This window comes from Nocardiopsis potens DSM 45234 (assembly GCF_000341105.1).
GTDB lineage: Bacteria > Actinomycetota > Actinomycetes > Streptosporangiales > Streptosporangiaceae > Nocardiopsis_A > Nocardiopsis_A potens.
This window is the reverse complement of sequence record NZ_ANBB01000052.1, coordinates 1-56399: the sequence shown is the minus strand read 5'-3', so window position 1 is coordinate 56399 and position 56399 is coordinate 1. Positions and strand designations below refer to the sequence as shown.

General features: G+C 74.3%; 51 protein-coding genes (1 of these 51 running past the window's edge). 28 read left to right on the top strand and 23 right to left on the bottom strand.

The annotated features are described in order from the left end of the window. On the bottom strand, positions 1–349 hold the 5' portion of the coding sequence (gene wecB, locus D459_RS0121465; RefSeq protein ID WP_026120627.1) for a non-hydrolyzing UDP-N-acetylglucosamine 2-epimerase. Its footprint begins 728 nt before the window's first position; 349 of the gene's 1077 nt are visible here — the first part of the coding sequence; the start codon lies at positions 347–349; the stop codon falls past the left edge of the window. A 160-nt stretch (positions 350–509) separates the two neighbouring features. Between wecB and D459_RS0121460 the strand changes: the two genes are divergently transcribed. From D459_RS0121460 to D459_RS0121445, 4 genes are all read left to right on the top strand, one after another. Next, complete coding sequence (locus D459_RS0121460) at positions 510–2234, top strand: glycosyltransferase (protein ID WP_051065500.1); 1725 nt, start codon at positions 510–512, stop codon at positions 2232–2234. 326 nt (positions 2235–2560) lie between these two features. Continuing rightward, positions 2561–3886 (top strand): nucleotide sugar dehydrogenase, encoded by a 1326-nt coding sequence (locus tag D459_RS0121455; protein ID WP_017595063.1) that lies wholly within the window; start codon positions 2561–2563, stop codon positions 3884–3886. Positions 3887–4131: 245 nt separating this feature from the next. Continuing rightward, entirely contained in the window at positions 4132–5298 is a 1167-nt protein-coding gene (locus D459_RS0121450; protein WP_017595062.1) for a glycosyltransferase family 4 protein, read from the top strand. Between the two features lie 393 nt (positions 5299–5691). Beyond that, on the top strand, positions 5692–6303 hold the full coding sequence (locus D459_RS0121445; RefSeq protein ID WP_017595061.1) for a malonic semialdehyde reductase: 612 nt from the start codon (positions 5692–5694) through the stop codon (positions 6301–6303). Between the two features lie 201 nt (positions 6304–6504). On the opposite strand, the gene D459_RS0121440 is transcribed toward D459_RS0121445, so the two are convergent. The 8 genes from D459_RS0121440 to D459_RS0121405 all read right to left on the bottom strand — a co-directional run bounded on the left by D459_RS0121440 (position 6505) and on the right by D459_RS0121405 (position 13373). Further along, the gene (locus D459_RS0121440) at positions 6505–7458 is read right to left on the bottom strand and encodes a glycosyltransferase family 2 protein (RefSeq protein WP_017595060.1); all 954 of its coding nucleotides are present in this window, start codon (positions 7456–7458) and stop codon (positions 6505–6507) included. A 141-nt stretch (positions 7459–7599) separates the two neighbouring features. After that, complete coding sequence (locus D459_RS0121435) at positions 7600–8370, bottom strand: CDP-alcohol phosphatidyltransferase family protein (RefSeq protein ID WP_017595059.1); 771 nt, start codon at positions 8368–8370, stop codon at positions 7600–7602. Then, complete coding sequence (locus D459_RS0121430; RefSeq protein WP_017595058.1) at positions 8348–9397, bottom strand: iron-containing alcohol dehydrogenase family protein; 1050 nt, start codon at positions 9395–9397, stop codon at positions 8348–8350. Before D459_RS0121430 ends, D459_RS0121435 begins: the two co-directional genes overlap by 23 nt. A 5-nt stretch (positions 9398–9402) precedes the next feature. Then, complete coding sequence (locus D459_RS0121425; RefSeq protein ID WP_026120624.1) at positions 9403–10134, bottom strand: phosphocholine cytidylyltransferase family protein; 732 nt, start codon at positions 10132–10134, stop codon at positions 9403–9405. A 16-nt stretch (positions 10135–10150) separates the two neighbouring features. Continuing rightward, positions 10151–10798 (bottom strand): DUF5941 domain-containing protein, encoded by a 648-nt coding sequence (locus D459_RS0121420; protein ID WP_017595056.1) that lies wholly within the window; start codon positions 10796–10798, stop codon positions 10151–10153. Between the two features lie 3 nt (positions 10799–10801). After that, positions 10802–11587, bottom strand: a complete 786-nt coding sequence (locus D459_RS32345) for a hypothetical protein (protein WP_152523075.1) — start codon at positions 11585–11587, stop codon at positions 10802–10804. A gap of 77 nt (positions 11588–11664) precedes the next feature. Next, positions 11665–12546, bottom strand: coding sequence for an ABC transporter ATP-binding protein (locus D459_RS0121410; RefSeq protein ID WP_017595054.1), 882 nt, complete (start codon positions 12544–12546; stop codon positions 11665–11667). After that, positions 12546–13373: an ABC transporter permease gene (locus D459_RS0121405; RefSeq protein ID WP_020380280.1), complete on the bottom strand. Its 828-nt coding sequence runs from the start codon at positions 13371–13373 to the stop codon at positions 12546–12548. Before D459_RS0121405 ends, D459_RS0121410 begins: the two co-directional genes overlap by 1 nt. 405 nt (positions 13374–13778) lie before the next feature. On the opposite strand from D459_RS0121405, the gene D459_RS0121400 reads away from it, so the two are divergent. Both D459_RS0121400 and D459_RS0121395 read left to right on the top strand, forming a co-directional pair. Next, positions 13779–14513, top strand: coding sequence for an IspD/TarI family cytidylyltransferase (locus tag D459_RS0121400; RefSeq protein ID WP_017595052.1), 735 nt, complete (start codon positions 13779–13781; stop codon positions 14511–14513). After that, positions 14513–15286 (top strand): glycerophosphodiester phosphodiesterase, encoded by a 774-nt coding sequence (locus D459_RS0121395; protein WP_017595051.1) that lies wholly within the window; start codon positions 14513–14515, stop codon positions 15284–15286. Before D459_RS0121400 ends, D459_RS0121395 begins: the two co-directional genes overlap by 1 nt. A gap of 32 nt (positions 15287–15318) precedes the next feature. Here the strand turns inward: D459_RS0121395 and D459_RS0121390 are convergent, their stop codons facing one another. Beyond that, positions 15319–16320 carry a glycosyltransferase family 2 protein gene (locus D459_RS0121390; RefSeq protein WP_017595050.1) on the bottom strand — a complete coding sequence of 334 codons (1002 nt, stop codon included), beginning with the start codon at positions 16318–16320 and terminating at the stop codon, positions 15319–15321. Positions 16321–16544: 224 nt separating this feature from the next. Between D459_RS0121390 and D459_RS0121385 the strand changes: the two genes are divergently transcribed. From D459_RS0121385 to D459_RS0121355, 7 genes are all read left to right on the top strand, one after another. Next, positions 16545–18077 (top strand): LCP family protein, encoded by a 1533-nt coding sequence (locus tag D459_RS0121385; RefSeq protein ID WP_017595049.1) that lies wholly within the window; start codon positions 16545–16547, stop codon positions 18075–18077. Positions 18078–18336: 259 nt separating this feature from the next. Next, the gene (locus D459_RS0121380; protein ID WP_017595048.1) at positions 18337–18564 is read left to right on the top strand and encodes a hypothetical protein; all 228 of its coding nucleotides are present in this window, start codon (positions 18337–18339) and stop codon (positions 18562–18564) included. A gap of 95 nt (positions 18565–18659) precedes the next feature. Further along, entirely contained in the window at positions 18660–19256 is a 597-nt protein-coding gene (locus D459_RS32340) for a hypothetical protein (RefSeq protein WP_241485092.1), read from the top strand. 349 nt (positions 19257–19605) lie between these two features. Next, positions 19606–20865, top strand: a complete 1260-nt coding sequence (locus D459_RS0121370; protein WP_394296701.1) for a UDP-glucose dehydrogenase family protein — start codon at positions 19606–19608, stop codon at positions 20863–20865. A 156-nt stretch (positions 20866–21021) separates the two neighbouring features. After that, the gene (gene sph, locus D459_RS0121365; protein ID WP_241485091.1) at positions 21022–21972 is read left to right on the top strand and encodes a sphingomyelin phosphodiesterase; all 951 of its coding nucleotides are present in this window, start codon (positions 21022–21024) and stop codon (positions 21970–21972) included. Positions 21973–22005: 33 nt separating this feature from the next. Next, positions 22006–22419 (top strand): CoA-binding protein, encoded by a 414-nt coding sequence (locus D459_RS0121360; protein ID WP_017595045.1) that lies wholly within the window; start codon positions 22006–22008, stop codon positions 22417–22419. 195 nt (positions 22420–22614) lie between these two features. Beyond that, positions 22615–23208 carry a type III secretion system chaperone family protein gene (locus D459_RS0121355; RefSeq protein WP_017595044.1) on the top strand — a complete coding sequence of 198 codons (594 nt, stop codon included), beginning with the start codon at positions 22615–22617 and terminating at the stop codon, positions 23206–23208. Positions 23209–23511: 303 nt separating this feature from the next. Here D459_RS0121355 and purE read toward each other — a convergent pair whose 3' ends face one another. Both purE and D459_RS0121345 read right to left on the bottom strand, forming a co-directional pair. Then, on the bottom strand, positions 23512–24048 hold the full coding sequence (gene purE, locus D459_RS0121350) for a 5-(carboxyamino)imidazole ribonucleotide mutase (RefSeq protein WP_017595043.1): 537 nt from the start codon (positions 24046–24048) through the stop codon (positions 23512–23514). Continuing rightward, positions 24045–25202 (bottom strand): 5-(carboxyamino)imidazole ribonucleotide synthase, encoded by a 1158-nt coding sequence (locus D459_RS0121345; protein ID WP_040710738.1) that lies wholly within the window; start codon positions 25200–25202, stop codon positions 24045–24047. Before D459_RS0121345 ends, purE begins: the two co-directional genes overlap by 4 nt. A gap of 255 nt (positions 25203–25457) precedes the next feature. Here D459_RS0121345 and D459_RS32335 point away from each other — a divergent pair, with 255 nt between their 5' ends. The 3 genes from D459_RS32335 (at position 25458) to D459_RS0121330 (ending at position 28105) form a co-directional block, all read left to right on the top strand. Continuing rightward, positions 25458–25913 carry a GtrA family protein gene (locus tag D459_RS32335; protein ID WP_017595041.1) on the top strand — a complete coding sequence of 152 codons (456 nt, stop codon included), beginning with the start codon at positions 25458–25460 and terminating at the stop codon, positions 25911–25913. Between the two features lie 177 nt (positions 25914–26090). Then, positions 26091–26759: a response regulator transcription factor gene (locus tag D459_RS0121335; RefSeq protein ID WP_017595040.1), complete on the top strand. Its 669-nt coding sequence runs from the start codon at positions 26091–26093 to the stop codon at positions 26757–26759. A 59-nt stretch (positions 26760–26818) separates the two neighbouring features. Beyond that, complete coding sequence (locus tag D459_RS0121330) at positions 26819–28105, top strand: sensor histidine kinase (protein ID WP_017595039.1); 1287 nt, start codon at positions 26819–26821, stop codon at positions 28103–28105. Between the two features lie 33 nt (positions 28106–28138). Here D459_RS0121330 and D459_RS0121325 read toward each other — a convergent pair whose 3' ends face one another. From D459_RS0121325 to D459_RS0121315, 3 genes are all read right to left on the bottom strand, one after another. Then, entirely contained in the window at positions 28139–28780 is a 642-nt protein-coding gene (locus D459_RS0121325) for an MBL fold metallo-hydrolase (protein WP_026120623.1), read from the bottom strand. Positions 28781–28782: 2 nt separating this feature from the next. After that, on the bottom strand, positions 28783–29889 hold the full coding sequence (locus D459_RS0121320; protein WP_017595037.1) for an S-(hydroxymethyl)mycothiol dehydrogenase: 1107 nt from the start codon (positions 29887–29889) through the stop codon (positions 28783–28785). A gap of 77 nt (positions 29890–29966) precedes the next feature. Further along, entirely contained in the window at positions 29967–30983 is a 1017-nt protein-coding gene (locus D459_RS0121315; protein ID WP_026120622.1) for an adenylate/guanylate cyclase domain-containing protein, read from the bottom strand. A 194-nt stretch (positions 30984–31177) separates the two neighbouring features. On the opposite strand from D459_RS0121315, the gene D459_RS0121310 reads away from it, so the two are divergent. After that, positions 31178–32197: a zeta toxin family protein gene (locus D459_RS0121310; RefSeq protein WP_017595035.1), complete on the top strand. Its 1020-nt coding sequence runs from the start codon at positions 31178–31180 to the stop codon at positions 32195–32197. A 101-nt stretch (positions 32198–32298) separates the two neighbouring features. On the opposite strand, the gene D459_RS0121305 is transcribed toward D459_RS0121310, so the two are convergent. Next, complete coding sequence (locus D459_RS0121305) at positions 32299–33171, bottom strand: biotin--[acetyl-CoA-carboxylase] ligase (protein WP_017595034.1); 873 nt, start codon at positions 33169–33171, stop codon at positions 32299–32301. 95 nt (positions 33172–33266) lie between these two features. On the opposite strand from D459_RS0121305, the gene D459_RS0121300 reads away from it, so the two are divergent. Then, positions 33267–33878 carry a Uma2 family endonuclease gene (locus D459_RS0121300; RefSeq protein WP_017595033.1) on the top strand — a complete coding sequence of 204 codons (612 nt, stop codon included), beginning with the start codon at positions 33267–33269 and terminating at the stop codon, positions 33876–33878. A 66-nt stretch (positions 33879–33944) separates the two neighbouring features. On the opposite strand, the gene D459_RS0121295 is transcribed toward D459_RS0121300, so the two are convergent. Beyond that, on the bottom strand, positions 33945–36545 hold the full coding sequence (locus D459_RS0121295; protein WP_051065503.1) for a phosphoenolpyruvate carboxylase: 2601 nt from the start codon (positions 36543–36545) through the stop codon (positions 33945–33947). 288 nt (positions 36546–36833) lie between these two features. On the opposite strand from D459_RS0121295, the gene D459_RS0121290 reads away from it, so the two are divergent. The 6 genes from D459_RS0121290 (at position 36834) to D459_RS0121270 (ending at position 43944) form a co-directional block, all read left to right on the top strand. Then, positions 36834–38441, top strand: coding sequence for an acyl-CoA carboxylase subunit beta (locus D459_RS0121290; RefSeq protein ID WP_017595031.1), 1608 nt, complete (start codon positions 36834–36836; stop codon positions 38439–38441). Beyond that, positions 38438–38680: an acyl-CoA carboxylase epsilon subunit gene (locus tag D459_RS0121285; RefSeq protein ID WP_017595030.1), complete on the top strand. Its 243-nt coding sequence runs from the start codon at positions 38438–38440 to the stop codon at positions 38678–38680. Before D459_RS0121290 ends, D459_RS0121285 begins: the two co-directional genes overlap by 4 nt. A gap of 75 nt (positions 38681–38755) precedes the next feature. After that, a complete protein-coding gene (locus D459_RS0121280; RefSeq protein ID WP_017595029.1) occupies positions 38756–40525 on the top strand; it encodes an acetyl/propionyl/methylcrotonyl-CoA carboxylase subunit alpha in 1770 nt (589 codons plus the stop codon). A 141-nt stretch (positions 40526–40666) separates the two neighbouring features. Continuing rightward, a complete protein-coding gene (locus tag D459_RS37580; RefSeq protein WP_394296700.1) occupies positions 40667–40981 on the top strand; it encodes a putative leader peptide in 315 nt (104 codons plus the stop codon). Between the two features lie 134 nt (positions 40982–41115). Further along, a complete protein-coding gene (locus D459_RS0121275; RefSeq protein ID WP_040710735.1) occupies positions 41116–42549 on the top strand; it encodes a dicarboxylate/amino acid:cation symporter in 1434 nt (477 codons plus the stop codon). A 120-nt stretch (positions 42550–42669) separates the two neighbouring features. Continuing rightward, positions 42670–43944, top strand: coding sequence for a chemotaxis protein CheA (locus D459_RS0121270; protein ID WP_193790285.1), 1275 nt, complete (start codon positions 42670–42672; stop codon positions 43942–43944). A gap of 95 nt (positions 43945–44039) precedes the next feature. Here the strand turns inward: D459_RS0121270 and D459_RS0121265 are convergent, their stop codons facing one another. Then, on the bottom strand, positions 44040–45416 hold the full coding sequence (locus tag D459_RS0121265) for an NAD(P)H-quinone dehydrogenase (RefSeq protein ID WP_017595026.1): 1377 nt from the start codon (positions 45414–45416) through the stop codon (positions 44040–44042). Positions 45417–45664: 248 nt separating this feature from the next. Between D459_RS0121265 and D459_RS0121260 the strand changes: the two genes are divergently transcribed. After that, the gene (locus D459_RS0121260) at positions 45665–46468 is read left to right on the top strand and encodes a purine-nucleoside phosphorylase (RefSeq protein WP_017595025.1); all 804 of its coding nucleotides are present in this window, start codon (positions 45665–45667) and stop codon (positions 46466–46468) included. Between the two features lie 432 nt (positions 46469–46900). Here D459_RS0121260 and D459_RS0121255 read toward each other — a convergent pair whose 3' ends face one another. The 5 genes from D459_RS0121255 to D459_RS0121235 all read right to left on the bottom strand — a co-directional run bounded on the left by D459_RS0121255 (position 46901) and on the right by D459_RS0121235 (position 52643). Next, the gene (locus D459_RS0121255) at positions 46901–47485 is read right to left on the bottom strand and encodes a PH domain-containing protein (protein ID WP_017595024.1); all 585 of its coding nucleotides are present in this window, start codon (positions 47483–47485) and stop codon (positions 46901–46903) included. A 17-nt stretch (positions 47486–47502) separates the two neighbouring features. Beyond that, positions 47503–48612, bottom strand: coding sequence for an adenosine deaminase (locus D459_RS0121250; RefSeq protein ID WP_026120620.1), 1110 nt, complete (start codon positions 48610–48612; stop codon positions 47503–47505). Positions 48613–48648: 36 nt separating this feature from the next. Then, positions 48649–49890 carry an amidohydrolase gene (locus tag D459_RS0121245; RefSeq protein WP_026120619.1) on the bottom strand — a complete coding sequence of 414 codons (1242 nt, stop codon included), beginning with the start codon at positions 49888–49890 and terminating at the stop codon, positions 48649–48651. Beyond that, positions 49877–51100: a glutamate--cysteine ligase gene (locus D459_RS0121240; protein WP_017595021.1), complete on the bottom strand. Its 1224-nt coding sequence runs from the start codon at positions 51098–51100 to the stop codon at positions 49877–49879. The genes D459_RS0121245 and D459_RS0121240 overlap by 14 nt, the downstream gene beginning before the upstream one ends. Positions 51101–51446: 346 nt before the next feature. Then, positions 51447–52643: a YihY/virulence factor BrkB family protein gene (locus D459_RS0121235; protein ID WP_241485090.1), complete on the bottom strand. Its 1197-nt coding sequence runs from the start codon at positions 52641–52643 to the stop codon at positions 51447–51449. Positions 52644–52932: 289 nt separating this feature from the next. Between D459_RS0121235 and D459_RS32330 the strand changes: the two genes are divergently transcribed. The 3 genes from D459_RS32330 (at position 52933) to D459_RS0121220 (ending at position 55992) form a co-directional block, all read left to right on the top strand. Continuing rightward, the gene (locus D459_RS32330; RefSeq protein WP_017595020.1) at positions 52933–54045 is read left to right on the top strand and encodes a GHMP family kinase ATP-binding protein; all 1113 of its coding nucleotides are present in this window, start codon (positions 52933–52935) and stop codon (positions 54043–54045) included. A 77-nt stretch (positions 54046–54122) separates the two neighbouring features. Further along, a complete protein-coding gene (locus D459_RS0121225) occupies positions 54123–54536 on the top strand; it encodes a hypothetical protein (protein ID WP_017595019.1) in 414 nt (137 codons plus the stop codon). Positions 54537–54759: 223 nt separating this feature from the next. Then, entirely contained in the window at positions 54760–55992 is a 1233-nt protein-coding gene (locus D459_RS0121220; RefSeq protein WP_017595018.1) for an LCP family protein, read from the top strand. The last annotated feature ends 407 nt before the right edge of the window (positions 55993–56399 follow it).

Here is a 56399-nt window from a genome sequence, read left to right as displayed (position 1 = left end):
GCCCGGCCTCCACGTGCGCGACCGGCACGCCCAGCTTGGCGGCGACCAGCGCGGCGGCCACGGTGGAGTTCACGTCCCCGTAGACCACCACCGCGCCGGGCCGGCGCTCGGTGAACTCCTTCTCCAGCCCGACCATCAGCGCCGCGGTCTGCTCGGCGTGCGTCCCGGAGCCCACGCCCAGGTCGGCGTCGGGGCGGGGCAGCCCCAGGTCGCGGAAGAACACCGCGGACATCCGGTCGTCGTAGTGCTGGCCGGTGTGCAGCACGCTCTGCTCGGCACCGCGCCGCTCCAGCGCCGCCACCACGGGCGCCGCCTTCACGAAGTTCGGCCGCGCCCCGACGATGTGCAGGAACGCGCCTGGCGCCGCGGCGTCGGCGGCCGGTGCCGGTGACCCTGTTGACACTGTCTTCCTTTCAGCTGTCCCCGGGTGCACAGTTTCCGCGCCTCCCGGGATCTCGACGCCCGAACGTCACCGTCCGGCCATCCCCGCGTGGTTGCATGCGAGCGTGTTGCAGAACGTGAGAGCGGCGACCTACGCCGCCACCCTCGCCTGGCGCCACCTGCGGGACGAGCCCGCGCGCTCCCCCCTGCTGCTGCTGCGGGTGCTGCCCGCTCCGGCCCGCTCCGGGCTGCGCCGCGCGGCGTCCCGGGGCGGCCCGCTGCTGCGGGCCTACGCGCTGGCCGACGCCGGCGAGCGCGCCGAGGCCGTGCGCACCGTGCGCAGCGCCGCCCATCGCGCCTCCCCCCGCTCGCTCGCCCGGTCGGCCGCGTTCGCCCTGGCGATCCGCGAGACCGGCCTGGCCGACGAGCTGATCGAGCGCCTGCCCGAGGGCGGCCGGCGCGCGGCGCTGGCCGACCGCTCGGCCCTGGTCGCCGGGCGCAGGGTGCCCGACCACCGTGGATACACGCTCACCGTAGCCCCGGAGCGGAGAACGCGGCGCGACCGCCCGGTGAACGGTCAGCGATCAGCCGAGCACGCCCGGCGTTCCGGCCTGCGCGTGCTGCACATGGTCACCAACGCGCTCCCGCACACCAACGCCGGCTACACCCAGCGGACGCACCGGATCGCACTGGGCCAGCGGGCGGCGGGGCTGGAGGCGCACGTGGCGACCCGGGCGGGCTACCCGCTCAGCGCGGGGAGGCCGGACGCCCGGCCCGGCGTGGTGCTGGACGGCGTGCCCTACCACCGGCTGCTGCCCTGGTCGGCGCCTGCCGGCGGGGACGGCGAGGTGCGGGCCGGGGTGCGGCTGGCCGGTCCGCTGCTGGACCGGATCCGGCCGGACCTGCTGCACGCGGCCAGCAACCACGTCAACGGCCGCACCGCGATCGAGCTGGGGCGCGCCCGCGGCCTGCCGGTGGTCTACGAGGTCCGCGGCTTCCTGGAGGAGTCCTGGCTGTCCCGGGACCCCTCCCGGTCCACCTCCGACGCCTACTACCTGGCCGAGCGGGAGCGCGAGACGGCCTGCATGGCCGAGGCGGACCTGGTGGTGACCCTGGGCGAGGCGATGCGCGCCGACATCGTGGCGCGCGGGGTGCCCGCGGAGAAGGTGCTGGTGGTGCCGAACGCGGTGGACGAGTCGTTCCTGGAGCCGCTGCCGGACGGCGGCCCGGTGCGCGAGCGGCTCGGCATCCCCTCCGATGCGTTCGTGGTCGGCACCACCACCAGCTGCTACGGCTACGAGGGGCTGGACACGCTGGTGGACGCGGTGGCCCTGCTGCGCGAGCGGGGCGTGCCGGCGCACGCGCTGGTCGTCGGGGACGGCCCGGAGCTGCCCGGGCTGCGCCGGCGCGCGGCCGAGGCCGGGCTGGGCGGCGCGGCGCACTTCCCCGGCCGGGTCCCGGCGGGCGAGGTCCGCGCGCACCACGCGGCGCTGGACGTGTTCGCGGTGCCCAGGCGGGACGAGCGGGTGAGCCGCCTGGTGACGCCGCTCAAGCCGGTGGAGGCGATGGCCGGGGGCCTGCCCGTGGTCGCCTCCGACCTGCCCGCGCTACGCGAGCTGGTGCGGCCGGGGAGCACCGGCGAGCTGGTCGGCGCGGGCGACCCGGAGGCGCTGGCGGAGCGGCTCGCCGCGCTGGCCGCCGACCCGGCCGCGCGCGCCGCGCTCGGCGCCGAGGCGCGGGCCCGGATCGGGCGGGACCGGACCTGGACGGCGGCCGCGCACCGGTACGCGGAGGCTTATCGGGGGCTCCTCGGCGACGGGGGCGAATGGAGTGTTTCGTCTAACCCCGAGTGACCGGAGAGTAAATTCCACCCGGTAATTCGGAAGCTTGCTCCGATATCCGGAGATAGCACTCTAAAGTCGGACTCGACGAGGCCGGATCCGGTCCGGGGGAGGCCCTGGACCGGCTCGGACCTCGGTCGACGCGGAGGATGAACACCAGGCGGATTTGTCCGAACCAGGCCATTTCTCAGGGGTCCGGCCAACTCGGAACTACGCTCAGGCGTCTAGCCAGAGTAGCCCGAAGGCGCACACTCCCCGCTGCGACACGCCTTTATATGCAACCGCACGTCTTTGCAAGCGATACCGCCGAAAAGCGCTCAACGAAGGTGAGGGGCCCCGTGGACGTCGCCACCCCAGCAAGCGATCTGGCCGTCATCGGCCTCGGGTACGTCGGACTTCCGCTGGCGCACGAAGCCACCAGAGCCGGGCTCACCGTCACCGGGCTCGACCTGTCCGACGCCGTGGTCGGCGGCCTGAACGCCGGCCGGTCGCACATCGACGACCTGTCCGACACCGACATCGAGCGGATGCGCGAGGCGGGGTTCACCGCCACCACCGACGCCTCCCGGCTGGCGGGCGCGGGCACCATCGTGATCTGCGTGCCCACCCCGCTGTCCGCGGAGGGCGGCCCCGACCTCGGCGCCGTCACCTCGGCGGCCTCCTCCATCGCGGCCCACCTGACCCCGGGCACCCTGGTGGTGCTGGAGTCCACCACCTACCCCGGCACCACCGAGGAGGTGGTCCGGCCCATCCTGGAGGAGTCCGGGCTCATCGCCGGCGCCGACTTCCACCTGGCCTTCTCCCCGGAGCGGATCGACCCGGGCAACCCCTCGTTCGGGGTGGCCAACACGCCCAAGGTGGTCGGCGGCCTCAGCGAGGAGTGCGGACGGCGCGCCGCCGCGTTCTACGGCCGCTTCGTCGATCAGGTGGTGCGCGCCCGCGGCACCCGCGAGGCGGAGATGGCCAAGCTGCTGGAGAACACCTACCGGCACGTCAACATCGCGCTGGTCAACGAGATGGCGGTGTTCTGCCAGGAGCTCGGCGTGGACCTGTGGGACTCCATCGCCTGCGCCGCCACCAAGCCGTTCGGCTTCCAGGCCTTCTACCCCGGCCCCGGGGTGGGCGGGCACTGCATCCCGATCGACCCGAACTACCTCTCCTACAAGGTGAAGACGCTGGGCTACCCGTTCCGCTTCGTGGAGCTGGCCCAGGAGATCAACGCCCGGATGCCCTCCTACGTGGCGCAGCGCGCCCAGGAGCTGCTCAACGACACCGGGCTGGCGCTCTCCCGCTCCCGGGTGCTGCTGCTCGGCGTCACCTACAAGGCCGGCATCGCAGACCAGCGCGAGTCCCCGGCCCGGCCGGTCGCCCGCAAGCTCGCCGCCAAGGGCGCCGACCTCAGCTACCACGACCCCTACGTGGCGGAGTGGTCGGTCAACGGCGCCCAGGTGCCCCGCGCCCTGGACCTGGAGCAGGCGCTGGCCGAGGCCGACCTGACCATCCTCCTCACCGACCACCCCGACTACCGCCCCAAGCTGCTGGCCGAGCACGCCCGGCTGCTGCTGGACACCCGCGGCGTGATGCGCCGACTGGCCCCGGACTCCCCGGACCGGGCGCACAGCACCACCTCCCCGATCGAGCGCGAAGGCATCGAGGTCCTCTGACCCCGCGCCCCAGGGCGGCCCGGTCCGACGACCGGGCCGCCCCGTCCTGTGCCCGCACCCCGCCGGGCATCGTCCTCGGCACCGAACCCGGGACGCATCCGTCTCTTCATGCGCGCGGCGCCCTCGGGTACGCCCGGCCTTCACTCTCCGTTCGCCGGGCCCGCCTACCCTTCCCAGCAGGTCGGCCGCCCATCCGGGCGGGAACCCCCCGGACCGGGACGCTCACCACCCAGGCGGAGGTGCCCATGCACGCACTCGTGGCCACCGTGGTCCACCACCCTGAGGACGCCCGCATCCTGCACCGGCAGATCCGGGCCCTGCTGGATGCCGGCCACTCCGTGACCTACCTGGCCCCGTTCCGCGAGCGCGGCGTCACGCCCTGGGCGGAGCTGACCGCGGTGGACGTGCCGCGCGCCGCCGGACGGCGCCGGCTGCGCGCGCTGCGCGCCGCCCGCGCCGCGCTGGAGGAGCACGCGCCCCGCGCCGACCTGCTGCTCTTCCACGACCCGGAGCTGATGCTGGCGCTGCCCAAGGAGCGCCCGGCCACCGTCTGGGACGTGCACGAGGACGCCGCGGCCGCGCTGCTCACCAAGCCGTGGCTGCCCCGGCCGCTGCGCCGGCCGCTCGCCCCGGTGGTGCGCGGCTTCGAGCGCCGCGCCGAGCGCCGGATGCACCTGCTGCTCGCCGAGGAGGGGTACCGGGACCGGTTCTCCCGGCAGCACCCGGTGGTGCCCAACACCACCGAGGTGCCGGAGCGCCCGGCCCGCCCGCCCGGCCACGACCGGATCGTCTACCTCGGCCACCTGTCCGAGGCGCGCGGCGCCCGCGAGCTGATCGAGGCGGGGCGGCTGCTCCGCCCGCACGGGGTCCGGGTGGACATCATCGGCGCGGCCGACCCGCAGGTCCGCCCGCTGCTCCGGGACGCCCAGCGCGACGGGTACGTGCGCTGGTACGGGTTCGTGCCCAACGACCGCGCGCTGCGCATCGTCAGTGGCGCGCTGGCCGGGGTGAGCCTGCTGCACGACACCCCGAACTACCGGCACTCGCTGCCCACCAAGGTGGTCGAGTACATGGCGCACGGCCTGCCGGTGATCACCACGCCCTCCCCGGTGGCCGAGGCGCTGGTCACCGGCAGACCGGAGGGGGCCTGCGGGATCGTCGTGCCGTTCGGCGACGCGGCGGCCGCCGCCGAGTCCGCGCTGCTGCTCCGCGGCGACCCCGCGCTGCGCGCCCGGTTCGCCCGGACCGGCCACGAGATCGCCCGCGACCACTACCACTGGCCGGTGCAGGCGGAGCGGTTCGTCCGCCAGCTGGAGGAGTGGGCCGGGGAGGAGACCGGGGAGACCGCCCGCGGCCGCGTCCCGGCCCAGTGCTCCGGCCCCGCGGCCCCGCTGCGCAACGCCCGCGCCTGACCCGGCCGCGAACGGGCCCCGCGCCCCCTCCCCTTCGCCCGCCGGCGCGCCCCCGGGCCGCCCGGCCGGCGGCCGCGTCCGGGGCGCCCGGAGCGGAGCCGCCCCCGCCCGCTTCCCCGGGGCGCGGGGCGGCGTCTCCGCCCACCGGGCCCGCGCGGACCGCCCCGCCTCCCCGCGCCGACCGTCCGGCCCGGCCGGACCGCCCTTTCCCCGTGCAGAGCGCACACCGACGGGCACCGCCCCGGAGGTAGAACGTGAGACTCCGGTCACAGGGCTCACCATATCGGAATAGCTTCTCAGGAAGTAATGTTCTGAACCGACGTTCGGGCGGTGCACCGCCCGAACGTCGAGAGCCAGTCCCCGCTCGGCCCCCCGCGGCCGCGAAGGAGTCCCATGTCCGAGAGCACCGACGCCCTGCAGATCAGCAAGGAGACGCAGGACCTGCTGTTCCGCGCCGCCCGCACGGCCAACACGTTCAGCGCCGAGCCGGTCTCCGAGGAGCAGGTCCGGGCCATCCACGACCTGGTCAAGTACGGCCCCACCGCGATGAACATCCAGCCGCTGCGGATCGCGCTGCTGCGCTCGGAGGAGAGCCGCCGCCGGCTGGCCCCGCTGATGGCCGACGGCAACCGGGACAAGACCGTCACCGCCCCGCTGGTCGCGGTGCTCGGCTTCGACGGCGAGTTCCACCTCAAGGGCGACCGGTTCTTCCCGGACCGGGCCGAGATGGTCGCGCAGGCCTTCGCCGACGAGAGCGGCCGGATCCCGGCCGCCCGGCTGAACGCCGCGCTGCAGGCCGCCTACTTCATCATCGGCGTGCGCGCGGCCGGCCTGGCCGCCGGGCCGATGGTCGGCTTCGACGCCGCCGGGATCGACGCCGAGTTCTTCCCCGATGGCACCTTCCGCACCTTCATGATGGTCAACATCGGCAAGCCCGGCCCCGACCACCCGCAGTTCCCGCGGCTGCCCCGGTACGACTACGAGGACGTCTACACCGAGTTCTGACCGGTACGGCGGCGCGCGGCCGCCGGGGCGCTCCACGGGGGCGCGCCCCGGCGGGGCCGCGCCGGCCGGGGCCCGCCAGAGGGGGGCGGGCCCCGGTCCCCGCACCGACCCCGCCGGGTCCCCTCCGATGATCTTGACGCTGCGGCCCCGTCAGAGCGCTCTGGCGGGGCCGCAGCGTCAGGATCTCGAGATGGGCGGGCGTCAGATGATCGGCGGGCGGCCCAGCCGGGTCATCCGCCACGCGGTCGACCAGGAGATCGGGGTGCGCGGGCCGGCGTCGGTGCGCCAGCCCTCCTTGAACCCGGTGAACCAGGCGCGCAGCGCCGGGCCGGAGCGCTCGCGCAGCACCGTGATCGCCACCCAGTCGGCCAGGTAGACCGCGGCCAGCGGCCAGGGCAGGTTGCGCCGGGCCAGCCAGACCCGGTTGCGCGCGTTGAGCCGGTAGAAGTCGGCGTGCCGGGTGGGCGCGACCGCCGGGTGGTACATGACCGCCTCGGCGTCGTAGTCGATGTGGTAGCCGGCGTCCAGGATCCGCCAGGCGAGGTCGGTCTCCTCGTGCGCGTAGAAGAAGTCGCCGGGCAGGCCGCCGCCGGCCTCGAAGGCGGTGCGGCGGACCGCGCACGCCCCGCCGAGGAAGGTGGTCACCCGGCTGGAGCGCTGCGGGTCGCCGGCGCGCAGCCGCGGCACGTGCCGGCGCTGGTCGGGGCCGCCGTCCGGGTCGGCGATGCGGAACGAGAGCGCGCCCAGCGACGGGTCGGCGGCGAACCGGTCCGCGACGTGCCCGGCCAGGTCGGGCGAGCGGTACCAGCCGTCGTCGTCCAGGAACAGGATGATGTCGCCGTCGGTGGCGGCCACCCCCTGGTTGCGCCCCTCCGGGATGCCCACGTTCTCCGGCAGCCGCAGGGTCGCCACGCCCTCGGGCAGCTCCGGCAGGTCGGCGCCGTTGCCCACCACGATCACGTCGACGTCGGCGCCGCGCTGCTCGAACACGCTCTCGATGGCGCGGCGCAGCTCGGCCGGGCGGTTTCCCATGGTCAGCACGACGCAGGAGATGCTCGGCCGCTCGGCCGCCTCGGCGGCGGCGCGCTGCAGCGCGGGACCGGTCTCCGGCGCGGCGGCCGGCGCGGACGCTTCCTCTGACGCAGGACTGGGCATGGCAACCGATCGTTGGAGTGGACGGGGAGTTGATCCGAGATTACCGTCGCAGGAACCCGATAACGAAAGCATAAGACCGCGTTTCGCCGCGCGGCCGCGGGGATATGGGGCGCCGGCCCGTCCCGGACCGGCGCCCCGGGGTCAGTGCAGCCGGCGCGAGGCCAGCACGCTGACCAGGTGCAGCACCGTCTGCAGCGCGGCCACCGCCACGCAGACCGCGGTCAGCGCCTGGGTCGCCGCCAGGTCGCCGCGGACCGCGTCGACCACCGCGGCGGCCAGCACCAGGATGGACAGCTCCACCGCCTGGATCACCCGGTGGAAGCGGAGCGCCGAGGCGGCCTTGCGGGCCAGGCTCAGCCCGGCCGAGCGCGGCGCCATCGCCGACTCGGAGATCTTCTCCGGCAGCCCGGCCTTGGCCCGGGCCACGACCACGTTGTCGGTCTCCGCCTTGATCAGCGCGGCGCCGAGCGCGGCCGCCATGCCGGCGACCACCCAGCCGCCCGCGGCGAACTCGCCCTGGGCGCGCACGCCCAGGCCGATCAGGAGCGCCACCTCGGCGAGGTAGTGCCCGATCCGGTCCAGGTAGATCCCGGCGACGCTGGTCCGCCCGGTGTAGCGGGCCACCTCGCCGTCGCTGCAGTCCAGCAGCAGGTAGATCTGGACCATCAGGAAGGCGGCGACCGCCGACCAGAGGCCGCCGAAGGCGACCACGACCCCGGCGAGCACGCCGAAGGCCATCATCAGGTAGGTGATGGGGTTGGGGGGAACGCCCAGCCTGATGAACAGGGCGCTCAGGTAGGGGGAGATGTCGCGCATGTAGAGCCGGCCGGCCCAGTGCTCCTCGTTGACGCGCTCCTTGATGCCTTCCGGCTGCCCTCCGGCGCGGACCTCAGCGACCGAGGGTTTCGACATATTCACCGACGCTCCGACGGATCTCGTCCTCGGACAGGTCGAGGTGTTCGAGGATGGTGTAGCGCCCCGGCCTGGTGGCGGGGGCGTGCGCGACCGCCCGGACGAACTGCTCGGTGTCCAGCCCGACGTCGGAGGGGACGACCGGGAGTTCGTGCCGGAGCAGGCAGGCGCGGATGTCCTGCACCCTGCGCCCGTCCTCGCCCAGGTGCCTGACGCGCAGGAACGAGGCGTACAGCGCGCCGATGCCGGCGAGCTCCCCGTGGTTGCTCACCCCGGGGTACAGGTGCGTGATGGCGTGCAGGATCTCGTGGCAGGCGCCGCTGGCGGGCCGGGAGGAGCCCGCGACCGACATGGCCATCCCGGACAGCACCAGCGCCTCGGCCAGCACGGTCAGGAACTCCTGGGACTCCACCGAGTCGCGGCGGTGCAGCACCGCCTCGGCGGCGACCCGGGCGAAGGTGACGGCCATGCCGTCCACCGGCTCGCCCTGCTCCCGCCCGGCCAGCTCCCAGTCGGCGATCGCGGAGAGGTTGCTGACCACGTCGCCCACGCCGGAGCGGACCAGCCGGGGCGGCGCGGCGCGCACGTAGTCCACGTCGATGACGACCGCGATCGGCATGGACACCCCGTAGGTGCCCTTGCCGCTCTCGTGCTCCAGGGAGGCGGTCGGCGACGCGATCCCGTCGTGCGCCAGGTTGGTGGCCACCGCCACCATGGGCACGCCGGCCATCGAGGCGGCGTACTTGGTGACGTCGATGGTCTTCCCGCCGCCGATGCCGGCGACGGCCTCGTAGGCGCCGGAGCGGATCTTCTTGCCCAGCTCGGTGGCGACGTCGATGCTGCCGCCCTCGACCTGGAACACCTCGCAGTTGGGCAGGTCGAGGTCGGCGGCGATCTGCGCGCCCTGCCCCGGGCCCACGGCCACGGCGATGCGCCCCTCCGTCGCGATCCGCCGGTCGGACAGGACCGACCCGAGCGAGGCGATGGCCCCGCGGCGGACGTCGATGGTGAGGGGTGAGGGCAGCATCCGGGCTAGTAGCGGCATGCGATCTCCCGGGCGCGGTTCAGGTCCTCGTGGTTGTCCACCTCGACCCAGTCCACCTTGCCGATCGGCGCCACGGCGACCTTGCCGCCGCGGTTCACCAGCTCCTGGTAGCCGTCCTCGTAGTAGAGCTGCGGGTCGCGCTCCCAGGTGGCCTTGAGGGCGTCGGCCAGCCGGCCGGCCAGCGAGCCCTCGATGAGGGTGGCGCCGATGTACTCGCCGGCGGCGGTCGCCGGGTCCATCAGCTTGGTGATCCGGGCCAGGTGGCCGGAGGAGTCCAGGGTCACCTTCATCTCTTCGTCGGCGAGCGTTTTGACGTTGTCCACCGCGAGGAGCAGCTCCGGGCCGCGGGCGGCGAGTAGCGTCTCCTCGACGCTCACCGGGTGCACGGTGTCGCCGTTGACGAGGAGGACGCCTTCGGAGAAGTACTCACGCGCGGTCCACAGGGAGTAGGCGTTGTTCCACTCCTCGGCCTTGTCGTTGTAGACCAGCGTCAGCTTGACGCCGTGCCGCTCCTCCAGGGCCTCCTTGCGCTCCTCGACCGCCTTCGCGCAGTAGCCCGCCACGATGACGACGTCGGTGAGGCCCGCGGCGGCCAGGTTGCGCAGCGAGATGTCCATGATGGTGGTCTCGCCGTCGACCGGGACCAGCGCCTTGGGAAGGGTGTCGGTGTAGGGGCGCAGCCTCCGGCCGGCTCCGGCCGCTAGAACCATACCGAGCATGTACGCGCGTTCCTCCTTAGGTCGTGGAGGCCTGTGCGCCTCCCCGTTCGTTTCGCGGCACGTCCGCAGGACGGGCCGCGGGGGTGTCCGCCCAGTCCTTCGCGGACTCCCGGACGAGCAGCACCGCGAGGCAGGCCGCGAGCGCGCCGTAGGTGAACGGGAGCCAGCCCAGCGCACCTCCGGCGGCGACCAGCAGCATGCGGCCGTCCCACCCGAGCAGCGCCCGCGCGGTCCGGCCGGAGCGGCCGGTCCCGCGGTGCGTCCGGCAGACGGTATCGCAGTGGTGCAGCACCACCACGGTCAAGAGTACGAACACCAGCGGCCCGGGGACACCGGCACCGATGCCGAGCGCGAGCAGGTAAAGATACTCGGTCCCGCGCAGCAGCGGCGGCACCGCCCGGTCCGCGCGGCCACCGTGCGGATGCCAGGAGGCGGCCGCGGCCGGCAGCAGCAGGGCCACCGGTGCGAACAGGGTAATGCCTGAGACCTCCCCGAGACCGACCGCCAGCAGCACGGCGGTGGCCAGGGCCGCGGTGAGGGCGGGCGGCAGCGGCGGCAGCGCCCCGCCCCCGAGCCGCCCCAGGGCCCGGCTCAGGTGACCATCATCACGGAGAAACCGCACGTGGGAGCGGGCGGTCCCGTCCGGTTCCGGATACGCCTCCACGCGCTACCGCCTCCCTTCGCCCGGGCGCGGGTCGACCAGGGCCGCGGTCGCCGCGATCGCGCACCCGGTGATCAGTGCGATGAAGGTCACCCGCGCATCGGCGAACACCGCCGTCACCGCTATGACCAGGAACCTCACCGGCTCCGGGAAGCACGCGGCGGCGCGCAGCCCGGACAGCGGACCGGGGCGGGCGGCGAGCGCGTAGGAGCCGGTCCGGCGCCGCCGCGGCCGCTCCCGCTCGGGCACCGGGTCGCCCAGCAGCTCGCTGGTGAGGCCGGGGTCACCCGGCGGCCGCTCCGGGTCCAGGCCGCCGAGCACGGCGGAGGACCAGTCCCGGCCGCGCGGCGCGGGCGGCCGCGGCCCGGCGGTCCCGGGCGCACCGGAGGCGATGGCGGTGTCCCGCAGGGCGTTGGCGATCAGCGCCCCGGCGGCCCAGGCCCAGGCGTCCTCGACGCCGGCGAGCACCCCGCCGACGGCCAGCCCGGCGTAGACCGCGTACTCGCGGAACCGGCCCAGCACCACGTCCAGCCACTCGGTGAAGGCGTCCGGGGACGGCCCGGCCAGGGCGTCGCGGACCTGGTCGCAGAAGAGCACCGCGCCGAGCAGGACCGAGCCGGCCACGGCGCCGCGCAGGTCTCCGCTGGAGAACCAGAGCGCGGCGAGCACGCCGAGGACGGTGCCGACCCTGGTGATCGCGGCGGGCGTCAGCTCGGCCCGGGCCGCGGCCCCGGCGGCCGCCCGCACCGGCGGGAACCTCCCCGACGCGGAGAATGCACCGGCAGCGGCCATCGCCCGCCCTCCCTTCCCCCGCGTCGAGCCTCACCCAGGACCGGGTCCCGGGCAAGCTCCAACACGGGGGCGGGGGGTCAGGCGGCCTGGCCGCCGCCCTGCTCGCCGCCGTCGGCCGGCTTCTCCTGCTCCGCGGCCTGCTGCTGCTCGGCCGCCTTCTTCTCCTCGGCGGCCTTCCTCTTGGCGGCCCGCTTCTTCGCCGCCTCGGCCTCGGCCTTGGTGTCGTCGTTGTAGGCCTGCAGCGAGGTCTCGATGTCGGCGTCCAGGGCCAGCGCGCCGTCCTTGATGTAGAGGCCGCGGTCGCAGAAGCGCTTGAGGTCGCCCTCGTTGTGCGAGACCAGCACCATGGTGCGGTTGTTCTCCAGCATCCGCCCGATGGCCTCGTAGCACTTCTTCCGGAAGGCCTTGTCGCCGACGGCGAGCACCTCGTCCACCAGCATCACCGGGTGCTGCAGCTGGGAGATGAGGGCGAAGCCGAGCCGCACCTTCATCCCGCTGGAGTAGTGCCGCACCGGCATGTCGATGTAGCCCTCGCGGAGGTTGGCGAACTCGACGATCTCGCCGAACTTCTCCTCGATCGTCTCCGGGGGCATGCCGTGCAGCGAGCCGACCAGGTGCACGTTCTCCCGGCCGGTGAGCTGGTCGTTGAAGCCGGCCCGCAGCTCCAGCAGCGGGGCCACCTTGCCGCGCACGGTGACCCTGCCCTCGTCCGGGATGAGCACCCCGGCGATCATCTTGAGCAGGGTGGACTTGCCTGTGCCGTTCTTGCCGACGATCCCGACGCACTCGCCCTGCCCCACCGAGAAGGAGACGTTGCGCAGCGGCCAGAAGTCCTTGCCGGTGGGGTTGGGGTCGCGCTTGGTCCCGTGGATGAACATCTCGCGCAGGCTCCGCTTGCGCCTGCGGTTCACCGCGAACCGAATGCCGAGGTTCTCGGCCTCGATGACCGGTTCCGCCATCACAGCTCCTTCAGGACGGACGTCTCCAACCGCCGGAACGTCCAGTATCCGACGGCGAGGGCGATGATCGCCCCTCCGATCGAGGTGCCCAGGATGAACGCGTTCGGGGCGTCTGCCGGGTACCAGACCGCGTGGTGCATCTTGAAGATGCCGAGCAGGGGGTTGAGCTCGTAGAGGACCTTGAACCACTGCGGGAACGAATCGGAGTCCAGCACCATTCCGGACGGGATGATGATGGCCGAGGCGTAGAACAGCACCCGGTTCAGGATACGGACCACCCGCTCGACGTCGCGGACCAGCACGTTCACCGAGGCGAGCAGGAAGGTCACGCCGAGGGTGAAGGCGTACTGCACCAGCAGCGCCAGCGGCAGCCAGACCAGCAGGCCCATCAGGTGGGTCCGGCCGCTCAGCGCGAACACGAAGAGCAGCAGCACCGGCCAGGTGAACAGGTAGTCGACGAACCCGCGGGTGACCACGGCGATCGGGAAGATCTCCCGCGGGACCTTCATCGTGGTGATCAGCTTGGCCTGGGAGATCAGCGCCTTGGGCGCCTCGTTCAGCGCGGTGCTGAACCAGAGCCAGGGCAGCAGGCCGGAGATGAGGAAGAGCAGGTAGCCGCCGGGGGCGTCGTCCCCGCCCGGGACCCCCCGGTTGGTGTTGAAGATCAGGCCGAACACGAAGAAGTAGACGCCGGCCATGGCCAGCGGCTCCAGCATCGACCACGCGTAGCCCAGAATCGACTTCTGGTATTTGACCTTCAGGTCTCGCTTGACCAGGAGGCCCACGACCTGCCGGTTCTGCCAGACGGACAGCGCCCTTGACGCCACCGCCACCTCCTCGTGTGTGCAGGTTCGACACTTGCGGGGCCGGGCGCGACATGGGCTTGGGGGACGCGGGGCCGGCCGGGGTGAACCGCGGGTACCGCGCGGGGCGGCCGCGGCCCGGCCCGGGACTGTGGCCCGGGAGGCCGTGCGGTTCAGGGGTCGGATCTCCGGGGCGGCGGCGCGGCGGCGCGCGAAGCGGGCGCCCGCCCCGGGTTCGGTGGCCGATCCTGTCACATCGACGGAGCGGCCATCCGTTCAGGCGTCACAAGAGTACCGGCGCGGCGGACGGTTCCTCCCCGCGCGGTCCGCACTTCTCTCCCTCCCGTCCCCTCCCGCCTCCTTCCGCCCGTGATCGACGGACCGCCCGGAAGCCAATATTTTTTCGGTGAGACGGAAGCGAGGTGCGCGATGCCGCACGTGACCGCCGCGATCCTCGCGGGCGGCGTGGGCGCCCGGATGGGCGGGCCCCTCCCCAAGCAGCTGCTGCCCCTGGCCGGGCGGCCGATCATCGAGCACTCGATCGCGGCGTTCGAGGCCGCCCCCGAGGTGGACGAGATCGTGGTGTTCATGGTCCCCGAGCACCTGTCCGAGGTGGAGCGGATCGTGAAGGGCTCCGGGGCCGCCAAGGTCTCGGCGGTGCTGCCCGGCGGCGCCACCCGGACCGAGAGCTCCACCGCGGCGCTGCGCGCGGTGGCCGCCCGCGGCGACGGAGACCTGCTGCTCATCCACGACGCGGTGCGCCCGCTGGTGGCCCGGGCGACCATCGGCGCGGTGGTGGAGGCACTGGCCGGGGCGGGCGCGGTCGGCGTCGGGGTGCCCTCCTCCGACACCGTGGTGCGGGTGGCGGCGGCCCCGGGCGGCACCGAGGTGATCGCCGAGGTCCCGCCCCGCTCCGAGCTGCGCCGGATGCAGACCCCGCAGGGCTTCCGGCTGGGGGTGCTGCGGCGCGCCTACGAACTGGCCCTGGCCGACCCGGAGCTGGTCGCCACCGACGACTGCGGGGTGGTGCTGCGCTACCTGCCCGGCGAACCGGTGCGGATCGTGGCCGGCACCGAGTCCAACATCAAGATCACCCACCCGGGGGACGTCGAGGTCGCCGAGGCCCTGCTCCGCCGGGACGCGGGAACCGGAAGGGACGGCTGATGGCGGTCTTCACCCCCACCGAGGTCATCGGGCACCGCGGCGCCGGCCGGGGGTCGGCCGGCGGGCTGCGGGAGAACACGGTCGCCTCCTACCTGGCCGCGGTCGAGGCGGGCGCCTCCTGGATCGAGATCGACGTGCGCCGCACCTCCGACGACGTCCTGGTGCTCCACCACGACGCGGCGCTGGGCGACGGGCGGGCGGTGGTGGACCTCACCGCCGCGCAGTGCCGCGAGGCCGGGCTGGTCGCGCTGGACGACGCGCTGGCCGCGCTCCCCCCGGAGGTCGGGCTGGACGTCGACGTCAAGACGGTGATGGAGGACGCGGCCGACCCGCCGGAGCGGCGGACCGGGGCGCTGCTCGCCCCGGTGCTGCGCCGGGAGGCCGCGCACCGCAGGCTGTTCGTCTGCTCCTTCGACCCGGCGGTCCTGCTCCGGGTGCACCGGGACGCCCCCGGGGTGCCGACCGCGTGGATGCCGTTCGTGCGCAACCCGCTGGACCAGGCGGTGGCCGGGGCGGCCGGGCTGGGCTGCGCGATCGTGGCGATCGACGCGCGCTCCTTCGGGCTGACCGGGGACGCGCCCCGGCCGGGCCGGCGCGGCGTCGGGTACACCGTGGACACCGCGCACCGGGCCGGCCTGGAGGTGGTCTCCTGGTGCCCGGACCCGGTGGACGCCGCCCGGTTCGCCGAGGCCGGGGTGGACGCGGTCGTGGTCGACGACGTCCCGGGCGTGGTCGCCGCACTCAAGGAGGGCGCGCCGCCCGCCGCGGAGTGACCCGCTCTCCCCCACCCCGAGGGCGGGGCGCCTCAGGCGTTCTCGCGCTGGGCGCGGGCGGTGCGCGAGTCCGCGCCCAGGCTCGGCGGGCTGGTGATGAAGCCCACCCCCCAGGCCATGTGCATGGTGGCCAGGGCCACCGGGACCGACAGCCGCCCCTTGGCGGGCAGCCCGGAGCCGAGCGGGACCGAGGCGGCCAGGACCGCAGCGGCGTAGCCGCCCGGGACCAGCCAGGCCGGCCAGAAGAAGAACCCGCCGACCAGGCCGGCCGCGATGCCCGCGACGGCGGCCGGCGGCGCCAGGTAGCGCAGGTTGATGGTGCCCTTGTGCTGACGCGCCACCACGCGCCGCCAGCGCCCGTAGTGGAAGTACTGCTTGGCCAGCTTGGCCGGGGTCGGCCGGGGCCGGTAGGAGACCCGCATCCGCGGCTGGAACCAGACCGTCCCGCCGGTCTCCCGGATCCGGTGGTTCATCTCCCAGTCCTGGGCGCGGAGGAACGCCTCGTCGTAGCCGCCGACCCGGTCCAGCGCCGAGCGGCGGAACACGCCGAGGTAGACGGTGTCGGCCGGGCCGCCCTCGCCGCCGGTGTGGAAGCGCGCGTTGCCGACCCCGACCTTGGAGGTCATCGCGGCGGCGACCGCCTTCTCCCAGGGGGTCTCGCCCTCGGCGGCCATGATGCCGCCCACGTTGTCCGCGCCGGTCTCCTCCAGCGTCTCCACCGCCACCCGCAGGTAGTCGGAGGGCATCATCGCGTGGCCGTCGATGCGGGCCACGATCTCGTGCGAGGAGGCCCCGATCGCCGCGTTGAGCCCGGCGGGGGTGCGGCCGGTGGGGTTGTCCACCACGACCACCCGCGGGTCGGCCGCGGCCAGCGCGTCGGCGACCTCCCGGGTGCGGTCCTCGGAGGGGCCCACGCCGAGCACCACCTCCATGTCGCCCGGGTACTCCTGGGCGAGCACGTGCCGCACGGCGGCCTCGAGGTGGCGCTCCTCGTTCAGTACGGGCATGACGACGGATACGGCGGGCCAGCTCACAGGGGTCCCCTTGGTTCTCCGGGGTCGTTCCATACGGGTGGACGGTGTAACGGTACTGCAACCGCGGGGAGGGTCCCGCCAAGCGCGGGAAGAACCGGGACGGGCCCCTGCGCGTCACACCCGGGACAACACGCCGGGGGCGACATGGCCGACCCATCGGTGGATTCAATGACAACCTGGGAGCGGCAGCCGGGGGGCCGTCATCGGGGGCTGGAGGACACCCAGTGGGCGAGCGCAGGGGAGACGGGCAGGGGCGGGACGGGAGCGGGGGGCCGGAGTTCCGCAGGGTGCGGTCCTCGCCCACGCCCCCGGAGCGGGGCGGCCCGGCCCGGGGCGGCCCGCGGCGTCCGCTCACCCCCGCCCCCGCGGTGCGCCGCCGCCGGGTGACCCTGCTGCTGGCCGGCGCCCTGTCGGTGCTGGTGCTGCTCGCCTCGGGCACCGCCTGGGCGCTGACCGGGTGGATGTCGGGCAACCTCAACCGGTTCGACGTGTTCGGCGCGCTGGGCGACCGGCCCGACAACGGCCCCGAGGGCTCGCTGGACTTCCTGGTCATCGGCTCCGACTCCCGGGAGGGCATGGACGGGGCGGCAAAGAGCGACCTGGGCGTGGGCAGCGCGGACGGGCAGCGCGCCGACACCATGATGCTGGTCCACCTGAACGCCTCCCGGGACGCCGTGACCGTGGTCGGCATCCCCCGGGACTCCTGGGTGGACGTCCCCGGCGAGGGCGAGAACAAGATCAACGCGGCCTACGCCTACGGCGGCCCGCAGCTGGCGGTGCAGACCGTGGAGGCCGCCACCGACGTGCGCATCGACCACTACGTGGAGATCGACTTCTCCGGGTTCGTCGACGTGGTGGACGCGCTGGACGGCATCGAGGTGTGCCTGCCCGAGCCGATCCAGGACGAGAAGGCGCAGCTGGACATGGCGGCCGGCACCCACCAGGTGGACGGGCGCGAGGCGCTCGCCTTCGCCCGCACCCGCAAGACCAGCGGGGGCGACCTGGACCGGATCGACCGCCAGCAGCAGGTGATGGCCGCGCTGCTGGACAAGGCGCTGAGCAGCGACACGCTGAGCGACCCGGCCCGCTTCTCGGCGTTCCTGGACACCGCGCTGAGCAGCGTCACCGTGGACCGGGAGCTGGACACCGCGGCCATCAACCGGCTGGGCGGGCAGCTCCGCTCCATCGGCCTGGAGGACGTCTCGTTCACCCAGGTCCCGGTGGACGACCCGGCGTTCTGGACGCCGCACGGCGACGTCGCGGTCACCTGGGACCGCCCGGCGGCAGCGGAGATGTTCGCCCGGATCTCCGCCGACGAGCCGCTGGAGGGCACCGAGGGCGGCGGGGAGGGCGGCGGTTCCGGCGGGGGCGGCGGGCCCCGGCCGCAGGACGTGACGGTCCAGGTCTTCAACGGCATCGGCACCCCGGGGCTGGGGAACGAGGCCGCCGACGCGCTGGCCGCGCAGGGCTTCTCGGTCCCCGGGCAGGCGCAGAACTGGAGTTCGCGCGATGTGGAGACCACCACGGTCCGGCACGCGCCGGACGCCGAGGCCGAGGCCGAGCTGGTGGCCTCCGCGCTGCCCGGGGCGGAGCTGGAGGCCGACCCGACCGCCGGCGAGGAGGTCCAGGTGGTGCTGGGCTTCGACTTCACCGAGGTGGGCGAGGTGGAGGGGGGCGCCTCCCCGGCCGCCCCGTCGCCCGGCGGCTCGGGCGGCGGCTCGGCGCCGAAGAGCGGCGCGGAGAACGTCTGCGGCTGAGGGCGGCCCTCCTCCGTCGGTCTCGGCGCCGCCGCGGTTCCGACGCGGCTCGGGACCGCGGCGGCGCCGAGACCGGCCCCCTGCCCGATAAGCCCTGTCCGTCAACCCGGCTTCGGATTGAAGCAATAGGTGCAGTAGTCCCATTTCTCCGGATTAGGGCGCCGACAACTTTCGCATATCCAGCGCACGCACGCCGACCACACCGTTGCCCCCCGCTCGACGGCCGACCGTTCCGCCGATCCTAATCTAGGGTGGCGGTATGGCGTTGCTATCCGAGGGAGACCGGCCCCGGCAGGTCGGTGAGGCCTTGAAGCTGCTGCATGCCCAGGGCGTCATCGACGGAGTCGAGGTGGACCGCGGCGCCCCCCGGCCCTACGCCGTCAAACTCGTCTCCGGAATCGTGCGGATGAACGAGGACGAGGCGGCGATGTTCGCGCTCGGCGCCGCGGTGGGCGCTTTCGGCGGCGCGGCCCGAAAAGCGCTATAGCACCGATCCGGCGCGACTCCCCCGATCTCCCTTAAGGGTCGCCGGGAACGCGGTTGGATACCGTGGAGGAAAGGGTCGATCGAGCGGAGGAAGCCATGCTGCGCCACGTGCTCGGACTCCTCGCCGGGCTGGTCCTCGCCCCCGCGGCCTGGTTCGGGGCCGGATGGGCGGCGGTCGCCCTCGCCGAGCACACCGGATCCGCCGGCCAGGTGGACGCCTCGGCCGCCTCGGTGCCGCTGGGCGTGCTGATGGCGCTCGGCGCCGCGGGCGGGTTCGCCGCCGGCGCCCGGATATCGCCGCTGGCCCCGCTCGGCGCGGGCGTGCTGCTCCTGGGCTACGGGGTGTGGCCGCTGGTCGCCCCCGCCTCGATCCCGTCCTGGCTGCCCGAGGGGGCGCTGGTCCACCCGGAGGGCCCGGCGCTCCCCGCCGGCCTGCTGCTCGGCACCCTGTTCTTCATCGCCGCGATGTCGCCGTCCCGGTGGCGCCGGCGCGCCGCGGCCCCGGCCGCCTCCGCCCCTCCCCCCGCCCCGCCGGTCCCGGCGCCCGCGGGCGAGCCCGCTCCCGGTCCCGCGCCGCTCCCCGGCGACCCTGAGAAGACCACCACCCCGTTCCGGCGCGGACCCGGAGGGGGCGGCTGGGAGAGCCTCTCCGCGGAGCCGGAGGCCTCCCGGACCCAGGAGTTCCGGCGCTGATCAGCGGGGGAGCCGTTCACCACATTCGGGCTCCCCGCCCGGCCCGCGGCGTCCGCCGCACGACCCGGGGGTAACCTTGGGGCGCCGCGATGTTGACCGGACCCCCTCACCGGAAATGTCTCTGTGAAACGACCCCGCGCCGCGGAGCACCGGGTCGGCGGAGTCCCGGGCACCGCAGCCCGCCCGCGACCGGGAAGGGCGCTCCCGCACCCCCGAGGGCGTCCGGGCGGAGCGCCGGGCAGCATCCCCCCGGCCGGCCGTAAGGAAGGACAGAGCATTGGTCGCAGAAGCGCGCAGCAGGATCTCGGTGATCGGCACCGGCTACCTCGGCGCCACCCATGCCGCGTGCATGGCGGAGCTGGGGTTCGAGGTGATCGGCCTCGACATCGACCCGGTCAAGGTCGCCGAGCTGTCCGCCGGCCGCGTGCCCTTCTACGAACCCGGCCTGGAAGAGGTGCTCACCCGCAACCTGGCCTCGGGGCGGCTCCGGTTCACCACCGACTACGACGAGGCCGCGGCCTTCGCCGACGTCCACTTCATCTGCGTGGGCACCCCGCAGCGGGACGACTCCGGCGCCGCCGACCTGACCTACGTCAAGGCCGCGATCGAGGAGCTGGGCCCCCGGTTGACCGGCCCGGCGGTGGTGATCGGCAAGTCCACCGTCCCGGTGGGCACCGCCGCGGTGCTGGCCGCCCGGCTGCGCGCGCTGGCCCCGGCCGGCGACGCCGTCGAGCTGGGCTGGAGCCCGGAGTTCCTGCGCGAGGGCTTCGGCGTGACCGACACCCTGCACCCCAACCGGATCGTGGTCGGCACCGACTCCGAGCGGGTGAAGGCGGTGATGCGCGAGGTCTCCGCCAAGCAGATCGCCGACGGGGTGCCGTTCCTCGTCACCGACCTGCAGACGGCGGAGCTGGTGAAGATCTCCGCCAACGCCTTCCTGGCCACCAAGATCTCCTTCATCAACGCGATGGCCGAGGTCTCCGAGGCCGCCGGGGCGGACGTGATGCGGCTCGCCGAGGCGCTCTCCCACGACGACCGGATCGGCGGCAAGTTCCTCGGCCCCGGCCTGGGCTTCGGCGGCGGCTGCCTGCCCAAGGACATCCGCGCGTTCATGGCCCGCGCCGACGAGCTGGGCGTGGAGCCCGCGCTCTCCTTCCTGCGCGAGGTGGACGCGATCAACCAGCGCCGCCGGGCGCGCACCGTGGACATCGCCCGCGGGCTGATCGGCGGCGGGTTCGCCGGGCGCACGGTGGGCGTGCTGGGCGCGGCGTTCAAACCCAACTCCGACGACATCCGCGACTCCCCCGCGCTGGACGTCGCCTCCACCATCGCCTCGCTGGGCGCCACGGTCACCGTGTACGACCCGGAGGCGCTGGAGCGGGCCCGGAGAGAGCACCCCGAGCTGAACTACGCGCACTCCATGCTGGAGGCGGTGCGCGACGCCGACGTGGTGCTGCTGCTCACCGAGTGGGCCGAGTTCCGCGACGCCGACCCGGACGAGCTGGCCAAGGTGGTGGCCGAACCGAAGATCGTCGACGGCCGCAACGTCCTCGACCCGGAGCACTGGCGCGCCCGCGGCTGGACCTACCGGGCCCTCGGCCGCCCCTGACCTCCCCTTCCCCTCCCCCGATGCCCGCGCACCGCCGCGGGCATCGCCGTTTCCCGGAGCCGCCGGGGCGCGCGCGGAGGAAGCGGAACCGTTCCGTCACCGCACGGCCACCGCCCGGTGACCGGGGAGAGACCCGGGTCCGGCAGGTTGTCGGACATGAGAAAGCGAATCCCGCTCATGTTCGCCGCACTGCTCGGAGCCGCGTCGGTGGCGGCCGCCCCTCCGGCCGCCGCCGACGGCGCTCCGGCGATCGCCACCTACAACGTCTTCCTCATGTCGAAGAACCTCTACCCCAACTGGGGCCAGGACCTGCGCGCCGACAGCATCGCCGAGGACGGGCTGGTCTCCGGCCAGGACGTGGTGGTCCTGCAGGAGGCGTTCGACAACTCCTCCTCCGACCGGCTGATCGACAACCTCTCCGCGGAGTACCCGCACGCCACCCCGGTGGTGGGGCGCTCCAAGTCCGGCTGGGACGCCACCACCGGCTACCGCGGCGGGACCTCCGAGGACGGCGGGGTCGCCGTGCTGAGCCGGTGGCCCATCGTCCGCGCCGAGCAGCACATCTTCGCCGACGCCTGCGGCGGCGACTGGTTCTCCGGCAAGGGCTTCGCCTACGTCGAGCTGGACACCCCGTCCGGCCCGCTGCACGTGGTCGGCACCCACCTGCAGTCCGCCGACGACGGCTGCGCCGGCGACCTGGACGTGGACGTGCGCTGGTCGCAGCTGGACCGGATCGCCACCGTGCTGGCGGAGAAGGACATCCCCGACGACGAGCCGGTCTACGTCGCCGGCGACTTCAACGTCATCGGCGGCACCGCCGAGTACGACTCGATGATCGGGCAGCTGGGCGCGGTGCGCCCGGACGCCGCCGGGGCGCCGTACTCCTTCGACCCGGAGACCAACTCCATCGCCGGCGAGCGGTACCCGGGCTCCGCCCGCGAGGCCCTCGACCACGTGCTGCCGATCGCCAACGGCGCCGCGCCGGCCTCCTACACCAACGAGACCCGGGAGGTGCACAGCGAGCCCTGGACCGTGACCTCCTGGGGCAAGGAGTACACCTACACCGACTACAGCGACCACTACCCGGTGTACGGCGGGGCGGGCTGACCCGCGCCGCCCCCGGGGGCGGACAATGGCGCCATGAGCGATATCAGCGACGGGGAACTGGGCCGGATACTGCGGGAGAGCCGGGTCTGGGCGGTGGTCGGCCTGGGCGACAATCCGGAGCGGCCGGCCTACGCCGTGGCCCGGTTCCTGCAGTCGGTGGGCAAGCGCATCGTCCCGGTGCACCCCTCGGCCGCCACCGTGCACGGCGAGCGGGGCTACGCCTCGCTCGCCGACATCCCCTTCAAGGTCGACGTCGCCGACGTGTTCCGCCGCTCCTCGGAGGCGGGCGCGGTGGCCGACGAGGCGCTGGTCCGCGAGGACGTCGGCACCGTCTGGTTCCAGCTGGGCGTGGTCGACGAGGAGGCGGCCCGGCGGGTCCGCGCGGCCGGGCGCACCATGGTGATGGACCGCTGCCCCGCGATCGAGTGGCCCCGGCTGCACGGCTAGCGCCCTGGGCGCCGCCTCCGAGCGATGATCCTGAGCGCCGCCCCCGGGCGACGGTCCCGGTGTTCCGGGCCCGCCGGAGCGCTCCGGCGGGCCCGGAACACCGGATCATCGCAGGAGGGGCGGAGGGGGCGGAAAGGGTTCTCCGGCGGCCCGGGCCGGGCGGTTCCGGGAGGGCGCACCGGGTACGGGAGGGTCATGCGACTTCCCAGATTCACCCGCCCGTCCCGCGGCGAGCCGCCGGACCGGGCCGCCTCCGCGCCCGCCGAATCCGCCGAGCACCGGGACCGCCGGGAGTCCCGCCGGGCCTTCGCCGGCGAGCAGGGCTGGCACTTCGCCGAGCGGGCCCCGCACGCCATCCAGGGCTGGCCGCGCACCGCGCTGCCGCCGGGCCCGCTGGGCCGGGTCCGCAACGAGGTGACCGGCTTCCACGCCGGCCGCCCCTTCCGGGTCTTCGACTACGAGGCGCCCGGCGCCGCCCCGCTCGTCGTCTACGCCGTCGGGCTGCCCCGGCACGTGCCCTACGCCTACGTGCAGGACCGCGAGGGCGGCGCGCACGACCTGTTCGTGGAGAGCAGGGACCGGCGCTACGCGCTGGCCGTGCTCGGCGACGCGGTCCGCGAGGACATCCGCGAGGGCGGCATCACCGACCTGGTCCTCGACCGGGACCGGCTGATCTGCACCGGCGACCAGGCCTCCCCCAGCGCCATCCTCTCCCGCCTGGACGCGCTGACCACCCTGATCGGCCACATCACCGACGACGTGTGGACGGAGTGGGGCTCCACCCCCTGACCCCGCAGAGCCGCCCCGGCGCTCCGCCGCCCGCCCTCCCCATCCGGACACGGACGAGCCCTCGCCGCTCCGCCCCTCCAGGGCCCACCCGGCGGGCCCGGACGCCGGAGAGCCCCTCCCCGCCGGAGCCCGGACCGGGGCGGCGCCCCGCGCCCACCGCCCCCGCAACGGCCGGACGCCCTCGCTCCGCGCCGGAGAAGGACGACGGGCGGGCCCGGACGCCGGAGAAACCCTCCCCGCCTCGGCCGGACGGCCTCCCGCCAGCACCCGGGAACGGGAACGGGCGGGCCGCTCCGCCGGCCGCTAGCGGGCCGCGCCGAAGCCGACCGACTCGCCCTCGTCGGACCGGCGGCGCAGCCGCTCGCCCTTGGCCTGGGCCAGGCGCTTGAGCTCCTCCTGGAAGGCCTCCATCTTCCCGCGCAGCTCCGGGTCGGCGGCGCCGAGCATCCGCACCGCGAGCAGGCCGGCGTTGCGGGCCGCGCCGATGGCCACCGTGGCGACCGGCACCCCCGCGGGCATCTGCACGATGGACAGCAGCGAGTCCATCCCGTCCAGGTGCTTGAGCGGCACCGGGACGCCGATCACCGGCAGCGGGGTGACCGAGGCCAGCATGCCGGGCAGGTGGGCGGCGCCGCCCGCGCCCGCGATGATCGCCTGCAGCCCGCGCTCGGCGGCCCGGGCCCCGTAGTCGATCATCTCGTGCGGCATCCGGTGCGCGGAGACCACATCGGCCTCGTAGGCCACGCCGAACTCGTCCAGGGCGGCGGCCGCCTCGCGCATGACCGGCCAGTCGGAGTCGCTGCCCATCACGATGCCGACGGCGGGGGCGGTCTCGGTCACTTCTGGTCTCCCTTGAGGTAGGCGGCCGCGTCTCGGGCACGGGCCAGCAGGTCTTCAGGGTCGTCACCGGTGACGGTGACGTGTCCGATCTTGCGGCCGGGGCGCACCTGCTTGCCGTAGAAGTGCACCTTGAGGCCGGGGTCCTTGGCCATCACGTGGATGTAGCGGCGGTAGACGTCGGGGTCCTCGCCGCCGAGCAGGTTCGCCATCACGGTGAACGGGGCGGTGGTCCGCGGCGAGCCCAGCGGCAGGTCCAGGACGGCGCGCAGGTGCTGCTCGAACTGGGAGGTGCGGGCGCCCTCGATGGTCCAGTGGCCGGAGTTGTGCGGGCGCATCGCCAGCTCGTTGATGAGCACCCCCTCGCCGGTGTCGAACAGCTCCACCGCGAGCATGCCGACCACGCCCAGGGCGTGCGCCAGCTCGATGGCCAGCTCCTGGGCGCGCACCGCCTCGTCCGGGTCGAGGCCGGGGGCGGGAGCGACCACCTCGTGGCAGATCCCGTCCCGCTGCACCGTCTCCACCACCGGGTAGGCGGCGACCTGCCCGTAGGGCGAGCGCGCCACCTGCACCGCCAGCTCGCGGCGGAACGCCACCTTCTCCTCGACCAGCAGCGGGACCTCCTCGGCCGCGGCCCGCTCCACCACGGCGCGGGCCTCGGCGGCGTCCGCCGCCACCCACACGCCCTTGCCGTCGTAGCCGCCGCGGGCCGCCTTGAGCACCACCGGCCAGCCCGCCTCCTCGGCGAACGCCTCGACGTGCGCCGTCTCGGCCACCGCCCGCCAGCGCGGGCAGGGCAGGCCGAGCTCGGTGGCGCGCACCCGCATCCGGAGCTTGTCCTGGGCGAACCGGAGCGCGTCCCGGCCCGGCCGGATCGCGACGCCGGCCTCCTCCAGCCGGCGCAGCACCGGCTCGGGCACGTGCTCGTGGTCGAAGGTGACCACGTCGCAGGACTTGCCGAAGGCCAGCAGGTCGTCCAGGCCCCGGTCGTCGCCGAGCCGGACGTCGCCGCAGACCCGCGCGGCGCTGTCGTCCGGCGAACCGGCCAGGACCGCGAAGTCCACGCCGAGCGCGATCCCGGCCTGGTGCGTCATCCGGGCGAGCTGCCCGCCGCCGACCATGCCGACCCGGGGGATGCTGCCGTTTCGCTCACTCACTGTGCTTCAACGCCTCGACTCTGCTGTCGGCTGCTCTGCTCACCGGCGACCTGACCGGGCAGCGCGTCCCGGAGGCACCGTCCGAAGTCTAATGACCGGCGCGAAGAACGTTGTCGGCGCTTCCCCGACCGGCCCCGCACCGGCCCCTGGAGCACCGCCCCGGCCCTCCCGGAACCCCGGGCGGAGCGGCGCTCCGGGGGCGCGGGCTAGAGTCGGGCGTGCACCGATCCCGCCCGACCATTGGAGGCCGCGGCCGTGCGCCAGTTCCTCGCCCGCCACCCCCGGATCGCCCGGCTCGCCGCCGAGCTGGGCAAGTTCGGGTCCGTCGGCGCCGTGGCCTACGTGGTCCAGCTGGGCGTCACCAACCTGCTGTGGGCGGTCGGCACCACCGCGCTGACCGGGCAGGCGATCGGCACGCTGTGCGCCATCGCGGTGGCGTTCGTCGGCAACCGGTTCTGGACCTTCGGCGACCGGGCCCGCACCGGCTACGGGCGGGAGACGCTGCTGTTCCTGGTGATGAACGGGGTGGGGATGGGCCTCCAGGTGGCCTGCCTCGGATTCACCCTGTACGTGCTCGGGCTGGACGGCGCGCTGGCCCGGAACATCTCCGGGAACGTGGTCGGCGTCGGCCTGGGCACGCTGTTCCGGTTCTGGTCCTACCGGACCTGGGTGTTCCCTCCGGTCGACCGGGACGAGAGCCGGGCGGCCTGAACCTCTCCCCGGGGCACGTTTTCTCCCAACCTGCGGACAAGGAATCGCAAAAATGCGGGCTTCCGGGCCCGCGGTCCTACTAATGTCCCTTCCATGCCGCCGTGAATTCCGGCCGACCCGCCTCAGCACGGCGCGCATAATAGGGAAAACCCCCCGGTGGGACTTACGATCTCCATCATGACCTGCGTTTTGCTGGCCGAAGACGACGCCTCGATCTACGAGCCGCTCGCCCGCGCACTGCGCCGCGAAGGCTATACCGTGGACGTGACCGTCAATGGCACCGACACCATCGATCGGGCCCGTGCAGGAGATATCGACCTCATGGTGCTCGATCTCGGCCTACCGGAAATGGACGGGCTGGAAGTGGCGCGGCGGCTGCGGGCCGAAGGGCACGTGACGCCGATCCTCATCCTCACCGCCCGAGCCGACGAGGTGGACACGGTCGTCGGCCTCGACGCCGGGGCCGACGACTACGTGACCAAGCCCTTCCGGCTGGCCGAGCTCCTGGCCCGGGTGCGGGCGCTGCTGCGCCGCGGCGGCGGCGAGGTGCCGGTCGTGCACGGCGTGCGGATCGACAACGACTCGCGCCGCGCCTGGCTGGGCGACCGCGAACTGCAGCTGACCACGAAGGAGTTCGACCTGCTCCGGGTGCTGGTGCGGGACGCCGGGAAGGTGGTCACCCGCGAGCAGATCATGCGGGAGGTCTGGGACACCAACTGGTGGGGTTCGACCAAGACCTTGGACATGCACATCTCCTGGCTCCGCCGGAAGCTGGGTGACGACGCGAACCAGCCCTCCTACATCACGACCGTGCGAGGGGTCGGCTTCCGGTTCGAACGGGATTGAACCTGCCTGCGCCGTGACCCCGGAACACGCGGCGCCGGGGCGCGAGGAGAAGGGGTGTAATGCGCAGGCGGATGCTGTTCTCCACGCTCGTCGTGACGGTCATCGCCGTGCTGCTGCTCGGCCTTCCGCTGGGTGCGCTGGTGTACCGCTCGGCCTATGAGGACGCCGAGCGGACCCTGCAGCAGGAGGCCGAGGTCATCGCGGCCGACGCCGACGCCCAGGTGGAGAACGAGGGCGGTATCGACCGGGAGCACTTCGCCCAGGTCTACCCCGAGCGCCTGATCGAGCTGCAGCCGCGCGGCGACGCCCAGCCGGTCCGGGCCGGCGGCTGGGACTACGATCCCGACTCCGACGATCCGCGGCCCACCCTGGACGCCCACACCACCTCCCCGGGCGGCATCGACGTGCGGGTCTGGCAGGGCTCGGGCCACGTCCAGGAGAGCGTCTTCAACGCCTGGCTGGGCATCGCCTCGCTGTCCCTGCTGGCCATCGGCGTCGCGGTGGGGCTGGCGATGCTGCAGGCCCGCCGGCTCACCCTGCCGCTGGTCGACCTGGCGGCCACCGCCGAGCGGCTCGGGTCGGGGGTCGCCACCCCGTGGGGGCACCGGTACGGCATCCCCGAGGCCGACCGGGTCGCCGAGGTGCTGGACCGCAGCGCCGAGCGGATCGCCGGGCTGATCGCCACCGAGCGGCACTTCGCCACCGACGCCTCGCACCAGCTGCGCACCCCGCTGACCGCGCTGACCATGCGGCTGGAGGAGATCATCGCCGAGGCGGACGACCCCCGGGTGGTGCGGGAGGAGGGCGAGGCCGCGCTGCAGCAGGCCGAGCGGCTCACCCAGACCGTGGAGAACCTGCTGGGCCGGGCGCGCAAGAGCCAGAACCCCGAGGTGGAGCAGGTGAGCATCGACCGGGTGCTGGAGCGGTTCGTCGGCGAGTGGTCCCCGGTGTTCGAGCAGAACGGGCGCAAGCTGCGGCTGATCGGCGCCAAGGGCCTCAGCGCGATGACCGTCCCGATGGACCTCACCCAGATCATGGCGGTGCTGGTGGAGAACGCGTCCGCGCACGGGGCGGGCACCGTCACGGTCAACGTGATCGACGGCGGCCACTCGGTGCGCATCGAGGTCGGCGACGAGGGCGAGGGGGTCCCCGAGCACCTGGTCGGGCGGATCTTCGACCGGGAGGTCAGCGGCGGCGAGGGCACCGGCCTGGGACTGGCCCTGGCCCGGCACATCGCCGAGTCCGAGGGCGCCCGGGTGGAGCTGGTCCAGCCCAAGCCGACCGTGTTCGCGGTGTTCCTGCCCACCGGCGGCGAGGGCCTGGGCAAGGACACCGGCCCGGTCTGACCCCCGGTCCGGACCCGCCGCCCCGGCCCGGGTTCAGTGCCCCCGGTCGATCCACTCCTGCAGGTGCGGCGCCTCCTCGCCGATCGTGGTGGAGGGTCCGTGCCCGGTGTGCACCGCGGTCTCCGGCGGCAGCACCAGCAGCCGGTCCCGGATCGAGCCGATGATGGTCGGGAAGTCGGAGAAGGACCGCCCGGTCGCCCCCGGCCCGCCCTGGAACAGGGTGTCGCCGGTGAAGACCGCGCCCAGCGAGGGGGCGTACAGGCAGACGCCGCCGGGGGTGTGCCCGGGGGTGTGCAGCACCTCCAGGTCCACCCCGCCGGCCTGCAGCACCTCGCCCTGGAGCAGCGGGGCGTCCGGCTCCCGGTCGGGGTGGACCCGGTGCCACAGCTCGCCGTCGTCCGGGTGCAGCAGGATCGGGGCGTCGCACAGGTCGGCCAGCTCCACCGCGGCGTTGACGTGGTCGTTGTGCGCGTGCGTGCACACCACCGCCATCAGTTCGCGGTCGCCCAGCGCGCGGGCGATCCGCTCGTGGTCGTGCGCGGCGTCGATGACCACCGCCGACCGGTCGTCGCCGACGATCCACACGTTGTTCTCCACCGGCCACTCGCCGCCGTCCAGGGCGAACACCCCGGAGGTGACCAGGCGGTGCACGGGCTGCGCGGGTGCTTCGGGCATGGCTAGCGGACCACCACCGATCGCAGTACGGTCCCCCGCCGCATCCGGGCGAAGGCCTCCTCCACATCGCCGGGGCCGATCCGCTCGGTGACGAACGCGTCCAGGTCGAGCCGGCCCTGCAGGTACAGGTCGATCAGCATGGGGAAGTCCCGGGACGGCAGGCAGTCGCCGTACCAGGAGGACTTCACCGCCCCGCCCCGGGAGAACACGTCCAGCAGCGGCAGCTCGGCCTGGAACTCCGGCTCGGGCACCCCGACCAGGACGACGGTGCCGGCCAGGTCGCGGGCGTAGAACGCCTGCCGGAAGGTCTCCGGGCGGCCCACCGCGTCGATCACCACGTCGGCCCCGTTGCCGCCGGTCAGCTCGCGCACCGCCTCGATCGGGGAGCGCTCTCGGGCGTTGACGGTGTGCGTCGCGCCGAACCCGCGCGCCCACTCCAGCTTGCGCGGGTCCACGTCGACCGCGATGATCCGCGCGGCGCCGGCGAGCCGCGCGCCGGCCACCGCGGCGTCGCCCACCCCGCCGCAGCCGATCACCGCCACCGAGTCGCCCCGGCCCACCCCGCCGGTGTTCAGCGCGGCGCCCAGGCCCGCCATCACCCCGCAGCCGAGCAGGCCGGCCGCGGCCGGGTCGGCGGCCGGGTCGACCTTGGTGCACTGCCCCGCGGCCACCAGCGTCTTCTCCGCGAACGCGCCGATGCCCAGCGCCGGGGAGAGCTCGGTGCCGTCGGCCAACCGCATCGGCTGCGCCGCGTTGGCGGTGTCGAAGCAGTACTGCGGGCGGCCGCGGGCGCAGGCCCGGCACACCCCGCAGACCGCGCGCCAGTTCAGCACCACGAAATCGCCGGGCTCCAGCCCGGTGACGCCCTCGCCGACCGCCTCCACCCGGCCGGCCGCCTCGTGGCCGAGCAGGTAGGGGAAGTCGTCGCCGATGGCGCCCTCCCGGTAGTGCAGGTCGGTGTGGCAGACCCCGCACGCCTCCACCGCGACCAGGGCCTCGCCCGGCCCCGGGTCGGGGACCACGACGGCCTGCACCGAGACCGGCGCCCCCTTCTCCATGGCCACCACGGCCTCGACGGTCTGCTCGCCCCGCTGCCGAGTATCGGTCACCGGCACTCCTCCCGGTCGCCCTTGGCCTTCCCCAGAGGACATGCCCCGTGCGGGCGGCCGCGTACCGGACCGGTTTCTCAGCCCGCCGTGGGGGCGAGCCGCTCGAAGGAGCGGCGCAGCGCGTGCGGCTGGAGCTGGCCCAGCCCGTGCGCGTGCCGCGGGCGCACCGCGACGACCTGCAGCGCCTCCTCGTCCTGGAGGTGCTCGGCCATGGCGTCGTCGATCAGCACGGTGCCGGGGCGGGCGAACGAGGTGAGCCGGCTGGCCCGGTTGACGGTGGTGCCGAAGACGTCGCCGAGCAGCGCGAGGATCGGCCCGTAGGCGACGCCGACCCGCACGTCCGGGACCTCTATGTGCGTCTTCACCCCGTCGGCCAGGCGGAGCGCGATCTCCGCGGCCTGGCGGGGGGTGTTGGCGACGAAGAAGATCTCGTCGCCCAGGGTCTTGATGACCCGGCCCCCGCCGGAGGAGACGATGTCGGTGGCGGTGGACTCGAACCCCTCGACCACCTCGGCCAGCTCCACCTCGTCCAGCTCCCGGCTGAGCGTGGTGAAGGAGACCAGGTCGGCGAAGCCGGCGGCGAGCGGGAAGTAGGTGGGGGCGGCGTCCTCGCTGCTCTCCATGAAGGCCAGCCGGCGCGCGGAGGCCGCGGCGAGCTGGCGGCGCCAGATGTGCACCAGCAGCCGCTCCACGTCGGGCAGCATGTCCTTGGTGAGCCCGACCAGCGGCCCCAGCGGGCCGCCGTCGGCCGCCCCCTCCACCTCGGGCGAGAAGGCCAGCGTGGAGATGATGCTGATCTGCCACTCGGCGAGCCGGGCCATGGTCTGCCCCATGGCGCGGGCCAGCCGGATCGCGGCGTCCTCGTCGACGACGCCCTCGCGGAGCAGCCGGGCGGCGGTGCCCAGCGCCTGCACGTCGCTCTCCGCGAACGCGGGGACGTCGTCGTCCCGGGTGGGGAACCCCAGGGCCCGCCAGACCCGGTCGGCGAACTCGGGGGAGGCCCCCGACCTGCTCACGGCCTCGGCACGGGTATAGCGCGCCTCCCCTCCCAAAAGGGCGGCTTCGATCTGCTCTGGGTCGGGACGCGCGGTCATACGTTCTCTCGTCGTTCGGTGGGAGCCGGTGATCGACCGGTTCCCGGGTAACGGCCCGGGATTGACGCGATCACACCTTCATCACTGCCGGTTTAGCGGGTGAGAACACTCTGCGTCAAGAAATCGGCCGACCGGCCGCTCCCGGCCGCGGGCGCCGGGTGTGGCCCGCGGCCGGCCCGGGAACCCACGGTGGCATGGACCTGCCCCTCTCTCTACTGGACCGGTTCGCGGCGCTGGGCGGCGTGCCGGCCCGGCCGGCCGCCGACCGGGACGCCCGCGAGACCGCCTACAACCTGCTGAGCGCGGCGATCGGGGTGCACTCCGCGCTGCTGCCCCGCGCCGCCGAGGCCGAGCGCGGCGCGCTGGACAAGGAGGCGCGGCGCCTGCTCGACCTGGAGGCGCGGCTGCCCTTCCTGGACGGCGCCGAACTGGGCGCGGTGGCCGCGGAGTACCCGGAGGCGCTCCGCGCGCTGCGCGGCCGGCACCGGTTCGGCCCGGCGCCGGCCGCACCGAAGCCGCTCGGCGCCGGGGAGCTCCGCGCCGCCTTCGACCGGGCGCTGCGCGACCGGCTCTCCGGCGCCCCCAGAGAGGAGCCCGAGGCGCTCATCTTCGGCGGCCAGCCGGGGTCGGGCAAGAGCACCCTGCAGCGGGCGCTGCTGCCGGCGCTGGCGCCGGGCACGGTGAGCTACGACGGGGACGACCTGATGCGGCTCTCCCCCGACTACGAGGCGGCGATGACCGCGGACGACCGGGCCGCCTCCGCGGCGCTGCCGGCCCAGGTCCGCGGGCTGCACCCGATGGCGCTGGAGCACGTCCGGGAGGGCCGCTCCGACGTGCTGTGCAGCCACCCGCTGGGCCGCGCGGACTGGGCGGCCGCCTGGACCGAGGGGTTCCGCGAGGCCGGCTACCGGGTGGGGGTCGCCTTCGTCGCCGCGGACTTCGGCGAGAGCGCCGCCGCGATCGAGGAGCGGTACCGGCGCTCCCGCCGCGAGCAGGGCTTCGGCCGCTGGATGCCGCCGGAGCACCACGAGCGCGCCTACGCCGGGGTGCCCAACACCGCGGAGTTCCTGGAGACCCACCGGCTGGCCGACGCCCTCTACGTGGTCTCCCGGGACGGCGCCCTGCTGTACGCGGCCCGCCTCGGCCCCGACGGCGAGTGGGAGAAGGAGCCCTTCGCCCGCACCGCCCTGGAGGCGGCCCGCGCCCGGCACTGACCCGCCCGGACGACCGCGCGCACCGCCCCTCCCTCGATGATCTTGACGGCTATCAACGCGTGTTGATAGCCGTCAAGATCGTCGCTCTGGTGCCTGCGGGGTCAGCTCCGGCGGACGTGGACGACGTCGCCGGCGCTGAGGGACTCGGTGCCGCGGGGGCCGGCGACCTGGAGCCTGCCCTCGGCGTCGACGCCGACCGCCTCGCCCTCCAGCAGCCGGTCGCCGGGGAGGTTCACCCGGACCCGGCGGCCGATGGTGTCGCAGTGCCGGCGGTACTCCTCGGCCAGCCCGCTCGCCTCGGCGTCCCCGCCGGCCTCCTCCCAGGCGCGGTAGAGGCCGGCGAAGGCGCGCAGCACCGCGCGGAGCAGCGGGTCCCGGTCGCCGTGCGGGTCGCCCTCCAGCACCAGCGAGGTGGCGGACTCCACCGGGAGCTCCTCCCGGCGCTGCGACACGTTGAGCCCCATGCCGATCACCACCCCCGGCCCGGCCTCGGAGAACGCCGCCTCGGAGAGGATCCCGGCGAGCTTGCGCGGCGGGGCGTCCCGGTCCTCCTCCGGGGCCAGCACGTCGTTGGGCCACTTCAGCGCCGGCTCCACCTGGGCGACGGAGGACGCGGCGCGCACCGCGGCGACGCCCATCATCAGCGGCAGCCAGCCGAACCGGGACGCCGGCGACTCGGGCCGGAGCAGCACCGAGAAGGTCAGCGCGGCCCGCGGCGGCACGGTGAAGGTGCGCCCGCGCCGCCCCCGCCCGGCGGTCTGGTGCTCGGTCACCAGCACGCTCCCCGCGGGGGCGCCGTCCCGGGCCCGCGCGGCCAGCTCGGTGTTGGTGGAGCCCAGCTCCGGCACCACCTCGACGCCGGTCCACACCTCCCCGGGCCGGACCAGCGCGCGGCGCAGCGCATCGGCGCGGAGCGGCGGCCGGTCCAGGTCGCGGTAGGCGGGGTTCGCGGGGTTCAGGGAATCGCCGGTCATGCGCCCTGTATACCGCTCCGGCGCCCGCTTATCGTGAACCCAAGGACACCGGGGCGGCCCGGTGCTACGTTCGGTCCTCGGAGGTGACGCGGCGTATGCACGTGGCGGACGTGGAACCCGGCGCGGGCCGATCCTCCCACTGGGAGGCCCTACTGGGCATCTGGCAGGGCCTGGAGCTCGCGGAGGGCTGGCGGGCCGAGATCATCGAAGGCGGTCTCTTCCTCGTGACCCCGCCGCAGGACGGCCACAACAGGATCGTGGCGGACGTGCAGAAGCAGCTGTACCGGGAGATCCTCCGGGACGGCGGCGCGCTCGCGGACTGCGACGTCCACCAGGCGGTCGACCTGCGCGTCCCCCCGCTGCTCTCGCTCTACATCCCCGATCTGGCGGTTCTGCCCGGGCCGCTCGACGAGCGGGGCGCGGACCACTCCGCCGCCGACGCCCTGATCGTGGTCGAGGTCGTCTCGCCGAGCACCGCCGACCGGGACCGCAAGGCCAGGCTCTGGGGCTACGCCCATGGACCGGTCCCGCTCTACCTGCTGATCGACCGGTGGGACCCGCTCCTGGGCGAGCCCGCCGCCACGCTGTACTCCGAGCCGCTGAACGGCGCCTACGCCGACGTGCACAAGGTCCGCTTCGGCGAGTCCGTCGCGCTGCCCGAGCCGTTCGGGTTCGACCTGGACACCTCGCGGTTCCCGGTTCCGTAGCGACGGCGGCGGGGGCCGCACCGCCGGAGCGGTGCGGCCCCCGTCCTCCGGGCGCTTCCCGGCGGGTCAGCCGGTGTTCTGCAGGCCGGCCGCGACGCCGTTGACGGAGAGCAGCAGCAGCCGCTCCAGGTGCCGCTGGTCCTCCTCGGAGAGGGTGTCGGCCTCCGGTCCGCGCAGCGCGTTCAGGGCGCGCAGCTGCAGGTGGGAGAGGGCGTCCACGTAGGGGTTGCGCAGGTCCACCGCGCGGGAGAGCACCCTGCGGTTCTCCAGCAGGCGGGTGTGGCCGGTGGTGCGCAGCACCAGCTCCCGGGTGAGGTCGTACTCGGCGAGGACCTTCTCGGTGAGCTCCGGGCGGCCGCCCAGGCGCAGGTAGCGCTCGGCGATCGCGCGGTCCGTCTTGGCCAGGCTCATCTCCGCGTTGTCCAGCAGCGACGCGAACAGCGGCCACTCCCGGTAGGCGGCGCGCAGCGCCTCCTGGTCGGAGGCGGCGGCCAGGCCGGTGCCCAGGCCGTACCAGCCGGGCAGGTTGACCCGGGTCTGGGTCCAGGCGAACACCCACGGGATGGCGCGCAGGTCGCCCAGGCCGCGGGCGGCCGAGCGGCGCGACGGGCGCGACCCCAGGCGCAGCTCGCCGAGCTCCTCCAGCGGACTGACCCGGGAGAACCACTCGGCGAAGCCGTCGGTGTCGATCAGCGACCGGTAGGCGGTGTGCGCGGCGCCGGCGATCTCGTCGGCGGTCTTGCGGAACCGGGCGGACGCCTCGCGGGCCCGCTCCTGCACCGTCTCGGTGGAGGCCATCAGCACCGCGTGGCCGACCTGCTCGATGTGGCGGTGGGCGATGGCGCGCTGGCCGTACCGAGCGAAGATCACCTCGCCCTGCTCGGTCACCTTGAACCGGCCCGCGACCGAGCCGGGGGCCTGGGCGAGCAGCGCCCGGCTGGCCGGCCCGCCGCCGCGGCCCAGCGAGCCGCCGCGGCCGTGGAACAGGGTGAGGGTGACGCCGTGCCGCTCAGCCCACTCGGTGAGCCTGCCCTGCGCGTCGTAGAGCCGCAGGGTGGCGCTGACCGGGCCGACGTCCTTGGCCGAGTCGCTGTAGCCGAGCATGACCTCCAGCCGGCCGCCGGTCTCCTCCATCCGGCGGCGCAGCTCGGGCAGCTCCAGCATGCCGTCCAGGACCTCGGGCGAGGCGTCCAGGTCGGCGCCGGTCTCGAAGAGCGGGATGACGTCGAGGACCGGGGCCTTGCCGGCCGGCAGGGCGTGCGCGGCGAGCTCGTGCACCGCGGCGATGTCGGCGGCGGAGCGGGTGAAGCTGACGATGTAGCGGCGGCAGGCGTCCACCCCGAACCGCTCCTGGATCCAGGCGACCACCCGGAGGGTGGCCAGCACCTCCTCGGTCTGCTCGGAGAGCGCGCCGCCGGCCCGCACCTCCTCCAGGGCGCGCGCGTGCACCTCGCTGTGCTGGCGGATCTCCAGCTCGGCGAGGTGGAAGCCGAACGTCTCCACCTGCCAGACGAGGTGCTGGAGCTCGCCGTAGGCCTGCCGGTTCGCCCCGGCGGCGGCCAGCGAGGACTGCACCGTGCGCAGGTCGGCGAGGAGCCGGTCGGGGCCGGGGTAGCCCAGGTCGGCGTCGCGCTCCCGGGTGGCGCGCAGCCGCGCGGTGGCGAACAGCAGCAGCTGGCGGTGGGGCTCGTTGGGCGAGCGCTTGGCGATGTCGGCCATCACCCGCGGGTAGCCGGCCTGCGCGGCGGCCAGCGTGTCCCGCAGGTCCTCGCTGGCCGGGGTGAGGTTGCCGTAGGCGGTGAGGTTGCGCGCGATCCGGCCCGCCGCCGCCTCCAGGGCGCGCAGCACGTGCTCGGACTGGATCGCGATGGCCTCCCGGGTCACCTCGTGGGTGACGAACGGGTTGCCGTCCCGGTCGCCGCCGATCCAGCTGCCGTAGCGGACGAAGGGGCGCGCCGAGGGCGGCCGGGTGCCGGTGCCGCTCGGGTCCAGCGCGGCGTCCAGCGACCGGTAGATCTCCGGGACCACCTCGAAGACGGTGGAGTCGAAGGCCGCCATCGCGGTGCGCACCTCGTCCAGCGGGTCCAGCTTGGTGTAGCGCAGCTGGGAGGTGCGCCAGAGCAGGTCGACCTCCTCGGTCAGCCTGCGCCGCGCCTCCCGCTCGGCGGTGGAGTCGGGGTGCGCGGCGTGCAGCCGCTCCAGCTGCTCGCCGATCCGCAGGATGGCGGTGGAGACCGCGCGGCGGCGCGCCTCGGTGGGGTGCGCGGTGAGCACCGGGTGGAACTCCATGCCGGCGACGAACTCGGCCAGCCGCTCCTCGCCGCAGTCGGCGCGGACCTGCTCGACCGCGGCGGCCAGCGACTCGCGCGGCGGGTGCACCGCGTCGTCGCGCTCGCGCAGCGCCCGGATCCGCTGGTGCTCCTCGGCCAGGTTGGCCAGGTGGAAGTAGACGGTGAAGGCGCGGGCGACCTGCTTGGCCCGCTCCAGCGGCCAGGACTCCACCAGTTCGGTGGCCTCGGCCGCGGTCGAGGTGCCCTCCCGGGCGCCGATCACCGCGGTGCGCAGCCGCTCCACGTCGGCGAGCAGGTCCTCGCCCCCGGCCTCGGCCAGGACGGTGCCCAGGGTGCCGCCGAGCAGGCGGATGTCGGCGCGCAGCCGCTCCGGCATCTCCTGCCGGGCGCTGTCGCGCTCCGCGCCGGCCCGGGTCGCATCGTTCGCCATCGCAAGGTCTCCTCGCGCTCGGTAAGCCTGTCCTCGGGTCACCGCGCCGGCGCCGTTGCCCAGATCCGCGGTGGGCGTGCGCGGCACAGCCTAGCGGGGTGGTCTGGACCAATCACGGTCCGCCCCAGGTCGCCGCGGCCGCGCCGCCTCCCGGTCCCTCCCTCCCCGATTACCGGCGAGTAATACGGGGTCGGCCCGCCCCGCCGCCCGGGGCCCGGTCTAGGCTGGCTTTCCATGGCGACCGAAGCCCCTGAACCTCTGCCCGCGGAGGACATCGACATCCACACGACCGCGGGCAAGCTCGCCGACCTGCAGCGGCGCCGGTACGAGGCCGTGCACGCCGGATCCGCGCGAGCCATCGAGAAGCAGCACGCGAAAGGGAAGATGACCGCCCGCGAGCGGATCGACGCCCTGCTCGACCCCGGGTCATTCACCGAGTTCGACGCGCTGGCCCGGCACCGCTCCACCAGCTTCGGCATGGACGCCAACCGCCCCTACGGCGACGGCGTGGTCACCGGGCACGGCACCGTGGACGGCCGCCCCGTCGCGGTGTTCAGCCAGGACGTCACCGTCTTCGGCGGCTCGCTCGGCGAGGTCTACGGCGAGAAGATCGTCAAGGTCCTGGACCACGCGCTCAGCACCGGCTGCCCGGTCGTCGGGATCAACGAGGGCGGCGGCGCGCGGATCCAGGAGGGCGTGGCGGCCCTCGGCCTCTACGCCGAGATCTTCAAGCGCAACGTGCACGCCTCCGGCGTGGTCCCGCAGATCTCGCTGATCATGGGCGCCGCGGCCGGCGGGCACGTCTACTCCCCCGCGCTCACCGACTTCGTGGTGATGGTCGATCAGACCTCGCAGATGTTCATCACCGGCCCCGACGTGATCAAGACCGTCACCGGCGAGGACGTCTCGATGGAGGAGCTGGGCGGCGCCCGGGCGCACAACACCCGCTCCGGGGTGGCGCACTACATGGGCGCCGACGAGCAGGACGCCCTCGACTACGTCAAGGAGCTCCTGGCCCACCTGCCCTCCAACAACCTGGACGACGCCCCGGTGCTGCCGGCCGACTCCGACCCGGAGCCCACCGGGGCCGACGCCGAGCTGGACTCCTTCATCCCGGACTCGGCCAACCAGCCCTACGACATCCGCCGGGTCGTCGAGCACGTGCTGGACGACGGCGAGTTCCTGGAGGTGCACGAGCACTTCGCCGGGAACATCGTGGTCGGCTACGGCCGGGTCGAGGGGCACAGCGTCGGCATCGTCGCCAACCAGCCGATGAACTTCGCCGGCTGCCTGGACATCGACGCCTCGGAGAAGGCCGCCCGGTTCGTGCGCACCTGCGACGCGTTCAACGTCCCGGTGCTCACCTTCGTCGACGTCCCCGGCTTCCTGCCCGGCACCGACCAGGAGTGGAACGGCATCATCCGGCGCGGCGCCAAGCTCATCTACGCCTACGCCGAGGCCACCGTCCCGCTGGTCACGGTGATCACCCGCAAGGCCTTCGGCGGCGCCTACGACGTGATGGGCTCCAAGCACCTGGGCGCCGACGTCAACCTGGCCTGGCCCACCGCGCAGATCGCGGTGATGGGCGCCCAGGGCGCGGTGAACATCCTGCACCGGCGCACCCTGGCCGCCGCCGGCGACGACGTCGAGACCGAGCGCGCCCGCCTGGTCGAGGAGTACGAGGACACCCTGCTCAACCCGTACGCCGCCGCCGAGCGCGGCTACGTCGACGGGGTCATCCTGCCCTCGGAGACCCGCGTCTCGGTGGCCAAGGCGCTGCGCGCGCTGCGCACCAAGCGCAAGCGGCTGCCGCCGAAGAAGCACGGGAACATCCCGCTGTGAGCCGCGAGACGACCGGCGAGGACCGGCCCCGGCTGAGCATCGTCCGCGGCGACGCCTCCCCCGAGGAGGTCGCCGCCCTGGTCGCCGTGGTCGCCGCGCGCGCCCGCGCCGCCGAGGCGGCCCGCGCGGCCGCACCGGCCGGGCAGGCCGGTTCCGCCTGGCGGCGGAGCGCCCGCGGCCCGCGCCGCACCGCCGCCCCCGGCCCGGGCGCCTGGCGGCGCAGCATGCACCCGGAGTGACCCGGCCGGTGCGGCCTAGACTTCCCATCCACAGGCGCGACGTCCGGCAGTCGCCTACCAGGAGGATTTCCCACCGTGCGTAAAGTTCTGATCGCCAACCGCGGCGAGATCGCGGTACGCGTGGCGCGCGCCTGCCGCGACGCCGGGCTGGGCAGCGTCGCGGTCTACGCCGACCCCGACCGGGACGCCCTGCACGCCAAGGTCGCCGACGAGGCCTACGCCCTGGGCGGGGACACCCCCGGCGAGAGCTACCTGTCCATCGCCAAGCTGCTCGACGTGGCGGAGCGCGCCGGCGCCGACGCGGTCCACCCCGGCTACGGCTTCCTCGCCGAGAACGCCGAGTTCGCCCAGGCCGTGATCGACGCCGGGCTGATCTGGATCGGCCCGCCGCCCGCGGCCATCACCGCGCTGGGCGACAAGGTCCAGGCCCGGCACATCGCGCAGAAGGTCGGCGCCCCGCTGGTGGCCGGCACCGCCGACCCGGTCTCCGGCGCCGAGGAGGTGGTGGCCTTCGCCGAGGAGCACGGCCTGCCGATCGCGATCAAGGCCGCCTTCGGCGGCGGCGGGCGCGGCCTGAAGGTCGTCCGGGAGATGGGCGAGGTCGCCGACGCCTACGAATCGGCGGTGCGCGAGGCGGTCACCGCGTTCGGCCGCGGCGAGTGCTTCGTGGAGCGCTACCTGGACCGGCCCCGGCACGTGGAGACGCAGTGCCTGGCCGACTCCCACGGCAACGTGGTGGTGGTCTCCACCCGGGACTGCTCGCTGCAGCGCCGGCACCAGAAGCTGGTCGAGGAGGCCCCCGCGCCGTTCCTCACCGCCGAGCAGACCGAGCTGCTCTACTCCTCCTCCAAGGCGATCCTGCGCGAGGCCGGCTACGTCGGCGCGGGCACCTGCGAGTTCCTGGTCGGCGCGGACGGCACCGTGTCGTTCCTGGAGGTCAACACCCGGCTCCAGGTGGAGCACCCGGTGACCGAGGAGGTCTCCGGGATCGACCTGGTCCGGGAGATGTTCCGGGTCGCCGACGGCGAGGAGCTGGGCTACGCCGACCCGGTGCTGCGCGGGCACTCCATGGAGTTCCGGATCAACGCCGAGGACGCCGGGCGCGGCTTCATGCCCGCGCCGGGCACCATCACCCGGCTGAACCTGCCCGGCGGCCCCGGGGTCCGGGTGGACACCGGCTGCGAGGAGGGCTTCACCGTCCCGCAGGCGTTCGACTCCATGGTCGCCAAGCTCATCGTGACCGGCTCCGACCGGCGCCAGGTGCTGGAGCGGTCGCGGCGCGCCCTGGCCGAGTTCGAGGTGGGCGGGATGCCCACCGTCATCCCGTTCCACCGCACCGTCATCGAGGACCCGGCCTTCGCCCCCGCCGGCGACGAGCCGTTCTCGGTGCACACCCGGTGGATCGAGACCGGGTTCGACAACACGGTGCCGCCCTACGAGGGCGCGCCGGGCGGCCCCGCCGAGCAGGAGGAGCGCGAGCGGGTCACCGTCGAGGTCGGCGGCAAGCGCCTGGAGGTGGTGCTCCCCGCCGGCCTGGGCGCCGCCGCGGCGGCCCCCGCCCCCGGGAACCCGGCCCGCAGGCGCGGCCACCGGTCCGGGAAGTCCGGCGGCACCGCGGCCGCGAGCGGCGACTCCCTGGTCTCCCCGATGCAGGGCACCGTGGTCAAGGTGGTCGCCGAGGACGGCGCGCAGGTCGCCGAGGGCGACACCGTGGTGGTCATCGAGGCGATGAAGATGGAGCAGCCGCTCACCGCGCACAAGGCGGGCACCGTGGCCGGCCTCTCGGTCTCCCCCGGCGAGACCGTCGCCAGCGGCGGCGTCGTCTGCGAGATCAAGGACGCCTGACCCGCATCCCACGCCACCGCGAGGGGCGGGACGGGGCGCTCGGCGCCCCGTCCCGCCCCTCGCGCCGTCCCGGCCCCCTCCCGCCCACCGGGGCCGCTCAGGGCCCGGCACCGGCCGGAGTACGCCGTCCGGCGCACCGCCGTGCCCGAGAGGCCCCCTCCTCCCCCCGGGGGCGGCGGAAGGCCCCTCGGCGGGCGGCCCGCTCTGCGGCGGTCCGGCCCGGCGGACACCGCACGGGGCCGCCGGGGCCGGGTCCCCTTGCGCCGCAGGGGATGCCGGGCCCGGAGGGGAAGCGGGCGCGCCGGGGATCCGGAGGGCGTGACCGGATTGACACCTCGGGGCGGGGGAATAATCCGGCGACCGTGGATATTGTTCCTAATCGTGACGAACCTGTGGGGCTTGACCGAGCGACGGCACGTCGACCTGTGCCGCGTCGCCAGCCAGGCGTGTCGTTAGACGCCTTCTCCTTCCGATCCTTCTCCGATCGACGATCCCCCGCCGCCGCGCCCGCGCGCGCCTATCCGCTTCGTCCACCGCCGAACCCGACACATCCCCGTCGTTCGGCGCTGCCCTGACCCAGGAGACGCCCCGTGCTTTCCGCGTTGAGACGCATCCCCTTCGCCGTGCAAGTGATCGCGGCGCTGTTCATCGGTATCGGCCTCGGATTCGTGGCCCTCCGGCTGGGCGGCGACCCGGACTCCCCCAACTGGCTGGCGGTCACCCTCGACACCGTCGGCTCCACCTTCGTCACCCTGCTGAAGACGATCGTCCCGCCGCTGATCCTGCTGGCGGTCATCTCCTCGATCGCGAGTCTGCGCAACGTCTCCAACGCCGCCCGGCTGGCCGGGCAGACGCTGCTCTGGTTCGCGATCACCGCGCTGATCGCGGTGCTCATCGGCATCGGCCTGGGCACCGGCTTCCGCCCCGGCCTGAACAGCGGGGTCGACCCGGGCACCGCCGCCGACCCCTCCTCGCAGGGCTCCTGGATCGCCTTCATCGAGAGCATCGTCCCGGTCAACTTCCTCGGCCTGGGCGCCTCCACCAGCCAGGACGAGGCCGGCGCACTGGCCACCTCGCTGGACTTCAACGCGCTGCAGCTGATCGTCATCGCCATCGCGGTGGGCGTGGCCGCGGTCAAGGTCGGCAAGGCCGCCGAGCCGTTCCTGGCCTTCACCGAGTCGGCGCTGCAGATCGTGCTGAAGGTGCTGTGGTGGATCATCCGCCTGGCCCCGCTGGGCACCATCGGCCTGCTCGGCAACGCCGTCTACAGCTACGGCTGGGGCACCATCGGCGCCCTGGGCAAGTACGCCGCGGTGATCTACCTCGGCCTGGCCCTGGTGCTGTTCGTCGTCTACCCGGTGCTGGCCCGGGTGCACGGGCTCTCCATCGTCAAGTTCTTCAGCGGCGTGTGGCCGGCGGTCCAGCTCGGCTTCGTCTCCCGCTCCTCGATGGGCACCATGCCGGTCACCCAGCGGGTCGCCGAGACCAACTTCGGCGTCCCCCGGCACTACGCCTCGTTCGCCGTCCCGTTCGGCGCCACCACCAAGATGGACGGCTGCGCCGCGATCTACCCGGCGGTCTCGGCGATCTTCGTCGCCCAGTTCTTCGGGGTGGGCCTGGGCTTCACCGACTACCTGCTGATCGCGTTCGTCTCGGTGATCGGCTCCGCGGCCACCGCGGGCACCACCGGCGCCACCGTGATGCTCACCCTGACCCTGTCCACCGTGGGCCTGCCGCTGGAGGGCGTCGGCCTGCTGCTGGCCGTCGACCCGATCCTGGACATGGGCCGCACCGCCACCAACGTGGCCGGCCAGGCGCTGGTCCCGGCGATCGTCGCCAAGCGGGAGCGGATCCTCGACGTGGAGCGGTACAACGCCCCGCGCGGCCTGGACGGCTTCGTCGACGAGGGCTTCTCCTCCCGGGCGGAGCAGGAGGCCGCCGCGCAGGAGGCCGAGAAGGCCGGGGAGACCGAAGAGGGAGAGGGATCCGAGCGCAGGGAGACCGCCGGGACGACCGCGTCCTGAGGTCCTCGCGCTCCCCGTCAGCGGGCGGCCCGCCGGTTCCGGCGGGCCGCCCGCGGCCGTTCGGGAACCCGGGGCGGCCGCCGTTCGTCCTTATCGAGTGAGGGAGGCGAGAGGAACGACATGTTGCGCCGATTGGTAGTACCGGCCCTGCTGACCGCGGGCCTCACCGCTTTCGCGGCCGCCCCGGCGGCCGCCGACACCGCCCCCGCCCCGCAGGACGCCGTTGGCGACCTGAAGAGCGACCACATCTACGTGCACGACGGGATCACCGAGGAGGCGGTCCCCGGCGCCGTCCGGGACCGGCTCGGCGAGGCCGCCCAGGAGACCGAGTCGGACAGCCCGGTCTACCTGATCATGCTGCCCCAGGAGAGCTTCGGCTCCAAGATGGAGCTGGACGCCTACATGGACGGCGTGATGGACGACGTGGGCGACGGCGTCTACGCCGGGTTCATGGGCTCCGACGCCAACAACTTCTTCGTCGACTCGCCCAACCTGGAGGACTCCGAGCTCGCCCAGATCGAGCAGAACGTCGCGGCGGCGAACCCGACCACCGAGGCCGACGCGCTGGCCGCGGTCCCCGAGGCCGTGGCCGACCAGGAGAGCGCCGACGCCGCCTCCGGCGTGTTCGGCATCGCCCTGCTCGCCATCCTCGGCCTGGTCGTGGTGGGCGGCGGCTTCTACCTGGTCAACGCGCGCAAGAAGCGCGAGGCCGAGAAGGCCAAGCAGCTCGCCGAGATCAAGCAGATGGCCCAGGAGGACGTGGTCCGGCTCGGCGAGGACATCGCCCGGCTGGAGATCGACCTGCACGCCGTCGACGACGCCACCCGCACCGACTACAGCCACGCCATGGACTCCTACGACCGGGCCAAGGCCACCTTGGACGGCATCCGGGAGCCGCAGGACATCCAGCAGGTCACCACCGCGCTGGAGGACGGCCGCTACTACATGACGGCCACCCGCGCCCGGCTCAGCGGGGACCCGCTCCCCGACCGGCGCAAGCCCTGCTTCTTCAACCCGCAGCACGGCCCGTCCACGCAGGACGTGCAGTGGGCCCCGCCGAGCGGCGCCCCGCGCGCCGTGCCGGCCTGCCAGGACTGCACCCGCGCCGTGCTGTCCGGCCGCGACCCCGACGTCCGCCTGGTCGAGGTGGACGGCGAGCGCCGCCCGTACTACGACGCGGGCCCGGCCTACGCGCCCTACGCCGGCGGCTACTTCGGGATGAGCATGATGATGGGCATGTTCTCCGGCATGATGATGGGCTCCATGATGGGGTCGATGATGGGCGCGGGCATGATGGGCGCCGGCGACATGGGCGGGGACATGGGCGACGTCGGCGGAGGCGACGACTTCGGCGACTTCGGCGGCGACATGGACTTCGGCGGCTTCGACTTCTGACCCGCCGCGCCGCCTCCCGGGCGGTGCCTCCCGAGCGCAGCGGAAAGGGCCCCGGCCGAGACCCGGCCGGGGCCCTTCTCCCGTCTGCGGGGGGGCTACTCCGGGGAGGCCTGCATCAGCGACCGGGCCGCCTCGGTGACGCTGCCGGACAGCGACGGGTAGACCGCGAAGGTGTGCGCGATCTCGTCGACGGTGAGCCGCTGCTGCACCGCGATGGAGACGCCCAGGATGAGCTCGCTGGCGCGCGGGCCGACGATGACGCCGCCCAGCACGATCCCGGTGTGCTGCCGGCAGATCAGCTTGACGAAGCCGTCCTTGCTGTTGTTCATCTTGGCCCGCGGGTTGGTGTCCAGCGGGAGGTTGACGATGCGCGCGTCCACCTTGCCGCTGCGCACGTCCTCCTCGGTGGCGCCGACCGAGGCCAGCTCGGGGTTGGTGAACACGGTCGCGGCGACGGTGGACAGCTTCAGCGGGGCGACCGCCTCGCCCAGCGCGTGCCACATCGCGATCCGGCCCTGCATCGCGGCGACCGAGGCCAGCATGTTCACCCCGGTGCAGTCGCCCGCGGCGTACACGCCCGGAGTGGAGGTGCGGGAGACCCGGTCGACCTGGACGAAGCCGCCCTTGTCCAGCCGGACCCCGATCTCCTCCAGGCCGAGGTTGTCGGTGTTGGGGATCATCCCGACGGTCATCAGGCAGTGCGTGCCGTCCACCGTGCGCCCGTCGGAGAGGGTGACCCGCACCCCGTCGCCGGTGTTGACCACCGACTCGGCGCGGGTGTTGCCGAGCACCCGCATGCCGCGGCGGCGGAACACGTCCTCCAGCACCTCGGCGGCGTCGGCGTCCTGGGTGGGCATCACCCGGTCGCGCGAGGAGACCAGGGTGACCTGCGAGCCCAGCCCCTGGTAGGCGTTGGCGAACTCGGCGCCGGTGACGCCGGAGCCGACCACGATCAGCTCCTCCGGGCGCTCGTCCAGGTCGTACAGCTCGCGCCAGGTCAGGATGCGCTCCCCGTCCGGGCGGGCCGAGGGCAGCTCGCGCGGGTGGGCGCCGGTGGCGACCAGCACCACGTCGGCGTGGATCCTCCGGTCGCCGACGGCGACGATCCGCGGGTCGACCAGGCGGGCCTCGCCCTGGACGATCTCCACGCCCTCCTTGACCAGGCGGGCGGCGGTGTCCTCGGACTGCGCCCGGGCCAGCCGCTTGACCCGCTCGTTGACGGCCTTCATGTCCACGCCGACGCTGCAGTCGTCCTCGGAGTTGACCGTCAGCCCGAGCCGGCCGGCGTCGCGCACGTAGTTCGCCCGGACCGACGTCGCGATCATCGTCTTCGAGGGCACGCAGTCGGTCAGCACGCAGGCACCGCCGACGCCGTCCCGCTCCACGACGGTGACCTCCGCGCCGAGCTGCGCGGCGACCAGTGCCGCCTCGTACCCCCCGGGACCGCCTCCGATGATCACGACCTTCGTCACGTCTCTTCCACTCCCTTACCGAGGCGCCGCACGGATCTTGGCCATCCTGTGTCGCCCTCCCATTGTCGGCCATGCTGAGGTGGGGTTTCACACCGACCGCTCCGGTTCCTCCGGTGCCCGGCCGCCGGAAGGGCGCCCGGAGGCGGCTCCGGCATCCGGAATACACACCCCGGCGTTGCGCTGGGCGACCGAACGGCCACCCACGGGTAACCTCCCGAGATGTGAGCGAATCCACGCACGATCGCCCCATGGCCACCACCGCCGCCGCCAAGGAGCGGGCTTCGGCGGCCGCCGAGGAGCTGACCGCGCGCACCGGCGCGGACTCCTTCGACGCCGCGGTCGTGCTCGGGTCCGGCTGGGGCGTCCTGGCCGACCGGCTGGGCACGGCCGACACCGAGGTCGACGCCGGCGAGCTGCCGGGCTTCACCGCGCCGAGCGCCCCGGAGCACTCCTCCCTGGTGCGCAGCGTGTGGGTGGGGTCCAAGCGGGTCGCCCTGTTCGGCGGGCGGGTGCACCTGTTCGAGACCCGCGACCCGCTGCTCGCCGTGCACGCGGTGCGCACCGCGATCGCGGCCGGCGCGCGCACCGTCGTGCTCACCGGCTCGGCCGGGTCGCTGCGCACCGACTTCGCGGTGGGCCAGCCCATCCTGGTCCGCGACCACGTCAACCTGACCGGCTCCTCGCCCCTGGTCGGGCCGGACTTCGTCGACCTCACCCGGGCCTACTCGGCGCGGCTGCGCGGCCTGGCCCGGGAGGTGGACCCGTCGCTGGCCGAGGGGGTCTACGCCGAGATCGCCGGGCCGCAGCTGGCCACCCCGGCGGAGCTGGCCATGATCCGCGCCTCCGGCGCCGACCTGGTGGGCCACTCGCTGGCGCTGGAGACCATCGCCGCGGTGGAGATGGGCGCCGAGGTGCTGGCGCTGGCGGCGGTGAGCAACGACGCGGTCGCCTCGGTGGTGGAGCCGTTCGACCCGGGCCGGGCGGCCGAGGCCGCGCGGCACTCCGCGGACCGGACCGCGCCCCTGCTGCACGAGCTGCTGATGCGCTCCTGACCCCCAGCGCAACGTATAAGAGGCAGAAAAGCCTCCGGGAGGAGGGCCGCCGCTCCCCTCCGCGCGAGAGAGCGGCGTCCCTCCTCCCGGAGGGGCGCGGTGGAGGCCCGGCCGGCCCGGAGGCCCGGCACTGCGTGGCGAGCAGCATCCCGAGGCCGAGGGATGACCGTACCGGCCGTCCCGGGGCGGCGGAGAAGGCCTCCGCGCGAGCACGCGGCCCGAGGGCTCGGGGACCGATCCCAGGTGTCCCCGACCCGGCACGGGTGGCGATCCGGGCCGGCCGCGCGCATCCGCTATTCAGTTGGATCCGCACTGCCCGCGGAGGAGGGCGGGTCCGGTGATCCGCGCGAGCACCGGACCCGCCGTCCCCCTTAGGCATGCCTTACCTAATCAGTACTGCGGCGCGCAGTCAACCCTTTCCAGGCCCTCCGTTCAGAAGAGCACCAGGATCACCAGGAGCAGCGCCACCGGGCCGGCCAGCGCGCCCACCGCGTCCGGCGACCAGACCGGCCCCACCGGGGCCGCCTCCCCGGCCCCCGCCGACGGGCGGGCCTTCTGCCGCTCGGCCAGCTCGCGCAGGCGGAGCGCGTGCAGCTCCACCGGGCGCATGGTGCGCGGGTCGCCGTCGCCGATCGGGTCGCCGTCGGCCAGCCCGCCGGCCCGGCGCAGGTTCTCCCGGACCTTGGCCCGCTTGGTCTCGCGCAGCGCCCAGGAGCGCACCACCGTGTCCCCCGCGTGCACCCGGAGCACGTCGGTCACGTCCGACCAGGTGAACGCGGACCAGGGGACGAAGGTCTCGCGGAGCGGGTTGACCACGCGCACCCCCTCCTCCGAGGGCGCCACCCGGGGGCGCAGCCAGAGCACGTAGACGCCGCCGACGGTGATCAGCAGGACCGCCGCGGCGACCAGCGAGGAGGAGTCCCGGCCGCGCACCGCGAGGTCGACCAGGAGCAGTCCGGCCAGGACGATCCAGGCCCAGGAGAGCAGGCGCGGCACCGGCGCGGTGAAGGGTTTCATGGCACTCCGTCTCGTCCCTACCTCACCGCCCCGCCGGCCGCCCACTTGAGTTCGGCGAACCCGGGTTTGATCCGGCCGTTGATCAGCGCCAGCCGCTCATCGAACGGCAGGAAGGCCGATTTCATCGCATTGACGGTGAACCACTGCAGATCATCCCAGTCATACCCGAACGCCGACACCAGTCGGGCGAACTCCTCGGACAGCCCGGTCCGGCTCTGCAGCCGGTTGTCGGTGTTGACGGTGACCCGGAACCGCAGCCGGCGGAGCAGGCCGATCGGGTGCTCCTCGATCGACGGCGCCGCCCCGGTCTGCACGTTGGAGCTGGGGCACATCTCCAGCGGGACCCGCTTGTCCCGGACGTAGGAGGCGAGCCGGCCGAGCCGGTACCCGCCGTCCGGGTCCGGCTCGATGTCGTCGGCGATGCGCACCCCGTGGCCGAGCCGGTCGGCCCCGCACCACTGCAGCGCCTCCCAGATGGACGGCAGCCCGAACGCCTCGCCGGCGTGGATGGTGAAGTGCGCGTTCTCCCGGCGCAGGAACTCGAAGGCGTCCAGGTGCCGGGTGGGCGGGTGGCCCGCCTCCGCGCCGGCGATGTCGAAGCCGGCCACCCCCGAGGTGCGGTAGCGGACCGCCAGCTCGGCGATCTCCCGGGAGCGGGCGGCGTGCCGCATCGCGGTGAGCAGGCAGCCCACCCGGATGTCCCGGCCGCGCCCGCGCGCCCGCCGGACGCCCTCCTCGAAGCCGTCCAGCACCGCCTGCACCACCTGGTCCAGGCCGAGGCCGCCCTCCAGGTGCTGCTCCGGGGCGAACCGCACCTCCGCGTAGACCACCCCGTCCTCGGCCAGGTCCTCGGCGCACTCGGCGGCCACCCGGAGCAGCGCCTCCCGGCTCTGCATCACCCCGACGGTGTGCGTGAACGTGTCCAGGTAGCGCTCGAGCGAACCGGAGCCGGCGGCGGAGGCGAACCAGTCGGCGAGCGCCTCCGGCTCGGTCTCCGGCAGCGCGCCGTACCCCGCCTGCTCGGCGAGTTCCACGACGGTGCGCGGGCGCAGCCCGCCGTCCAGGTGGTCATGGAGCAGGACCTTGGGGGCCCTGCGGATGCGGTCCAGGGTCGGCTCGTGGCTCATGCCGCCCAGCATGCCAGCGGGGCGGCCCGCGCGCGGCTACATCAGCGCGGCGTCGGCCACCTCGTCCCGGCCGCCCGGCCGCTCGCACTCCCACAGCGCGGTGAGCGCCGCGGCCGCCATCAGGTGCACGCCGACGCCGATCGCCCGCTCGTCCACGTCGAAGGTGCCGCGGTGCAGGTCGAGCATGGGCGAGGTGGAGTCGACCGGGTGGGTGCCCAGCCGGGCCAGCGCGCCGGGGACGTGCTCCAGGTACCAGGCGAAGTCCTCGCCGCCCAGGCTCTGCGGGGTGGACTCCACCGCCTCCGGGCCCAGCGCCTGCCCGGCGGCGTCGCGCAGCATCCGGACGCTGACCGCCTCGTTGACGGTGGGCGGCACGCCGCGCCGGTAGTCCATCTCCACCGTCGCCCGGTACGGCGCCACCACGCTGTCCAGCAGCTCCTTGAGGATGTCCGGGGCGGCGTGCCAGGCGTCGTCGTCCAGGCAGCGCACGGTGCCCTCGGCGACCCCGTCGTCCGGGACGGCGTTGGGCGCCGACCCGGCGCTCACCCGCCCCCACACCAGGCTGAAGCCGGCCCGGGGGTCCACCCGCCGGGAGAGCGCCGCGGGCAGCTCGGTGACCACCTTGGCCAGCGCGTACACCAGGTCGGCGGTGAGGTGCGGGCGCGCGGTGTGCCCGCCCGGCCCGGACAGCCGGACCGCGATCCGGTCGCAGGCCGCGGTGATCGCCCCGGTGCGCAGCCCCACCTGGCCGCAGAGCAGCCGCGGGTCGCAGTGCAGGGCGAAGATCCGGTCCACCCCGTCCAGGCCGCCGGCGTCGATCACCGCGCGGGCGCCGCCGGGCAGCTCCTCGGCGGGCTGGAAGAGCAGCCGCACCCGGCCCGGCAGCGCGCCGGCCCGGGCCTGCTGGGCGAGGAACAGGCCCGCGCCCAGCAGCGCCGTGGTGTGCACGTCGTGCCCGCAGGCGTGCGCCGCACCGGGGACGGTGGACCGGTAGGGCACGTCCTTCTCGTCGGTGAGCGGCAGCGCGTCGATGTCGCCGCGCAGCGCGACGGTGGGCCCCTCGCCGGAGCCCACGTCGCAGATGAGGCCGGTGCCGTCGGGCAGCCTCCGCGGTGCCAGCCCGGCGGCGCGCAGCCGCTCCTCCACCCGCTGGGTGGTCCGCGTCTCGGCGAACGCCAGCTCGGGGTGCATGTGCAGGTCCCGGCGGAAATCGATGAGACCGCGTTCATTGCGCGCGAGAAACGCGGTCAGCTGATCCCGCAGATCACGTCCCTGCATGCGTTGTCCCCCTGTTCGTCGGCGTTGGCGGTGCGGCGGCGGTCCCGCCGCCGACCCGGTCTGTTCCGGCGGCCGGTCCGCCGATCCCCTCGCGGAACTCCGCGATCAGGGTGTCCACGACGTCGTCGAGCGTGCCGCCGTCGCGCACGACGGCGCGCTGGCGCTCGTAGGAGGCGCCCTTGTCCAGCACCTCGGAGACCACGTCCAGATCGTCGGCGCAGCCCAGTCGGGCGGCCACCGGTTCGAGCTCGCGCACGAGCTCGTAGAGGTCGTCCCGGAGCGGGACGGTGGACCCGCGCTCATCGGTGATGATCCGGGCGTCGAGGCCGTAGCGGGTGGCCCGCCACTTGTTGTCGTTGACCACCCAGGAGGGGCGGCACGGCAGCCGGTAGCCCCGGTCCAGCAGGTTGTCGAAGTGGGTGACCAGGCTCTGGGTGAGCGCCGCGGCCATCCCCACCTCGCGCAGCGTGGGGATCCCGTCGAACATCCGGATCTCCACGGTGCCCAGGTCGGGGTGGGGGCGCACGTCCCACCAGACCTCCTTGATGCCGGCGATGGTGCCGGCGCGCAGCAGCGTCGCCATGTAGTCCTCGAAGGCCGCCCAGTCCGGGAGCACCGGCGGCGGGCCGGAGGTGGGCAGCGCCCCGAAGACGATCGACCTGCTGGAGGCCAGGCCGGTGTCGTGGCCGTTCCAGAACGGGCTGGAGGCGGTCAGCGCGAGGAAGTGCGGCAGGTGCCCGGCGAGCGCGTTGACGATCGGCACCGCCTTCTCCGCGGAGCGCACGCCCACGTGCACGTGGACGCCGAAGGTGAGGATCCTCCGGGCCAGCCACTGCATCTGGTCCACCAGCTCGCCGTAGCGCTGCACCGGCGACATCGCCTGGTCCCGCCAGTCGTCCAGCGGGTGGGTCCCGGAGCAGATGGCGGCGGCGCCGCGCGGCTCCAGCGCGCCCTGCAGCCGGCGCACGCTCCCGGCGAGGTCCTCCCGGGCCTCCTGGACCGTCTCGCAGACGCCGGTGACGACCTCGACGGTGCACTGCATGAGCTCGTGGCGGAGCGGCGGGGCCGACGGCGCCTCGCTCAGGTCGGGCAGTTCGGCGAGCACCTGCTCCGCCTCCTGCCGCAGGTGGCGGGTTTCCACGTCGACGAGCTGGAGTTCCCACTCGACGCCGAGGGTGGTGCGGTCAGAGGCGTTGAATTCGATTCCCACGATCGTCCTCCGCACGGTTGTCCGGCCGGCGCGCACGCCGTTAGAGGCACCATAAGCGAGAGGGACCGGCATACCGCCAGTGCTCCTCATCGCTTTCAACTCCTCAGGACACAGGACCGCGGAGGAAGACCGAACGCCGTGAAAAGGCGGCCCGCCGCGCTTCGAGGATTACAGATTCACCCCGGCCCCGCGGCGGATTACGGCGATCGCGGCCCGCTCGGTTCCCGATCCGTTCACCGCGGGCCGCCGGGCGGCACGGATCTTCTGCCGGTGCCGCTTTCCTCACGCTATACGATTCGGCCCTGTTCGGTGGCGAAGTGACCGATACGTGATCTGCGGAATACCGTCATTTCCCGCGCCGGGAGCGCAGCCACCAGGCCGCGCAGGCGGCGCCGAGCAGCGCCGCCGCGGCCGCCGGCGCGACACGCCGGAGCCGCTCCGCCCGGCGCCGGCGCGGCGCGTTCCGGTCCGCCCCGGAGGCCGTCCGCGCCGCCGGGCGCGCCGCCTCCGGCCGCGCCGCCCCGGCCCTCCCCTGCGGGGCGCGCTCCGCACCGCCCACCACCGCCAGCCCGGACCCGGCCGGCGCCCGCCCGACCGGCAGGTCCACCGGGACCGCCCCCTGGTAGGGCGGCGGCACCGGAAGCCAGGTCGCGGTCCAGGCCGCCGCGAACATCACCATCCGCAGCACGATGTTGAGCCAGACCAGCAGCCCGACCAGCACCGCGAAAGAGGCGTAGAGGGGGTTGGCCAGGGTGCCGCCGATGAGCAGCGCGCCGGCCGCCTTGAGCACCTCGAAGCCGACCGCGGCGAGCAGCGCCCCCCGCCACAGCAGCCGCCAGGGGCGGCGGGTGCCGGACAGCCGGGAGAACAGCACCAGGAAGATGAGCAGGTCGGCGCCGATCGCGATGGCGAGCCCGAGCAGCCGGGTGGCCGCCGCGGCGGTGAACGAGCCGTCCAGCCCCACCCAGCCCAGCAGCCAGCCGGTGGCGGCCTGGGCGACGCCGGTCAGCGCCACCGAGGCGAGCAGCGCCCCGCCCAGCACCACCGTGACCGCCAGGTCGACCGCCTTGGCCACCAGGAAATTCGGGCCGTCGGAGACGCTCTTCAGCCAGATGGTGTGCAGCGCCTCGCGCAGCGCCCCGACCGCGCCCAGCCCGGTGTAGGCCAGCCCGATCAGGCCGATCGCCCCGGCGCCGGTGCGGGCCCGGGCGATCTGCTCGATCGGCAGCTGCTCGGAGAGCCCGGGGAGCTGCTCGTCGATCGCGGTCTCCAGATAGGAGCGCGCGTTCGGGTCCACCTCGACCGCGTAGCCGACCACCGCGAAGGCCAGCGCGATCAGCGGGAAGAAGGAGAGGAAGGCGAAGTAGGTGACCGACGCGGCGAGCTGGTTCCCCCGCCGGTCGGCGTAGCGCTCGTAGGCCCGCACCAGGTGGTCGAACCCGGGCCTGCCCCGGCGCAGCGCCCAGTAGGTCTCCATGGCCCGCTGCCGGTGGTGCCGCACCCGGTCCCGCAGCCCGCCCGTCTCCGCGCCGACCTCCCCCACCTCCCCGGTTCCCTGGAGCGAGCGTAGCGACGCCCCCTCCCGGGAGGAACCCCGACACTCCCGGGCGTGTCGCCCCCAGGGGAGGCGCCGGCCCCCTGCTCCGCCCCGTCGAGGGACGGCCGCTCTCCCCAGCCCAGCCCCCCCGGCCCCGCACCCACCCTGTTGAGCCCCGCGATGACGTCGAGGCGGGCGCGACCGGACCGGGCGGGGGTGGGGCCGGGGGCGGCTCGGGGCATGGCAGAGGCACTGCGGCGAGGAGAAACCCCCATCAACGATCTAGAATCGGGCCGTGCCGCAGCTCAGAGCCCGATCGAAGCCGACCTCTCCGCCCTCGGGGACGGAGCCGGAGGCGTACGCGGCGGAGATCGCCGCGGTGTTCACCCGGATCCACGGGCGCGGGCCGGAGGGCATCTGGTGGGCCCCCGGGCGGGCCGGGCTGCTGGGGGACCTGTTCGGCTGCCCCGCCGGCCCGGTGCTCCTCTCCGCGCTGCCGTGGGGGGTGGCGGCCGCCGTCTCCCGCACCCGCGACGGGTCGGTCGAGGCGCGCACCGCCGACGGGCGCCGCTCCCGCCGCCTGGCCCGGCGGGCCGCGGCCGCGCTGCGCGCCGCCGTCGCCGCCGGCCTGGCCGAGCCCACCGACGGGGTGCGGGTGCTGGTCGGCTCCACCCTGCCCGCCGGCGGCGGGCTCGGTGCCGGCCCCGCCCTGGAGTGCGCGGTGCTGCTCGCCCTGGCCGAGACCGCCGGCTCCGGCGCCGACCGGAAGGCGCTGGCCCGCGCCGCCCCCGCCTCGGCCGAGCGCGGCGCCGTGCTGCGCTGCGCCCCCGGCGCGGTCCTCTCCATCGACCTGAACAGCGGCCGCGGCCGCACGCTGCCCTTCGACACCGCCGCGTCCGGGCTGGTCCCGCTGGTGATCGGCGCGGGCGGGCCCGGGCCCCGGCAGGCCCGGCGCACCGCCCGGCGCCGGCTGGCCGAATGCGGCCGGGCCGCCGCCCGGCTGGGCGTCGAGGACCTGCGCACGATCGAGGACCTCCCCGGCGCGCTGCGCGAGCTGCGCGACCCCGCGCTGCGCGGCCGGGTGCGGCACGTGGCGACCGAGGCCAACCGGGTGCACGCCGGGGCCGGGCTGCTGCGGGCCGGCGTCCCCGCGGAGCTCGGCGCGGTGCTGACCGCCTCGCACCTGTCCATGCAGGGGCCGTTCGCGGCGACCACCGCAGAGGTGGACCTTTCGGTGCAAAGGGCCGTAGGCTCGGGCGCGCGGGGCGCCCGTACCGCGGGCGACCGGATCGGCGGCGCCGTGGTCGCGCTGGTCGCCGAGGACCGCACCGAGCGGGTCCGCGCCGCCCTCCCCGGGACCTGGGCGCAGACCGCCCCTCCGTCGGACGGGGCCCGCCGGCTGCGCTGAGACCGCCCGCGCCCGGGCCTCCGAGCCCCCCGCTCCGGAGGCCCCGCCCTGTCGCCGACCCCCTGGAGTCCCCTCAGATGCCCCTTCCGCACCGGTCCCGCGCGGCCGCGGCCACCGCCGCCGCGGTGTTCCTCACCGCCCTGGGCTCCGCCGCGCCCGCCTCCGCAGCCGGGTACAACGGCGTCTGCGGCGCCGGCTACAAGGTGGTCAACTCGGCCGACCTGCCGGGCGGCGCGGGCACGGTCCACCTCGCCTACAACGGCTCCACCGGGAAGAACTGCGCGGTGAGCGTCCGCGCCTCGAAGGGCGCCGCCGTCCCGATGGACGTGCAGCTGGCGCTCGCCTCGGACCCGGACTCCGCGGTCCTGGACAGCGGCGAATTCACCTCTTACGCGGGCCCGGTCTATCTGAAGGCCCAGGGCTCCTGCGTGACCTGGAGCGGAATCATCGGGGACCAGGCCGCCGGGAAGGCCGGGACCAACTGCGGATGAGCCGGCCGGGGCCGGCGGGCCTTTCCGGGCCGCCTCCCGCCCCCTTCGCCTCCGCCGCCGCGACGCCTTTCCGGGTGCCCGGTTCCGGGTGGCGGCGCGGCCCGGTGGCGGATCGAAAAGGTCCCAAGGGCGGAGGAATCGAACCCGAATACCATGAGCCGAGTCGGATCGGGTGTACAGAGGCATCCGGCCGATCCTGCGAACGGGATGGACGAGCAGAACAATGGCGCACGGGCCGAACGACGCCGAGCGCACCGGAGTCTTCCGGCGCGGTGACGACGGCGGGTACGACGAGATCGAGAAGCTGTACCGGCCGCCGACCAGGCGCACCCCCTCCGGCTCCGGTGGCGGCGGGGAGGGCCGGCGGAAGAACGGGAGCGGTGAGCGGAGCGCGGAGCGCTCCACCGCCGCGGGCGGCCGCGGCGGCCGCTCCGGCGGGCACGGCCCGGGCCGGGTGTACGACGGCTCGGGACGGCGGCGCCGGGAGCAGGAGCGCCGCCGCCGGATCTGGCGGAACGGCGCCGTGGCGGCCCTGGTCGTCGTGCTGCTCGTGGTGGTCGTGTTCCCGGTGGGCATGTACATCTGGGCCGACGGCCGGCTGGACCGGGTCGAGGCGCTGCCCGACTACGAGGGCCGCCCCGAGGACCAGCCCGGCACCACCTTCCTGATCGTCGGCTCGGACAGCCGCGAGGGCCTCAGCGACGACGACATGCAGGACCTGCGCACCGGCCGCGCCGAGGGCAAGCGCACCGACACGATCATGGTCCTCTACGTGCCCGAGGACGGGAAGCCGACCATCCTCAGCGTGCCCCGCGACTCCTACGTGCCCATCCCCGGCATCGGCGAGAACAAGATCAACGCGGCCTTCGCCGAGGACCTCGGCGGCGGCCCGTCCACCCTGGTGCAGACGTTCGAGCAGGCCTCCGGGGTGCGCATCGACCACTACGTGGAGATCGGCTTCGCCGGCTTCGTGGACATCGTGGACGCGGTCGGCGGGGTGGAGATGTGCCCCGAGGAGCCGATGGAGGACCCCAAGGCCGGGCTGGACATCGAGGCCGGCTGCCAGGAGATGGACGGCTCCACCGCGCTGGGCTACGTGCGCACCCGCGCCTCGGCCCGCGCCGACCTGGACCGGATCCAGCGCCAGCGGGAGTTCTTCAGCGCGCTGATCGGCAAGGCCACCGACACCTCCACGCTGATCAACCCGTTCCGGTCGGTCCCGCTGGTCTCCGAGGGCACCGAGACCTTCGACGTGGACCAGGACGACCACCTGATGGACCTGGCGCAGATGGCGCTGGCCATGCGGGACAAGCCCACCACCTCGTCGATCCCGGTCGGCTCCACCCCGACGCTGGCGGTCGGCTCGGTGGTGCTGTGGGACGAGGAGGCCTCCGGCCGGATGTTCTCCGCCATGCAGAACGGCGAGCAGATCCCCGAGGACGTGCTCCGGGACTGAGCCGCGCCGCCCGCCGGGCCGCGGCCGGGGCGGGGGAAAGAACGAGGGGCCCGACGCTCATCGAGCGTCGGGCCCCTCTCTGTGACGTTCCGCACCGCGCGCGCCTACCCCCCAGCGGGCGCACGGCCGGCACGTCGTCTTCGGGAGACCGGTTCCGGTCTCGACCTCGACACTGTCGAGGCTAGTGGAGCGGGGCTCAACGCCCCCTCCAGACAGGTACAACTCTAGGCAATGTTCGCAAACTACGCGAACGTTCGGCGTGTGGCGTTCACCCCACCACGAGCGGGAACTCCGGTGCGGTCACGCTCCGTCCCCACGTGGAACATCATTGCACCCGCGCGGCCCCCGCGGGCGGAAACCGCGGAACCCGCCCGCCCCTCCCCGATGATCTTGACGCTGCGGGGGTA

What these genes read in the sequence shown, in the direction of transcription:
- D459_RS0121400 (WP_017595052.1), top strand. Translation starts at nt 13,779, where the DNA reads ATGCCGCACGTGACCGCCGCGATCCTCGCGGGCGGCGTGGGCGCCCGG.
- D459_RS0121435 (WP_017595059.1), bottom strand. Translation starts at nt 8,370, where the DNA reads ATGTCGAAACCCTCGGTCGCTGAGGTCCGCGCCGGAGGGCAGCCGGAA.
- D459_RS0121450 (WP_017595062.1), top strand. Translation starts at nt 4,132, where the DNA reads ATGCACGCACTCGTGGCCACCGTGGTCCACCACCCTGAGGACGCCCGC.
- D459_RS0121430 (WP_017595058.1), bottom strand. Translation starts at nt 9,397, where the DNA reads ATGCTGCCCTCACCCCTCACCATCGACGTCCGCCGCGGGGCCATCGCC.
- D459_RS0121335 (WP_017595040.1), top strand. Translation starts at nt 26,091, where the DNA reads ATGACCTGCGTTTTGCTGGCCGAAGACGACGCCTCGATCTACGAGCCG.
- D459_RS0121360 (WP_017595045.1), top strand. Translation starts at nt 22,006, where the DNA reads ATGAGCGATATCAGCGACGGGGAACTGGGCCGGATACTGCGGGAGAGC.
- D459_RS0121395 (WP_017595051.1), top strand. Translation starts at nt 14,513, where the DNA reads ATGGCGGTCTTCACCCCCACCGAGGTCATCGGGCACCGCGGCGCCGGC.
- D459_RS0121300 (WP_017595033.1), top strand. Translation starts at nt 33,267, where the DNA reads ATGCACGTGGCGGACGTGGAACCCGGCGCGGGCCGATCCTCCCACTGG.
- D459_RS0121305 (WP_017595034.1), bottom strand. Translation starts at nt 33,171, where the DNA reads ATGACCGGCGATTCCCTGAACCCCGCGAACCCCGCCTACCGCGACCTG.
- D459_RS0121380 (WP_017595048.1), top strand. Translation starts at nt 18,337, where the DNA reads ATGGCGTTGCTATCCGAGGGAGACCGGCCCCGGCAGGTCGGTGAGGCC.
- D459_RS0121245 (WP_026120619.1), bottom strand. Translation starts at nt 49,890, where the DNA reads ATGCAGGGACGTGATCTGCGGGATCAGCTGACCGCGTTTCTCGCGCGC.
- D459_RS0121255 (WP_017595024.1), bottom strand. Translation starts at nt 47,485, where the DNA reads ATGAAACCCTTCACCGCGCCGGTGCCGCGCCTGCTCTCCTGGGCCTGG.
- sph (WP_241485091.1), top strand. Translation starts at nt 21,022, where the DNA reads ATGAGAAAGCGAATCCCGCTCATGTTCGCCGCACTGCTCGGAGCCGCG.
- D459_RS0121445 (WP_017595061.1), top strand. Translation starts at nt 5,692, where the DNA reads ATGTCCGAGAGCACCGACGCCCTGCAGATCAGCAAGGAGACGCAGGAC.
- D459_RS0121315 (WP_026120622.1), bottom strand. Translation starts at nt 30,983, where the DNA reads ATGACCGCGCGTCCCGACCCAGAGCAGATCGAAGCCGCCCTTTTGGGA.
- D459_RS0121325 (WP_026120623.1), bottom strand. Translation starts at nt 28,780, where the DNA reads ATGCCCGAAGCACCCGCGCAGCCCGTGCACCGCCTGGTCACCTCCGGG.
- D459_RS0121220 (WP_017595018.1), top strand. Translation starts at nt 54,760, where the DNA reads ATGGCGCACGGGCCGAACGACGCCGAGCGCACCGGAGTCTTCCGGCGC.
- D459_RS0121440 (WP_017595060.1), bottom strand. Translation starts at nt 7,458, where the DNA reads ATGCCCAGTCCTGCGTCAGAGGAAGCGTCCGCGCCGGCCGCCGCGCCG.
- D459_RS32340 (WP_241485092.1), top strand. Translation starts at nt 18,660, where the DNA reads ATGCTGCGCCACGTGCTCGGACTCCTCGCCGGGCTGGTCCTCGCCCCC.
- D459_RS0121225 (WP_017595019.1), top strand. Translation starts at nt 54,123, where the DNA reads ATGCCCCTTCCGCACCGGTCCCGCGCGGCCGCGGCCACCGCCGCCGCG.
- D459_RS0121310 (WP_017595035.1), top strand. Translation starts at nt 31,178, where the DNA reads ATGGACCTGCCCCTCTCTCTACTGGACCGGTTCGCGGCGCTGGGCGGC.
- D459_RS0121295 (WP_051065503.1), bottom strand. Translation starts at nt 36,545, where the DNA reads ATGCCGGAGCGGCTGCGCGCCGACATCCGCCTGCTCGGCGGCACCCTG.
- D459_RS0121370 (WP_394296701.1), top strand. Translation starts at nt 19,606, where the DNA reads ATGGCGGAGCTGGGGTTCGAGGTGATCGGCCTCGACATCGACCCGGTC.
- D459_RS0121330 (WP_017595039.1), top strand. Translation starts at nt 26,819, where the DNA reads ATGCGCAGGCGGATGCTGTTCTCCACGCTCGTCGTGACGGTCATCGCC.
- D459_RS0121250 (WP_026120620.1), bottom strand. Translation starts at nt 48,612, where the DNA reads ATGAGCCACGAGCCGACCCTGGACCGCATCCGCAGGGCCCCCAAGGTC.
- D459_RS0121260 (WP_017595025.1), top strand. Translation starts at nt 45,665, where the DNA reads ATGGCCACCACCGCCGCCGCCAAGGAGCGGGCTTCGGCGGCCGCCGAG.
- D459_RS0121270 (WP_193790285.1), top strand. Translation starts at nt 42,670, where the DNA reads ATGTTGCGCCGATTGGTAGTACCGGCCCTGCTGACCGCGGGCCTCACC.
- D459_RS32345 (WP_152523075.1), bottom strand. Translation starts at nt 11,587, where the DNA reads ATGGCCGCTGCCGGTGCATTCTCCGCGTCGGGGAGGTTCCCGCCGGTG.
- D459_RS0121410 (WP_017595054.1), bottom strand. Translation starts at nt 12,546, where the DNA reads ATGGCGGAACCGGTCATCGAGGCCGAGAACCTCGGCATTCGGTTCGCG.
- D459_RS0121355 (WP_017595044.1), top strand. Translation starts at nt 22,615, where the DNA reads ATGCGACTTCCCAGATTCACCCGCCCGTCCCGCGGCGAGCCGCCGGAC.
- D459_RS0121290 (WP_017595031.1), top strand. Translation starts at nt 36,834, where the DNA reads ATGGCGACCGAAGCCCCTGAACCTCTGCCCGCGGAGGACATCGACATC.
- D459_RS0121425 (WP_026120624.1), bottom strand. Translation starts at nt 10,134, where the DNA reads ATGCTCGGTATGGTTCTAGCGGCCGGAGCCGGCCGGAGGCTGCGCCCC.